General features: G+C 25.8%; 55 protein-coding genes. 24 read left to right on the top strand and 31 right to left on the bottom strand.

Annotation, left to right across the window (positions count from 1 at the left end; genetic code table 11):
• From dapE to CP960_RS03350, 9 genes are all read left to right on the top strand, one after another.
• A partial coding sequence (gene dapE, locus CP960_RS03390; protein ID WP_101183827.1) for a succinyl-diaminopimelate desuccinylase occupies positions 1-1085 on the top strand: 1085 nt, incomplete at its 5' end.
• 82 nt (positions 1086-1167) lie between these two features.
• Complete coding sequence (locus CP960_RS03385; RefSeq protein WP_101183824.1) at positions 1168-1716, top strand: ORF6N domain-containing protein; 549 nt, start codon at positions 1168-1170, stop codon at positions 1714-1716.
• Between the two features lie 33 nt (positions 1717-1749).
• Complete coding sequence (locus CP960_RS03380) at positions 1750-3567, top strand: P-loop NTPase fold protein (RefSeq protein ID WP_101183823.1); 1818 nt, start codon at positions 1750-1752, stop codon at positions 3565-3567.
• A 127-nt stretch (positions 3568-3694) separates the two neighbouring features.
• Positions 3695-3940 carry a helix-turn-helix domain-containing protein gene (locus tag CP960_RS03375; protein ID WP_228152000.1) on the top strand — a complete coding sequence of 82 codons (246 nt, stop codon included), beginning with the start codon at positions 3695-3697 and terminating at the stop codon, positions 3938-3940.
• Positions 3933-5072 carry a type II toxin-antitoxin system HipA family toxin gene (locus CP960_RS03370; RefSeq protein WP_101183821.1) on the top strand — a complete coding sequence of 380 codons (1140 nt, stop codon included), beginning with the start codon at positions 3933-3935 and terminating at the stop codon, positions 5070-5072. Before CP960_RS03375 ends, CP960_RS03370 begins: the two co-directional genes overlap by 8 nt.
• 10 nt (positions 5073-5082) lie before the next feature.
• A complete protein-coding gene (locus CP960_RS03365) occupies positions 5083-5538 on the top strand; it encodes a GNAT family N-acetyltransferase (RefSeq protein ID WP_133121129.1) in 456 nt (151 codons plus the stop codon).
• A gap of 63 nt (positions 5539-5601) precedes the next feature.
• On the top strand, positions 5602-6318 hold the full coding sequence (locus tag CP960_RS03360; protein WP_101183819.1) for an SIMPL domain-containing protein: 717 nt from the start codon (positions 5602-5604) through the stop codon (positions 6316-6318).
• A gap of 33 nt (positions 6319-6351) precedes the next feature.
• A complete protein-coding gene (locus CP960_RS03355; RefSeq protein WP_191282173.1) occupies positions 6352-6654 on the top strand; it encodes a putative quinol monooxygenase in 303 nt (100 codons plus the stop codon).
• 9 nt (positions 6655-6663) lie between these two features.
• Positions 6664-7356, top strand: a complete 693-nt coding sequence (locus CP960_RS03350) for an aspartate/glutamate racemase family protein (RefSeq protein WP_101183818.1) — start codon at positions 6664-6666, stop codon at positions 7354-7356.
• 2 nt (positions 7357-7358) lie between these two features.
• On the opposite strand, the gene CP960_RS03345 is transcribed toward CP960_RS03350, so the two are convergent.
• The 3 genes from CP960_RS03345 to CP960_RS03335 all read right to left on the bottom strand — a co-directional run bounded on the left by CP960_RS03345 (position 7359) and on the right by CP960_RS03335 (position 10014).
• A complete protein-coding gene (locus CP960_RS03345; protein WP_196778323.1) occupies positions 7359-7697 on the bottom strand; it encodes a YnfA family protein in 339 nt (112 codons plus the stop codon).
• 89 nt (positions 7698-7786) lie between these two features.
• Positions 7787-9133 (bottom strand): SLC13 family permease, encoded by a 1347-nt coding sequence (locus tag CP960_RS03340; RefSeq protein ID WP_101183817.1) that lies wholly within the window; start codon positions 9131-9133, stop codon positions 7787-7789.
• A 71-nt stretch (positions 9134-9204) separates the two neighbouring features.
• A complete protein-coding gene (locus tag CP960_RS03335; RefSeq protein WP_101183816.1) occupies positions 9205-10014 on the bottom strand; it encodes an AraC family transcriptional regulator in 810 nt (269 codons plus the stop codon).
• A gap of 210 nt (positions 10015-10224) precedes the next feature.
• On the opposite strand from CP960_RS03335, the gene CP960_RS03330 reads away from it, so the two are divergent.
• The 9 genes from CP960_RS03330 (at position 10225) to CP960_RS03290 (ending at position 15527) form a co-directional block, all read left to right on the top strand.
• Positions 10225-10518 (top strand): YciI family protein, encoded by a 294-nt coding sequence (locus CP960_RS03330; protein ID WP_101183815.1) that lies wholly within the window; start codon positions 10225-10227, stop codon positions 10516-10518.
• 140 nt (positions 10519-10658) lie between these two features.
• Positions 10659-12026 carry a sodium:proton antiporter NhaD gene (gene nhaD, locus CP960_RS03325; protein WP_101183814.1) on the top strand — a complete coding sequence of 456 codons (1368 nt, stop codon included), beginning with the start codon at positions 10659-10661 and terminating at the stop codon, positions 12024-12026.
• 92 nt (positions 12027-12118) lie between these two features.
• Positions 12119-12817 carry an MOSC domain-containing protein gene (locus CP960_RS03320; RefSeq protein ID WP_101183813.1) on the top strand — a complete coding sequence of 233 codons (699 nt, stop codon included), beginning with the start codon at positions 12119-12121 and terminating at the stop codon, positions 12815-12817.
• 79 nt (positions 12818-12896) lie between these two features.
• Positions 12897-13241 carry a zinc ribbon domain-containing protein YjdM gene (locus CP960_RS03315; protein ID WP_101183812.1) on the top strand — a complete coding sequence of 115 codons (345 nt, stop codon included), beginning with the start codon at positions 12897-12899 and terminating at the stop codon, positions 13239-13241.
• A 10-nt stretch (positions 13242-13251) separates the two neighbouring features.
• A complete protein-coding gene (locus CP960_RS03310; protein ID WP_099312646.1) occupies positions 13252-14106 on the top strand; it encodes a helix-turn-helix domain-containing protein in 855 nt (284 codons plus the stop codon).
• A gap of 71 nt (positions 14107-14177) precedes the next feature.
• Complete coding sequence (locus CP960_RS03305; protein ID WP_099344667.1) at positions 14178-14471, top strand: putative quinol monooxygenase; 294 nt, start codon at positions 14178-14180, stop codon at positions 14469-14471.
• A complete protein-coding gene (locus CP960_RS03300) occupies positions 14468-14842 on the top strand; it encodes a carboxymuconolactone decarboxylase family protein (protein WP_101183811.1) in 375 nt (124 codons plus the stop codon). The genes CP960_RS03305 and CP960_RS03300 overlap by 4 nt, the downstream gene beginning before the upstream one ends.
• Positions 14832-15056, top strand: coding sequence for a DUF2798 domain-containing protein (locus CP960_RS03295; protein WP_099312652.1), 225 nt, complete (start codon positions 14832-14834; stop codon positions 15054-15056). Before CP960_RS03300 ends, CP960_RS03295 begins: the two co-directional genes overlap by 11 nt.
• Positions 15057-15128: 72 nt before the next feature.
• Positions 15129-15527 carry a hypothetical protein gene (locus tag CP960_RS03290; protein ID WP_101183810.1) on the top strand — a complete coding sequence of 133 codons (399 nt, stop codon included), beginning with the start codon at positions 15129-15131 and terminating at the stop codon, positions 15525-15527.
• A gap of 26 nt (positions 15528-15553) precedes the next feature.
• Here CP960_RS03290 and CP960_RS03285 read toward each other — a convergent pair whose 3' ends face one another.
• Both CP960_RS03285 and CP960_RS03280 read right to left on the bottom strand, forming a co-directional pair.
• Positions 15554-16282 carry a thioredoxin fold domain-containing protein gene (locus CP960_RS03285; RefSeq protein WP_101183809.1) on the bottom strand — a complete coding sequence of 243 codons (729 nt, stop codon included), beginning with the start codon at positions 16280-16282 and terminating at the stop codon, positions 15554-15556.
• Between the two features lie 193 nt (positions 16283-16475).
• Positions 16476-16727 (bottom strand): DUF2116 family Zn-ribbon domain-containing protein, encoded by a 252-nt coding sequence (locus CP960_RS03280; RefSeq protein ID WP_099312658.1) that lies wholly within the window; start codon positions 16725-16727, stop codon positions 16476-16478.
• A gap of 138 nt (positions 16728-16865) precedes the next feature.
• Here CP960_RS03280 and CP960_RS03275 point away from each other — a divergent pair, with 138 nt between their 5' ends.
• The gene (locus tag CP960_RS03275; protein ID WP_101183808.1) at positions 16866-17324 is read left to right on the top strand and encodes a DMT family transporter; all 459 of its coding nucleotides are present in this window, start codon (positions 16866-16868) and stop codon (positions 17322-17324) included.
• A 6-nt stretch (positions 17325-17330) separates the two neighbouring features.
• A complete protein-coding gene (locus CP960_RS03270; protein WP_101183807.1) occupies positions 17331-17669 on the top strand; it encodes an HPP family protein in 339 nt (112 codons plus the stop codon).
• Here the strand turns inward: CP960_RS03270 and CP960_RS03265 are convergent.
• Both CP960_RS03265 and CP960_RS03260 read right to left on the bottom strand, forming a co-directional pair.
• Entirely contained in the window at positions 17666-18565 is a 900-nt protein-coding gene (locus CP960_RS03265) for an AEC family transporter (protein ID WP_101183806.1), read from the bottom strand. The genes CP960_RS03270 and CP960_RS03265 overlap by 4 nt on opposite strands.
• Positions 18566-18576: 11 nt before the next feature.
• Entirely contained in the window at positions 18577-18957 is a 381-nt protein-coding gene (locus CP960_RS03260; RefSeq protein ID WP_101183805.1) for a winged helix-turn-helix transcriptional regulator, read from the bottom strand.
• A gap of 129 nt (positions 18958-19086) precedes the next feature.
• On the opposite strand from CP960_RS03260, the gene CP960_RS03255 reads away from it, so the two are divergent.
• Genes CP960_RS03255 through CP960_RS03245 form a run of 3 tightly spaced genes read left to right on the top strand, consistent with a single transcriptional unit; the run spans position 19087 to position 20658 of the window.
• Positions 19087-19680, top strand: coding sequence for an NAD(P)H-dependent oxidoreductase (locus CP960_RS03255; RefSeq protein ID WP_101183804.1), 594 nt, complete (start codon positions 19087-19089; stop codon positions 19678-19680).
• A 39-nt stretch (positions 19681-19719) separates the two neighbouring features.
• Entirely contained in the window at positions 19720-20016 is a 297-nt protein-coding gene (locus CP960_RS03250; RefSeq protein ID WP_101183803.1) for a putative quinol monooxygenase, read from the top strand.
• Between the two features lie 9 nt (positions 20017-20025).
• The gene (locus tag CP960_RS03245) at positions 20026-20658 is read left to right on the top strand and encodes an NAD(P)H-dependent oxidoreductase (RefSeq protein WP_101183802.1); all 633 of its coding nucleotides are present in this window, start codon (positions 20026-20028) and stop codon (positions 20656-20658) included.
• A 19-nt stretch (positions 20659-20677) separates the two neighbouring features.
• Here the strand turns inward: CP960_RS03245 and CP960_RS03240 are convergent, their stop codons facing one another.
• From CP960_RS03240 to CP960_RS03125, 24 genes are all read right to left on the bottom strand, one after another.
• Positions 20678-21595: a 3',5'-cyclic-nucleotide phosphodiesterase gene (locus CP960_RS03240; protein ID WP_101183801.1), complete on the bottom strand. Its 918-nt coding sequence runs from the start codon at positions 21593-21595 to the stop codon at positions 20678-20680.
• 210 nt (positions 21596-21805) lie between these two features.
• A complete protein-coding gene (locus CP960_RS03235; RefSeq protein WP_101183800.1) occupies positions 21806-22723 on the bottom strand; it encodes an NAD(P)/FAD-dependent oxidoreductase in 918 nt (305 codons plus the stop codon).
• Positions 22724-22801: 78 nt separating this feature from the next.
• Entirely contained in the window at positions 22802-25381 is a 2580-nt protein-coding gene (locus tag CP960_RS03230) for a methyl-accepting chemotaxis protein (RefSeq protein ID WP_101183799.1), read from the bottom strand.
• Positions 25382-25393: 12 nt separating this feature from the next.
• On the bottom strand, positions 25394-25786 hold the full coding sequence (locus CP960_RS03225) for a PAS domain-containing protein (protein WP_101183798.1): 393 nt from the start codon (positions 25784-25786) through the stop codon (positions 25394-25396).
• Between the two features lie 123 nt (positions 25787-25909).
• Positions 25910-27466 carry an ABC1 kinase family protein gene (locus tag CP960_RS03220; protein ID WP_101183797.1) on the bottom strand — a complete coding sequence of 519 codons (1557 nt, stop codon included), beginning with the start codon at positions 27464-27466 and terminating at the stop codon, positions 25910-25912.
• On the bottom strand, positions 27463-27726 hold the full coding sequence (locus CP960_RS03215; RefSeq protein ID WP_101183796.1) for a phasin family protein: 264 nt from the start codon (positions 27724-27726) through the stop codon (positions 27463-27465). Before CP960_RS03215 ends, CP960_RS03220 begins: the two co-directional genes overlap by 4 nt.
• 68 nt (positions 27727-27794) lie before the next feature.
• Positions 27795-28082 (bottom strand): TIGR03643 family protein, encoded by a 288-nt coding sequence (locus CP960_RS03210; protein ID WP_196778322.1) that lies wholly within the window; start codon positions 28080-28082, stop codon positions 27795-27797.
• 1 nt (position 28083) lies between these two features.
• Positions 28084-28596, bottom strand: coding sequence for a lipocalin family protein (locus CP960_RS03205; protein WP_101183795.1), 513 nt, complete (start codon positions 28594-28596; stop codon positions 28084-28086).
• Between the two features lie 334 nt (positions 28597-28930).
• A complete protein-coding gene (locus tag CP960_RS03200; RefSeq protein ID WP_101183794.1) occupies positions 28931-29662 on the bottom strand; it encodes a TIGR03915 family putative DNA repair protein in 732 nt (243 codons plus the stop codon).
• A complete protein-coding gene (locus CP960_RS03195; RefSeq protein WP_101183793.1) occupies positions 29659-30900 on the bottom strand; it encodes a putative DNA modification/repair radical SAM protein in 1242 nt (413 codons plus the stop codon). Before CP960_RS03195 ends, CP960_RS03200 begins: the two co-directional genes overlap by 4 nt.
• A gap of 41 nt (positions 30901-30941) precedes the next feature.
• Positions 30942-32336, bottom strand: a complete 1395-nt coding sequence (locus CP960_RS03190; RefSeq protein ID WP_101183792.1) for a cryptochrome/photolyase family protein — start codon at positions 32334-32336, stop codon at positions 30942-30944.
• Positions 32333-33388, bottom strand: coding sequence for an EAL domain-containing protein (locus CP960_RS03185; RefSeq protein WP_101183791.1), 1056 nt, complete (start codon positions 33386-33388; stop codon positions 32333-32335). Before CP960_RS03185 ends, CP960_RS03190 begins: the two co-directional genes overlap by 4 nt.
• Complete coding sequence (thiE, locus tag CP960_RS03180) at positions 33385-34008, bottom strand: thiamine phosphate synthase (RefSeq protein ID WP_101183790.1); 624 nt, start codon at positions 34006-34008, stop codon at positions 33385-33387. Before thiE ends, CP960_RS03185 begins: the two co-directional genes overlap by 4 nt.
• A 57-nt stretch (positions 34009-34065) precedes the next feature.
• Positions 34066-34914, bottom strand: coding sequence for a ModD protein (gene modD / locus CP960_RS03175; RefSeq protein WP_101183789.1), 849 nt, complete (start codon positions 34912-34914; stop codon positions 34066-34068).
• Between the two features lie 10 nt (positions 34915-34924).
• On the bottom strand, positions 34925-35584 hold the full coding sequence (gene modB / locus CP960_RS03170) for a molybdate ABC transporter permease subunit (RefSeq protein WP_228151998.1): 660 nt from the start codon (positions 35582-35584) through the stop codon (positions 34925-34927).
• A 14-nt stretch (positions 35585-35598) separates the two neighbouring features.
• Positions 35599-36291, bottom strand: a complete 693-nt coding sequence (gene modA / locus CP960_RS03165; protein WP_101183787.1) for a molybdate ABC transporter substrate-binding protein — start codon at positions 36289-36291, stop codon at positions 35599-35601.
• An 8-nt stretch (positions 36292-36299) separates the two neighbouring features.
• Positions 36300-37151, bottom strand: a complete 852-nt coding sequence (locus tag CP960_RS03160) for an ABC transporter ATP-binding protein (protein WP_101183786.1) — start codon at positions 37149-37151, stop codon at positions 36300-36302.
• The gene (modB, locus tag CP960_RS03155) at positions 37148-37837 is read right to left on the bottom strand and encodes a molybdate ABC transporter permease subunit (RefSeq protein WP_101183785.1); all 690 of its coding nucleotides are present in this window, start codon (positions 37835-37837) and stop codon (positions 37148-37150) included. Before modB (CP960_RS03155) ends, CP960_RS03160 begins: the two co-directional genes overlap by 4 nt.
• Positions 37830-38228 carry a TOBE domain-containing protein gene (locus CP960_RS03150; RefSeq protein WP_101183784.1) on the bottom strand — a complete coding sequence of 133 codons (399 nt, stop codon included), beginning with the start codon at positions 38226-38228 and terminating at the stop codon, positions 37830-37832. Before CP960_RS03150 ends, modB (CP960_RS03155) begins: the two co-directional genes overlap by 8 nt.
• Positions 38225-38974, bottom strand: coding sequence for a molybdate ABC transporter substrate-binding protein (modA, locus tag CP960_RS03145; RefSeq protein ID WP_101183783.1), 750 nt, complete (start codon positions 38972-38974; stop codon positions 38225-38227). Before modA (CP960_RS03145) ends, CP960_RS03150 begins: the two co-directional genes overlap by 4 nt.
• A 9-nt stretch (positions 38975-38983) precedes the next feature.
• Positions 38984-39766, bottom strand: coding sequence for a TOBE domain-containing protein (locus CP960_RS03140; RefSeq protein WP_101183782.1), 783 nt, complete (start codon positions 39764-39766; stop codon positions 38984-38986).
• A gap of 96 nt (positions 39767-39862) precedes the next feature.
• Complete coding sequence (locus CP960_RS03135; RefSeq protein WP_101183781.1) at positions 39863-41059, bottom strand: hybrid sensor histidine kinase/response regulator; 1197 nt, start codon at positions 41057-41059, stop codon at positions 39863-39865.
• On the bottom strand, positions 41056-42711 hold the full coding sequence (locus CP960_RS03130; RefSeq protein ID WP_101183780.1) for a CheR family methyltransferase: 1656 nt from the start codon (positions 42709-42711) through the stop codon (positions 41056-41058). Before CP960_RS03130 ends, CP960_RS03135 begins: the two co-directional genes overlap by 4 nt.
• Positions 42708-46685, bottom strand: a complete 3978-nt coding sequence (locus tag CP960_RS03125) for a response regulator (RefSeq protein ID WP_101183779.1) — start codon at positions 46683-46685, stop codon at positions 42708-42710. The genes CP960_RS03130 and CP960_RS03125 overlap by 4 nt, the downstream gene beginning before the upstream one ends.
• A gap of 176 nt (positions 46686-46861) precedes the next feature.
• On the opposite strand from CP960_RS03125, the gene CP960_RS03120 reads away from it, so the two are divergent.
• On the top strand, positions 46862-48457 hold the full coding sequence (locus tag CP960_RS03120; protein WP_101183778.1) for an ABC-F family ATP-binding cassette domain-containing protein: 1596 nt from the start codon (positions 46862-46864) through the stop codon (positions 48455-48457).
• Positions 48458-48638: the final 181 nt, after the last annotated feature.

Here is a 48638-nt window from a genome sequence, read left to right as displayed (position 1 = left end):
TATTCCAAAAATTATTGAGATTTAAATCAATTACACCAGATGATGATGGGGCTTTTGATTTTATTGAAGAGTATTTAGGTGATACTTGGAATTGTATAAAAGTAGATATGGAAGGTGTAAAAAATAGATTTTTTTATAAAAAATTTAATGAAAAAAAACAGCATTTGTGTTTTGCTGGACATATTGATGTAGTTCCAGTAGGTGAGGGGTGGGAAGTTGAACCTTTTGCTGCAGATATTATTGATGGTGTTATAACTGCAAGGGGAACTCAAGATATGAAAAGTGGAGATGCAGCTTTTTTATATGCTTGTAAACATGCAGTTGATTTTGATGGAACATTAAGTATTTTGATGACAAGTGATGAAGAGGGCGAAGGAACTTATGGAACTATCAAAATGCTAGAGCACTTAAAAGAGATTGACTTTATTCCAAATTATGCAGTAGTTGCAGAGCCTACTTGTGAAGAGATTTTTGGAGATGCTATTAAAGTTGGAAGACGTGGAAGTATAAATGGATATATAACTATAAAAGGTAAACAAGGTCATGCAGCTTATCCTGAAAAATGTATAAATCCAGTACATAACTTTGCAGAGATTTTACCAAAATTAGCAGGACATAATCTTGATAATGGAGATGAATATTTTGCTCCTAGTAAAATGGTAATCACTGATATTAGAGGTGGAATGCAAGTAACAAATGTAACACCACCAGATTTAAAACTTATGTTCAATGTAAGAAACTCAACAAACACAAAAAGAGAAGACGTAGAAAAATTTATTCATAAAAACTTAGAGGGTTTAGACTATGAGTTTAAAACTACACAAGGCTCTTTTCCATTTGTAACAAACAAAGAATCAAAAGTAGTACGTGCTATGGAAAACTCTATAAAAGAGGTTTTAAAAGTAACAACAAAACACTCAACTGCTGGTGGAACTTCTGATGCTAGGTATTTTGGAGCCTTTGGAATAGAAGCTATTGAGTTTGGAGTTATAAATGATACTATCCATTCTGTAGGAGAGAGAACAACTGTTAAAGAAGTAGAGGGATTAACTGCTGTTTATGTGGATTTGATTAAAAACTTTTAGATTTGGTTACATTATGTAATATTTTTTATTATTTTTGTAAAAAACTGATAGAATTACTTTATATTGATTATGGAGTAGTTCTATGGAAAACTTACCAAAACAATTGATTGAAAATCAAATCTATGATATTCGTAACTTAAAAGTGATGTTAGATAGTGACTTGGCAACTCTTTATCAAGTAGAAACCAAAAGAATAAATGAAGCTGTTAAAAACAACCCTGAAAAATTTCCTGAAGATTTTTATTTTGAATTGACAAAAGAAGAAACAGAAATTTTGAGGTCGAAATTTTCGACCTTTAAAAATAGCTTAAATAATAGAAAATATAATCCAAAAGTATTTACTGAGCAAGGTGTATATATGCTTGCAACTGTTTTAAAAAGTAAAGTAGCAACCGAAGTTACTATAAATATTATGCGAACCTTTACAAAGCTTAGAGAGTTTGCACTTACATATAAAGATATAGTAATAGAACTAAAAAATCTAAAAGAAGATTTGAAACTAAATAAAAATCAAACAACACAAAATACTAAACATATCAAAACAGCCTTTGAGCTACTCACTCAAATCCTTGAAGATACAAAAAAGACAGATGATAAAGTGATGGGGTTTAGGGTTAAAAAAAATAATTAGATATAATAAAAAATTTGAATAAAGAGGTGAATTATGCCAAATAAACACATTGATGAATTTTTAGATTATTATACAAAACTTCCAAATCCCCAGTATGCAGTCCTTTTAAAAGGAAAATGGGGAAGTGGAAAAACACATTTTATAAATAAATATAAAAAGAACTTAGATAAAAATAAACAAAAATATATTTATGTAAGTTTGTATGGTGTGACTTCTTATGATGAAATTGAAACTAAGTTTTTACAAGCTACTAATCCAGAAATTTTTAATGAAAAAACCATCTATGTATCAAAACTTGCAAATGCTTTAATAAGTGAAAAAATAAGAGGTTCACTAAAAGAAATTAAAAAATCATTATCATCTTTAAATGCAAAAAAAAGAGTTTTAATATTTGACGATATAGAAAGATGTAGTTTAAAAATAGTTGATTTGTTAGGTTATATAAACAATTTTGTTGAGCATCAAAATTATAAAGTAATATTAATAGCAAATGAAGAAGAACTTAATAAAACTAAGAAATACAAAAAAATAAAAGAAAAACTTGTTGGAAAAACTTTTGAGTTTAAAACACGTCCAAATGAAGCATATGATAGTTTTTTAACTGAATTAGAAAATGATAAAAGTGTAAAAGAAAATATATTAGAAAAAGAGAAATCAAATATATTAGAACTTTTTGAAAAATCAGGCTCAAATAACCTTAGGTTTTTAAGACAAAATTTACTTGATTTTGAGAGGTTTCATGATGAAGTTTTAATAGAACATTATAAAAAAGAAGAGATAATTAAAGATATTTTATATTGGTTTTTTCTTTTTTCTTTTGAAATCAGACAAGGAAATAATGAAGTTTTAGATTTACTTAATGATGAACAAAACTCTAATTTTTTATCATTGTTTTCTTTTAAAAAGAAAGAAGAATTATCTTCTTTCTCTAAATATAGACTTGATGATAATTCAAATGTAATTATTCCTATTGGTCAATGGAAAGAAATATTAATTAATTCAAATATTCAAAAAGAAAGTATAAATGAAGCTTTAAAAAATAGTAAATATTATATTAATGATAATACTTCTTCATGGAAAAAATTAAGTTATTTTCATAATTTAACAGATGATGAATTTGAAGTATTACTAAAAGATGTATTTAAAAAGTTTAAATCTAATGAATATAAGGATTACAAATGTTTTAAATTAGTAGCTTCAATGTTATTGTATTTTCAAGAAAAAGAGTTATTAGTTATAGAATTTGAAAAACTCTTTGATTTAGCAAAAAAGAATTTTAAACTATTATTTGATGAAGGTATCATTTGTATAGAGGATATTTATATTATTGAAAATGTTGATTTTTCAGATTCTTATGAAAATATTGCATATTTTGAATGTGGAAATTTTGAAAAATTGAAAAATCATGTAAATGAAGTTTTGGAAGAAAAAAAGATATTAAAGCAAAAAGAAGATTCAAAAAAAATTATTTTAGCAATAAAAGAAAAAAATAGGCAATTAGTTCTTGATTTGTTAGATGGTATGAATAATAGAGGAAAAATTGATTATAGATATAAACCAATATTAAATAAGATAAATATAGATGAATTATTTAATGCACTCATAAAAGCAGATGGTTTAACTATGCATTATTTTGGAGGAATTTTAAAAGATAGGTATTATCAAGGAAAAGAAATATTATTTGAAGAGGATATATTCTTAAAAAAGTTATTAAAAAAATCTGAAAAATATATTAAGGAAAATAAAGGAAAATTAAGCACATACAATCTAAATGAACAGATAATTAAAAATCTAAAAATTGCATTGAGTAAAATAGAAGAAATAAAAAAGCTAAATAATAGACGATTATGAAAAAAGCTTCATTTATATTCTTCCTTTAACAACTAACAATTCAAAAGAATTAGTTGCATTATTTGTATAATATATTTGACAAAATATAAATAAAATTATAGAATGTCTAATATATTTTACAAAAGAGATGAAAGTGGATTTAAAAGAACTAGGATTAGAAATAAAAAAATATAGAAAAGAAAACTTTATATCTCAATCAAAGATTTGTGATGATTTAAAAATTTCGCGAGCGACACTTTCTTCATTAGAAAATGGAAGAGGTGTGGATGTGGGGATAAAAAAAGTTATGCAAATACTTGATTATTTGGGGTATGAATTTTATATCAAACAAAAAAGTCTATTTCCTACATTAGAGGATTTAAGAAATGAATGATTTTTTAACTGTAAAGGTTGACTCTAAAGTATCAGGTATTTTGTCTTTTGAAGAAAATGAGTATATTTTTTCTTATAAAACTGAAGATAAAAAAGAGTTTATCTCACTTACTATGCCAGTTCGTACTAAATCTTGGAATAGTAAAAATCTTCATCCATTATTTGAAATGCACTTACCTGAGGGGTATTTATTATCTATAATCAAAAAGCATTTTTCAAAGTTCACAAAGACTGATGATTTTGGTTTATTAAAACTTATGTCACCAAGTATAAAAGGAAGAGTTTCTTATGAGCAAGATTTAAAAGTAGAGTTAAAACCTCTTGTTTTAGATGATTTACTTCATTCTTCAAATGAAAAACTGTTTGATGAACTAGTATCTAGATTTGCTTTAAATTCACCAATTTCTGGAGTTCAACCAAAGGTTTTAGCTCAAATAGAAAACAAAGCTACATTAAAACTTGAAGATTATATTGTGAAGTCTTGGGGTGAAGAGTACCAAGAACTGGCACTTAATGAATACTTGTGTATGAGAGTTGTTCAAAAAGCAAATATTTGTGTACCTGAATTTTATTTATCCCAAGATAGAAAACTTTTTATCATGAAAAGATTTGATATAAAAGAGGACAATACTTATTTAGGTTTTGAAGATATGTGCGTACTTTTTGGGAAAAATCGTGATGACAAATATGAAGGGACTTATGAACAAATAGCAAAAACCATAAAGACTTTTGTATCACCCAAATATAAGAAAGAGTCTTTAGCAAACTTCTTTAAAATGATAGTTATAAATTTTTTATTAAAAAATGGAGATGCTCACCTTAAAAACTTTGGCTTGATTTATGAAGATATTTCAAATATAAAATTGGCTCCTGCTTATGATGTGGTAACTACAACAGTGTATATCAAAAATGATATACCAGCACTTCATCTTTTAGGAAGTAAAAAATGGTGGAAAGAAAAGCAACTTTTAAGGTTTGGTAGAGAGTTTTGTGATTTGACAGCAAAAGAGGTTAAAGAACTTTATGAACTATGTGTAAAAGCAAAAGATGAGATTATAGAAGAAGCAAAGAGTTATAAAAAAGATGAAAAACTATCAGAATTTATTGATAATTTGATTGAAAAATGGTCTTAGAAAGTATAAAATGCAGATAATAAATTACAATAAAAACTATTCAAAACAAATACCTGAACTATTTACAAACAGCATTCATAAAACATGCAATAAAGATTATACAAAAGAGCAGTTAAATGCTTGGGCAAAGTTAGATATTGATTATGAGGTTTGGGAAAAAAAATTAAATAAAACAAAACCATATTTAGCTATACATGATGAAAAGTTAGTTGGTTTTGCAGAGTTTTATGAAGATTATATTGATTGTTTTTATGTACATCATGAGTATCAAGGAAAAGGGCTTGGAAAAGCATTGCTACTTTATATTTTTAAAAAAGCAAGACAAAATGAGATTGAAAAATTAAGAGTTGATGCAAGTATTACTGCAAAACCTTTTTTTGAAAAGTATGGGTTTAAAGTAATAAAGAGAAATATTATAAAAAGAGATAATCAATTACTTATTAATTATTCAATGACTTTTAATTAGAAAAATATTATGTTAATGTATAATTGAATTTATTTATTTTTATAAGTAAAAAAAGGAAAACAAATGGAACAAAATAGTAAAACAAACTTTTTTATTTTGGGGGTATTTATATTTTTGGGTTTAAGTACTTTGGGATATTTTTTTAAAAATGCTGTTGTTGAGTATAAGCAGTATGATAGAACAGTAAAAGTAAAGGGCTTATCTCAAAAAGAGTATAAAGCAGATATTGTTATTTGGCCGATTTCTTATACACAAGTTAGTAACAACCTTGAAGAGTTGTATAAAACAGTAGAGCAAAACAATAAAAAAATAGATGATTTTTTGAGTTCAAATGGTATAAAAAGAAGTGAAATAAGTTTTTCTGCTCCTATAATTACAGATAAAGTTGCACAACAGTATGGAAGTGAAAAAATAAACTATAGATATAATGCAAAACAAACAATAACTGTATATTCAAAAAATATTGATAAAGTAAGAGATGTAAAAAAATCTTTATCAAAACTTGGAAAACAAGGTATTGTTTTTTCAGGAGAAAATTATAACAATAAAACAGAGTATATTTTTACAAGATTAAATGAAGTAAAACCTAAAATGATAGAAGAAGCTACAAAAAAAGCAAGAGAAGTTGCTCAAAAATTTGCAATAGACTCAAATAGCAAATTAGGTAAGATAAAAAAAGCTTCACAAGGTCAATTTTCAATCTCACAAAGAGATAAAAACAACCCTCAAATAAAAAAAATAAGAGTTGTTTCAACAGTTGAGTATTATTTAACTGATTGATAAAATAAAATTAATAATAAGGAATACTTTATAATGATTATTGCAATAGTAAAAGCAAAAATAAAAAAAGATAAACATGAAGAATTAAGAAAAATAGCTGATATTTTACAATATGAATATGCAGTAAATGAAAAAGGTTGTGAACAATATGAGTCATTTATTGATGGTGATGTATTTTTAACTATTGAAAGATGGAGTTCACAAGAGCTACTTGATTTACACCTTGAAGCAGAACATGTTAAAACATATGTTCCAAAATTAAGAGATTGTGTTGAAAATGAAACATTTGATGTTCAATTTATAAAAAGTGATGATGTGTCTTTTGTAAAGATTTAAAGGAATAAAATGAAAACTATAGGATTACTTGGTGGAATGAGTTGGGAAAGTACTGCTTTATACTACAAACAAATCAATGAAGAAGTTAAAAAACAACTTGGTGGATTGCATAGTGCAAAAGTAGTTCTTTATAGTGTAGATTTTGATGAGATAGAGAAACTTCAACATGAAAATAGATGGGAAGAAACAGCAAGTATCTTAAGTGAGGCAGCTAAAAATATTCAAAATGCAAATGCTGATTTTTTAGTTATATGTACAAATACTATGCATAAAGTAGCTCCTGTTATACAAGATAATATCAATATTCCTATTTTGCATATTGCATATGCAACAGGAAAAAAACTTCAAGATGAAGGTATTTCAAAAGTAGGACTCTTAGGTACTACTTTTACTATGAAAGAAGAGTTTTATAAAAATAGTATTCAAAAGAGTTTTGATATTGAAGTAATTGTTCCAAATGAAGAAGATATAAAAATAGTTCATGAAATCATATATGAAGAGTTATGTAAAGGTTCAATAAAAGAAACATCAAAAAAAGAGTATTTAAGAATAATAGATTCACTTAGCAATCGAGGTGCACAAGGTGTTATTTTAGGTTGTACAGAAATAGGTATGTTGGTATCTCAAATGGATACTAAAACAAAACTATTTGATACGACATATATACATGCAAGTGAGGCTGTAAAAAAGGCTTTAAAATAGTATTAACTATTTAAAAGCTTTTGGTTTCCAAGTAAAATTATACTAATTCCTACAAAGATAATAAGTGAACCTATAATATCATATTTTGAAAAGCTTTGTTTCTCTACAAAAAAAAGCCAAGCCAAAGAAGATATGATATAAATCCCACCATATACAGCATAAGCTCGTCCAGCAAACTCTAAATCTACTTTTGTAAGTAAAAATGCAAACAATATAAGTGAAATAGTTCCAACAAAAAGCCAAAAAGATGATTTTTGAAGTTTAAAAACCATCCAAAAACTATAACAACCAAGTATTTCAAAAAATGCTGCTAAAAAATATAAACTAAACTCTTTTATCAAAAAAACTCCAAATATTAATTTTAGTATTGAATATCATTACTAAATTGAACTTTATTTAAACTATGTTTAAAAACTTCTAAATCTAAAGACTATTTTATAAAGTTCATCCAATAAAACTCTAAAGGATACAAAAATATAATAGTAACAATTGCTAATATAAGTACTACTTTTAACATGTGCTTTTGTTTCATACCAGATAAAGCAAGTCCAACTGCTAAAGGTGGAGCTTGAAAAGGAAAATAAACATTAGAAAAAGCAGCAACTTGCATCATAAAGATTTCATTTAATGAAAAGCTACTTATACTACTTAGGTGTTCTGCCATTGGAGTAAAGATAGCTGGAATAGTTGGTTGAGTGATAATAACCCCACTTAAAGACATCAAGGTAGTGATTTTTATATAGTCAAGTAATTCATACTCTGATGGTGTGTATAGATTTATGATACTAAGTAAACTTTGTTTTATAAACTCATTATTTGCAACAATGCTTCCAAGACTAATAATAGCAGCTACAAAAATTAGTGAAGAGAAGTTGATACTATTTATATCTTTGCTTTTTATGATATTTATACTTGGATATGCTAAAAACAAAACTCCAATCATAGCTATTACACTAGGTGAGATTTTATGAATAAAGTCAGTCAACCAAAATAGAAGCATGATAGACAAAGTTATCATAACTATTTTTTCGTTTTTACTATAAGAGCTATTTTGTTTTTCTAGTTTATTGTTTTTTACTTCATCTTTGAAAAATAGGTATATTAAAGCAACGATTATAATGTTTTTTAAAAAACCTAAAACAAAAAAGTTTGATAATAAATAGTGAGAAAATAAAAGCTCAAAATCATAAATCTCTTTTGTAAGTCCACCTAATATCATATTTGGAACATTTGCAGGTAAAATAGTAAATGCTGGAATAGAAGTACAAAGTATAAAAGTAAGCAGTATTCCAATATATCCTTTGTCATTTTCTTCAAAGCCTAAAGCTTTTGCTATTGTTATAGCTAAAGGTACTAGTAAAACAACTCTAACTACACTAGAAGGCATTAAAAAGCTAAAAATTAGACAAAAAATAGAGATAAAAATTAGAAGTTTTAAATAGCTAATATTCTTGATTATAGAAAAGAAATTAAAGAATCTATTGTTTAAATTTACATTTTTTATAGCAGTTGCTATTAGCATACCAGAAAAAACTAACCAAAAAGCAGAAGAAGAGAAACCAGAAAAGATTATCTCTTTAGGACTTAGTGCAAATACTAAACAAGTAAATAAAAATATAAGTGATGAGAAATATAAAGGTATTATGTTTGTTGCCCAATAAGCAATAGTAGAAAGAATCAAAGTAATTAGTATCAAATCTTTTGTTTGTCCAATAAAACTATTTAGAATAAAATATAAAAATAAGGGAATACAAATAAAAGTAATATTTTTTATCATAAGAGTTTATCCTTTTGTTTTATAGGATTTTATCAAGTATAAAAAATTTTGTATTGTAATATTTTGAACAATTAAGAGATATTTTTAAAATTTGTTGGTGTGATTCCATGATACTTTTTAAACTCTTTTGTAAAATGTGCTTGGTCATAAAATCCACACTCTTGTGCAATAGAAGCTAAAGACTCATACTCTTTTAAAAGTTTTGTTGCTTTTGAAACTCTTAAAAAGTTTATAAAACTTTGTGGTGTAAGTCCTATTGTTTTAGAAAAAATTCTATGAAAATAGTAAGGGTTCATTTTCATAACCTCAGCCATTTTGTAAAAGTTTAACTCTTTTAGTTCATAGCTCTCTTCTTTTAGATATTTAAATAGTAGTTCAAACTTTTCATTTTCTATTGTTTTGATTTTCTCTTTATATGTCATATATTTTTCACAAAATAAAGATATAAAGTTTATTATCTCTTCTGAAACTAGCTTCTCAGAGTGTAAAGTTGTTTTTATAATCTCTTCAAGGTAGTTAAATAACATCTCATCTTTTATGAAATACTCTTTAAAAGTATAGTTACTTTTAGAGCAAATACTACTAGCAATACTTTCAAAAAACTTTTTTGGAATAAAACAAGTTAAAAAGCTGTATTTCCCATCAATATTATAAGAAGTACAAGAATGAACAGTATTAGGTGGTATAATAAAAAGCATTTTTTCTTTTACTTCATTTTCTTTATTGTCCATTGAAAAAACTCCTTTACCTTCTATACAAAGTCCAATCATATAGTTATCTTCATGTATATGTTTAGCAAAGGAGTGTTTTTTATTTATATGTTTAAAGATAAGTTTGTGTTCATTGAAAGCTATCTCTTTCATAATAGAGTGTTTTGTCATTTTTCAACTTATAATTTTTTTTGTTAGCATATAGAATTTTTTGTAAAAAAGCAAGTTGTTTTTTATAGCTTTTTTATGTAACTTATAAAAAAAGTTTGGATAAACTAAAAAAGTAACACAAAAGTCCTTTATAAAAGATAACATTTGTTACCGCTTTTTTACGGTTGGGGATTGAGATATGTATTACACAATAAACGAGGAGAGAATAGAATGTTTATAATAAATCTAAATTATGTAAAACCATTGGAAGAGGTTGATAAATACTTATCAGAACATCTTAAATATTTGGAAAAACAGTACAGTTTAGGTAATTTTGTAGCTTCAGGTAAAAAAATACCAAGAACAGGTGGAGTTATCCTTTCAAAAATGAATTTTTTAACAGATTTAAAAAAGGTGTTAAGAGAAGACCCTTTTCATAAAGCAAATTTAGCAACTTATGAAATTACTGAATTTGTACCTTCGATGACTTCAAAAGAGTTTGAAGGTTTAAAAGAGCTTGCATAAACTACATTTTTTATTAACTTAGAAGTTTAAACTTCTAAGTTAATTTCTTTTAAATACAAAAAATTTACAAAACTTATGCTATTATTTTTTTGTTATTTACTTTTAAATAATACTTTTTATAAAACATATCAAGGAGAATTATGTTTAAAATTTTTACTGTTTTGGTATTATTTCTAACAAATGTTGCATATGCAACTAGTTCAGAACTACCAAATTTAGTAGATACTTGGGTTGGTATAGCAACTTTAGGTATTTTTATCGTTGGATATTATGTAATTGCAAATGAAGAAAAATACAATGTTGATAAATCTCTTCCAGCACTTTTTGTAGGTATTTTTACTTTTTTATTAATAGCCTTTTATTTTATTATAAATGGTTTAGATATAAAACTCGTACATGAAGAAGCTGAAAGTGTAATTCTTGAAATTGCAGAAATATTTTTCTTTTTATTTGTTGCAATGACATATATAGAGTCATTAATTCATATGGGGGTTTTTGATAGGTTAAAATACAGTCTAGTTTCTAAAGGGTACTCTTATAGAAAATTATTTTGGGCAACTGGATTTATTGCATTTTTCTTATCTCCAATAGCAGACAATCTTACAACAGCACTTATATTATCTACTGTTTTAATTACAATTGAAAAACAAAAAAAAGAGTTTTTAGTACCAGGGGCTATAAATATTGTTGTTGCTGCAAATGCAGGTGGAGCATGGTCTCCTTTTGGAGATATTACTACACTTATGGTTTGGACTTCAGGGAAAGGTGATTTTGCAGACTTTTTATATCTTTTTCCAGCATCGGTTATTGGATATTTAGTTACAGCATTTTTATTATCATTAGTAGTACCACACTCTAAACCAGAGTTTGATGCAAATATTGATGCTCCAAAGATGAAAGAAGGTGCAAAAACAATAATTGTACTTGGTGTATTTACTATTGTCATGGCAGTTATCTCTCATCAAATATTAGATTTTCCTGCAATGTGGGGAATGATGTTTGGACTTGTATTATTAAAACTTTATTCATATAAACTTAAAAAAGATTATGGTGAAGAGCATTTTGATATTTTTGAATCTATGTCAAAAATTGAAAACAATACACTTATGTTTTTCTTTGGTATTTTAGCAGCTGTTGGAGCATTGTATTTTGTTGGTTGGTTAACTCTTGCTTCAATTGTATATGAACCAAATTATTTAGGCGCAACTTATTCTAATATTGCAGTTGGATTTTTATCAGCAATAGTAGATAATGTTCCTGTAATGTCCGCAATACTAAAAGCAAATCCAAATATGGACCATGCAAACTGGTTATTAGTTACATTAACAGCTGGAATTGGAGGTTCTTTAATCTCATTTGGTAGTGCTGCTGGAGTAGGAGTAATGGGTAAACTAAAAGGTGTTTATACATTTAATAGTCATATGAAATATGCATGGATGATATTGATTGGTTACTTTGTATCTATTGCTATTTGGTATGTACAATTTGATATTTTAAACTTTTATTAATCAAATTAAAATAAGAGGACTAATTTAGTCCTCTTTCTTTTTTTTAATTACTATGTTATTATAATCTTTCAATTTAAATCTAAGGACTTAAAATGCAAAAAATTGCAGAAGTTTTATACGTAAAAGTAGGTAAGATTCAAACAACTATTCTAAAAAATAGCAAAAGAAAAGAGTTAGTAACTGCTATGAAAAAACATCCTGTAAAACAAGCTTTTCTAACTAAAACAGGATTTAAACAAGATGAACAAGCTGATTTAAAACATCATGGTGGAGAAAATAAAGCACTATTTATGTTTTCAAAAAGAAGTTATGAAACAATAAATCAAAACTGCAATACAAATTTTAAAGTTGATGAAGTAGCAAACTTGGGAGAAAATCTAATATTATCTAATATTTGCGAAGATGATATATGTGTAGGAGATATTTTTAATATAGGTGAAGCACAAGTACAAATAACTCAACCAAGACAACCTTGTTGGAAATTAAGTGCAAGTACAAAAATAAAACAGATGACAAAATTTATTTTTAATAGTGGTCTTACAGGTTGGTATGCAAAGGTTTTAAAAGAGGGAACTATAAAACAAAATGACTCTTTGATTTTAATAAAAAGAGAAGAACCTTTGCTTACAATATCTAAATTAAATAGTCTAATCTTAGATGTAAATAGTGATAAAGAAGCAACATTAAAAGCTTTAGATAGTAAATATTTAGGAAAACCTTTTAAAGTTTCACTTGAAAAAAGATATAACTTAGGAAAAGATGATAAACAGTTTGATATTTATCATACTTAATAACAATAAAATTTTCGAATTAATCACAAAAGGCGTTTTATTGTATAATACACTTTCAAATAAAAGTTAAAGGAAATAAATGGAGCAATTACCAAACTGTCCAAAATGTAATAGCGAATATACTTATGAAGATGGAAGCTTACTTGTATGTCCAGAGTGTGCACATGAGTGGTCTTTAAATGATACACAAGAAGATGAAGATATTTTAGTTGTAAAAGATGCAAATGGTACACTTTTAAATGATGGAGATGATGTAACAGTTATAAAAGATTTAAAAGTAAAAGGAAGCTCTTCTGGTATAAAAGTTGGAACAAAAATCAAAGGTATTAGACTTGTTGAAGGAAATGATGGTCATAATATTGATTGTAAAGTGCCAGGTGTTGGTGCAATAAAATTAAAACAAGAGTTTGTTAAAAAACAATAATTTAATATAGATGATTATTACCTTACCTAATTATATATTTGAAAATAAGCACTTATACCAAATAATAAATGACGACTCTGTTATTGCCTCAAAATCATCTATTTACAAAAAAGATATGATGTCTTTGAGAAATAGTATGCATTTGGTTATTTTGCTAGTAAATGGTAGTAAAATTTTACATCTTAAAAATAGTGATATTACAATTAATAGTACAGATATACTCTATTTATCACAATCTAGTTATTTCATGAGTGAAATAACTGGAGATAAAAATAATTTTGAATCTATATTGATATTTTTTGATGATGAATATGTATTTAATTTTATTAAAAAATATAATATTATCTTAGATACAATTGAAAAAAAAGATGTTTTAGTATTAAATAGAGATCATTTCATAAATAATTGTGTGAATATTGTAAATCAATTTTTCCAAACTAGTATAAATAATAGCCTTGATTTAGTAAAACTAAAACTAGATGAATTGTTTTTATATTCTCTTTCGAAAGATAAAGAAAGATTTAGTGCTTTTTTAAATAAAATTATACAAACAAAATCTTCAAGAACAAAATATATTTTAGAAGAAAACCTTGATATTATAAATAGTGTTGATGATATGTGCAAACTTACTAGGCTTAATTCAAAAGCCTTAAGAAAAGAGATGATTAGGTTATATAATCAAAATCCAAAAGAGTGGCTAGATGAAAAAAGACTTTCTCTTGCTAAAGCACTTCTTAAAAATACTCAAAAAAGTGTATCTCAAATAGCAACTTCATGTGGATATTCAAGTGTTTCATGGTTTATCATACAATTTAAAAAATATTATAAAACTACCCCTTTACTTTATAGGGAACAAAACTTATAAAAAAAGAAACTTTTCTTATACCTTATTTTTCTAAATTCTTTTATAATCTTCTAAATCTAAAAGGAGATTATATGAAAACTACAGTATTTATTTTCGCTACATTACATCCTAAAAAGGATAGTTTTGAAAAAGTAAGTGAGATAATAAAATCAATTATTGATAATACAAGAAAAGAAGTGGGGTGTATAGAATTTAATTTATATGAAGATTTTGAAAAGAAAAAATTATATCTATATGAGCAATGGAGAGATGAGTTATCTATAACAAAGCACTTTACCTATGATTATACTTTAAAAGCAATTGCAAATTTAAAAGATTATCAGGAAAAAGAGACTGATGTAATAAAAATGAAGAAGATAAAATGAAATCAGAAAGATATAACAAAGGTTGGGAAAAGTTAAAAGAAGTAGATGGTAGTGCAGGGGAAAAAGTAATTGAGTCATTAAAGGATATTGCTCCAGAGTTTGCAGATTTACTTATTGAGTTTCCTTTTGGAGATATTTATTCAAGAGAGAAGTTAGATTTAAAATCAAGAGAAATTGCAACTATTGCTACACTTACTGTGATGGGTAACGTTACAGAACAATTAAAAGTACATATTCATGCAGGATTAAATGTGGGGTGTACAAAAGAAGAAATTGTTGAGATTATAATACAAATGTCAGTTTATGGTGGCTTTCCTTGTGCTCTAAATGGTTTATTTGCAATGAAGGAAATATTTAATAATGATAGATAAAAGATATGAATTTTATATTTTTAGTTTTCTAGTAACTATGTTTATGTCATTTATTATTTCTGCTATTTTAATAATTATAAACTTAGGATTTACAAATGAGTTTTTATTACTTTTGTTAAATGCTTGGTGGAAAGCATGGATAGTAGCTTTTTTTTCTGTTATTTTTATAATTCCTTTCGTTAGAAAGATAATGAAAAAAATTATAAAATATTAAAGTAGTAATTTTATGTTTCAAGTTTATTTAGATTATTATTACATGGTATAATAATCTAATAAAAGGAGTTTTATGGAAAAAAATGAAAAAAAAGAGCTTATAAAAAAAATATTTTCAGAAGTATTAGGTGCTTCTAGTGTAGATACTAAAATTATAGAAAAATATATCTCTTCTGATTATATACAAAATGTAGATGGTAATACTTTAGATTATGATGGCTTCATAAGTCATATGAAAAAGCAAAAAGAGGTTATAGACTCTTTAGATGTTGATTTTTTGGCTATTGCACAAGATGGTGAAAATGTTTTTACAAATCACATAGTAACAGCTGTTAAAAAAGACAAAAGTATAGTAAAAGTAAAAGTTATAGCACAATTTGTAATTAAAAATAATTTATTAGTAAAGTGTGATGAACTAACACAAATGTTATCAGGTAAAGAAGAGGATAAAGATATAGGTTCAAGGCATTAAAAAATAAACCACTTTTGTGGTTTATTTTATTGAATATTATACTTTCTTAAAAGTTCAATCCAAATAATTTTTTTACCATTTGAATCAAAAAGTGTTGGTGTTCCTCTTACATTTAAATTTCTTGCTATTATCATTTGTTCTTCTAAACTTTTTTCTAGTTTTGCTAATTTTTCTTTTGAGATTTCTCTATTTTTAAACTCTTTTGAATCAGCATTTGTATTTAACATAGCTTTGATTTTTTCTTTATTTGTTTTTTTGCTCATAAAATATATAGATAAATCTCTTGCATTATTATGAAAACTTAAAGGAAAGAAAAATACTCTAATTTTTACATGCTTTTCAAGTTTAGGAAAAAATGCTTCAAATTTTTTACAATATTGACACTCAGGGTCAGTGAATAAAATATATTCATCTTTGCCATTTCCATAAGTTAAAGCTTCTTTTCCAAGAGTATGAGATAAATCAACAGGCAAAGTTATAGGCTCACCACTATTTACATTCATAACATTTCCAGCTATTAGTAACTTTTTATCTTTTGTCAAAAATAGTTCTTGAGGTTTTCCTTGAATTATTGAGTCAAGTACAAAGATATTTCCCATATCAAAAGCTTTTGTTACTTTAATCTCTGCTTTTTTGATAAGATTTAGTTTATTGATTTGTTCAATTTCACTTTTAGAAATCTCTTTTATTTCTTGAGCATTTAATACAGTAAGAAAAAGTAGTACTGTAAAACTCTTTTTAATTATGTTTAACATATAAGTTCCTATTATATAAATTTATCAGCAATCTTACTCAAAGTTTGTTTAGAGAGTGTAAAAAAAATATCTAAAATAAAACAAATATTCAATTTTTTAGGCATCAAGTAAGTATTTATAGTCGTAAAGGTTACAAAATAGTATAATATTAGATTATTTTATTAAAAAAAGAGTTATTGTATATAATATGAAGTTAGTATCCGTACTCTTCTTTAAGTTTTTCAATTTTGTTTCTTATTAAACTCTCTTTCCAACCATGTCTTCTAGCAAAGTTAGATATCTCTTTTTCTCTTTGTTCTTTATCACAAAATACAAAGATTCTTTTAATAAAAGGTTTTGGTATTTGAATAGCTACCATTTGAAAATAATTGTCTTTACAATCTCTTGAACAAAAGACTTTACTTATTGAAATTTTCTTTTGACAATAGGGACAATGATTAGACATAAATATCCTTTTTAATATTTTAAAATTTGGAGTATAACAAATAAACTTTAAATGCAACTAAGTCGCCACCAAAATATAAGAATAATTAGTAATTTAAGCCATTAAAAGTTATAGTTTTTAACAAAATAAGGATAAATTATGATTGATACTAAAGTTTTTTATGTTTTATTGATGATTGTAGCAGGTGCTGGTATGCCAGTTCAAGCAGCATTGAATTTATATGTTGCAAAATGGAGTGGTTCTTTTGAGTTTGCTTCAATGGTATCTTTTTTTGTTGGGACACTTTGTTTGATTTTTGTAGTTTTATTATTTACAAAAGTAAGTCTTGCAAATTTAGATTTTAACTCTACACCTCCAACTTACTCTTGGTTTGCAGGTATAATAGGTGCTTTTGTTGTAACTATTGGGATTATTATTGCTCCAAAAATTGGAATGGCATCAATGATTCTTTCTATGATTAGTGGACAAATAATTATGTCTTTACTTATTGATAAGTTTGGACTTTTTAGTTTTGAAGTTAAAGATATATCATTAACAAAGATTATTGCTGTTTTATTAGTAATTTTAGGAGTTTGGCTTTTTAATTTTGAGAAGTGATTTGATATAAATCATTTTAAAACCTTTTTTATTTTTATAAAATTTAAAAAATTAGTTTCAGTTTTTGTAGTAAAGTTTTTTAAAGTATATCTTTCTGTGGAATTACTTTGTGCATTAAGTATTTCATTAGCTATTGTTATTATGCATTATAGTTGTACCTTACATCCTCCAGGAGGCGCAACAGCATTAATTTATGTTATTGGTAGTGAAAAAATACAAGCTTTAGGGTGGTTATATCCTTTTACTCCAATTGCAATAGGGGCTTTACTAATGCTTTTAGTAGCACTATTTATAAATAACCTATCGCAAAATGAGAAAAGATACTATCCAACTTATTGGATTTAAAGCATCCTTGAAATTACATATGTTGTTAAAAAAGAAACAACTATTCCATATCCAACTATTGCTGTACTAAGTCTTGGTGCAAGACCAACCATTGCTGCTATTGCTCCTGCTGTTATCATAGGAGACATACCAGCTTCTAAGATTGATACATCACTTGCTAAAGTATGTTGCCAACCAAACATTACAGCAGCAAAATATGCAATAATTGGGCCAATTATAAGTTTTACTAAAAGAGCAATACTTAAAGGTTTCAAATCTGATTTTGGCATTTTTAACTTTAGTTGTAAACCAACTGCTACTAAAGCAACAGGAATAAGTGTATATGAAAAATCTGTTAATATACTTGTAAGTAAAGGTGGAAATTCCACACCTAAGAAACAAAATGCAACAATAAGCGACATAAAAGGTGGAAATGTAATTACCTTTTGAACAATAATTCTAGGAGTTGTTCCTTTATTATTTGAATATAAAGCAGTAATTAGTGTTCCATATGTTGCAAGCGCTATAAATGTTCCTAATTGGTCATAAATAATAACATAAGGGATTGCTTTTTCACCTATGTAAGTATTTAGTAAAGGAATACCAGCAATAGAGCTGTTTGATAAAACTGCAACAAGCAATAAAGCACCTGTTACTTCTTTAGACCATTTGTAGTATTTAGAAAATAGTAATACTACACCAGCACTTAAAATCATAACAATCCATGCAATAATTGCAGGGATAATAATATCAATAGAGATGTTTAGTTTTGGTACTTGCAATAAAATAATTGCAGGTAATGAGATATATATAATATATTGGTTTAATATTATTGGAGTCTCTTGAGAAAAAATCTTAAATTTTTGAAGAGCATATCCAATAAGAATGGCAACAATAATTAAAACAAAATTTTCCATGTTTTAATTAGTTATTGTTTTGCAATTTTGAACTCTGCATCACACAGATTATCTTTTATAAGTTCGCCATGCTCTTCAACATATTTTATACCCCATTTATACATCTCTGTTAATACTGGTTTAAGTTGTTCTCCCATTGGAGTTAAAGAGTAAACAACTTTAGGAGGAACTTCAGGGAATACCTCTCTATTTATGATATTTTTTTCTTCTAATTCTTTTAACTTTACAGTTAATGTTTTTTGTGTTATCTCTGCAATATCTTCATGTAAATCTTTAAATCTTTTATCATCTTCTAATAAATGCCAGATAATAGCTAATTTCCATCTATCATTAAAAATATCAAGAGTAACAGCAACTGAGCACTTATACTCTTTTTCATTTATATAATACATTATAAAATCCTTTTTATAAAAAAGAATTATACCATAAACTATATTAAATCACATTACTTACCTAAAGTAAAGTAAGAGAAATTTAAGTTTATAATGTATATAATTTCCTAAATTAATACAGGAGTAGTTATGAAAAATGTTCTTATAATTAATGGACATCAAAAATATGAAGAGATAGCAGAAGGCAAACTTACTCAAACTTTTATTGATACAGCAGAAGAGTTTTTTTTAAAAAACAATTTTGAAGTAAAACATAGTACAGTAGAAAGTGATTATGACATAAAAGAAGAGTTAGATAAATTTTCTTGGGCAGATTATATACTATTTCAATATCCTATTTATTGGATGGGAGTTCCTTGGATAACAAAAAAGTATATGGATGAAATTTTTTCAGGAGGAAATGGTACAGTTACTTTTGTAAATGATGGAAGAAGTAGAAGTGATAGTAGTAAGAAATATGGTAGTGGTGGACTAATGAATGATAAAAAGTATATGCTTTCATTAACATATAATTGTCCTAGTAATGAATTTGATAATAAAGATGGTTTTTTTGATGGATTATCTCTTGATGAAGCAAATATAGCAACACATAAAACATTTCAATTTTGTGGAGCAAAACCTTTAGAAACTTATGCTATTCATGATATATTCAAATCAGATTTAGATATGAAAAGTGAGTTAGAAAGATTTACTAATACATTAAAAAGAAATTTTGTAAAATAGGATACTAAAGTTATTTTATTAAAAAATCAAAGGTATAAAATGAAAAATATAATTGTTGTAGCAAAAATTAAAATAAAACCAGAGTTTGAAGAAGTTGTATTTAATGAGCTTGTTAAACTATATAAAAAGACGCATGAAAATGATAAGGGTTGTATTCAATATGATTTACATAAATGTTTAGAAGAGAGTAACTCTTATACTTTTGTTGAAACTTGGGAAACAAAAGAGTATTTAACAGAACATGAAAATAAATCACATTTTCAAGAGTTTTTAGCAAATATAGAAAACAAGTTAGAGAGTGTTCAAATAAATAAATTAGAAAAATTATCAATATAAGGATATAAAATGAAAAAAGAAGAGTTTTTAAAAGCGATGAATTTTAGACATGCTTGTAAAGTATTTGATGATACAAAAAAAATACCAGCAGAAGATTTAGAGTTTATTTTAGAAGTAGCTAGAAAATCACCTTCATCATTTGGTATGGAGCCATGGAAATTTTTAGTAATACAAAACCAAGAAATAAAAGAAAAAATTAAACCAGTTTGTTGGAATCAAGCTCAAATTACAACTTGTAGTGATTTAGTAATTATTTTAGCAAAAATAGAAGATGTAAAAGTTCAAAGTGGGGTACCTGAAAAAAGATTTGGAAGAAGACCAATGCCTCAAGACAAAAAAGAGTTTTATATAAATCTTTATGCAAATCATTTAAAAGATACGCTAAGTAGTGATAAAAATATTTATGAATGGACTGCAAGACAGACATATATTGCAGCAGGAAATATGATGACAGCTGCAGCTGGAATTGGGATTGATTCTTGTCCTATTGAAGGATTTGAAAAAGATAAATTAGAAAAAATATTAGAGCTAGATACTTCTAAATATCAAGTAGCTATGGTATTACCTTTTGGATATAGAATAAATGAACAATCAGAACAGTTAAGATTAAGTCTTGATGAGATAACAGAATTTATAAAATAGAAGAGTATTTTCTTCTATTTTATAGTCTATTTTTTTCTTTTTCTAGTATTGCAATAAGTTTATCAAATTGCCGTTTAGTATTTGTATTTTCTAATATTTTTTTTAAATGATATTTTGTACTATTTTCATAGATTAAGCTACTATCTTTTTTTGATGTTTGCAAGTCAATAATATCTCCATCATTTAGTATTTGTATTTGATACTTACTACTTAACTTTGCTACTTCATCTTTTATCTCTTGTATATATGAAGGCTTAAGGTGATTAATATATATACAAACATCATCTCTTTTTAATTTTTCTAACTCTTCTATTAAATCTTTAAGAGATAGATGATTGCTACTTTTAGCTATATTTGAAAGTCGTGAAGGAAAAGATACATCAATAATAAGTGTCTTAATATTTTTGTTATGGTTTAATTCCTCCCATATTGTATTACACTTATATGTATCAGCTGTAAAAAGTAGGGCTTTATCTTGTTTTTGAATTACATAGCCACAACTAGAGACTGTATGTTCTGTTTTAATAGGTTTAATAGTAAAGTTATCAAAAACTATAGTTTTATTTAATTCAATCTCTACAAATTTAATTGAACCATTCTTTTTATTTATTAAATCAATCTCTAAAAAATTTGGCCAAATATCCCAATTGAATATATGTTTTTTCAAATCTTCAAGAGTCTGTTTTAATCCATAAATTGTTATAGGATAATCTCTAAGTTCAAAAAAAGCATCTGCTAAAAAAGGTATATCTACAATATGGTCAAGATGAGAGTGTGTTAAAAATATTTTATCTATATATTTAGACTCTTCTCCTATTCCTTTTAATATATTTCCAGCATCAATTGTAGTGTATTTATCTAGTTGAATACTTGTATTATTTATATCAACAGCTTTTCCCCCATATGCACCAAGTACCTTAATACTTCTATCTAACATTTAAACCCTTTTTTAAAAGTAAATAAGTATATCTAATTTTCTATGATAGAAAGGTTTACTATTTTTGTATATATTAAAACATATATAAAGAGTTTACAAAGATTAAAATTAGATTAAATTATTTTTTGTAAAAAAAGTTATTGTAATTTATAAATAGTATTAAAACTAATACAAACTGTATTAAAAATAGATTTTTTATACAATCTGTATTTAAGAAATGGAAATCTTTATATATTCACTAAGTTTTGATGAACTTAAAAAAGCACCTTCTATATTATTAATTAAAAAGTAGTCTCCACATACTCCTAATGATTGTTTTTCATCATATAAAAACTCTTTTTCAAGTACATTTTTTGCAAATGCATATTTCCAAAGATGTGGAATTATTTTGAAATTTTTATCAAAAGTTATATTTAGTTTTTCAAGTTTATTAAGTAATTTTTTTTCTATTTCCTCTTTTGTTTTTGTATTGTTTTTATTGGAAAATTTTTCATTTGAATGTAGTACAAAACTACTAAAATCTGTATAATTATATTTATTTGAGTTGTTAATAATCTTTTTAAAAATATTAGTATTTTTCAATGCTTTATGTAAAGAGATATTTTTATTTGAGTGTAAAATCATAGTAAATATACTATCATAATTTACTTTTTTTAACTCTCTTTTTATTTGAGGATTCAAGTCTATTTTAAGTTCTAAAATTTGATAAGAAGGTATAGTTAAAAGTAAAATATCAAAGTTATCATAAGTTTTATTATTACTATCTTTTAAACACCACTTACTATTTTTATACTCACAAGCTACAATTTTAGTTTCAGTTTTTAAGTCTTTTTTATTGATTAGACTAGAACAGATTTTATTTATTCCATTTGTAGGTATGTATCTATTTTTCTCTTTTCGTAATATCTCTTTTTTTATTAAGTTATCACAAAACTTAATAAAATTTTCGTTATTTGTTTCAAAATAAGGTGTACCATGGTCACAAAATCTATTATGTATATATTTTGTACTTAATCTTCCACCAGTACCTCTTGATTTTTCAAAAATTGTTATTTTGTGATTTTTTTTTATAAGATTATTGTATAGTACACATCCACTAAGACCTGCACCTATTATGGCAATATTCATAAAAAAACCTTTTTTAGTTTCAATTTTATCACTAAAATAAGGTTTTTTGTATGTCTATTTTGCTCTTTTAACTATAGTTTATAAATCTTCAAGTTTGCCTTTAAAATTGTTTTTCTTTACATTTTTTACTACGGATTTTGCAATATTTGAAGCTTCATGTGCAATATCGTTTGTTTGAGTTGCAACATTTGCATTTTGTTGTGTTTGTTTATCTAAACTATTTAAAGCATCATTTATTTGGTTTATTCCCTCTGTTTGTTCTGCTGATGCACTTTGAATATTCTCTATTAAAGATACGGTTTTTTGTACATTTTCATTTAGTCTATTGTATCCTTCAATCATAGAAGAAGCAATAGTTTTACCTTTTGCTGATTTTTCTGTAGCGTTCTCTACAATCTGTTTTATTTTGTTTGCAGCTTCAGCACTTCTACTAGCTAAGTTTCTAACTTCTTGTGCAACAACTGCAAAACCTTTTCCAGCTTCTCCAGCAGTTGCTGCTTCTACTGCTGCATTTAATGAAAGAATATTTGTTTGAAATGCTATTTGGTCTATTAATGTAATAGCTTCATTTATTGCTTCAACTTGTCTATTTATCTCTTCCATAGACTCTGTTGTTTGATTTGCTAGATTTTTTCCTTCTGTTGAAGAGTTAGTTAATATTTTTGCATTTTGTGACATTTGCTTAACATTTGTATTTGTAGATGTTATATTTCCACTTATTTCATCTAAAGCAGCTACTGTTTCTTCAAGCTTAACTGCTGCATCATTTGAGGATTTATTTAAAATATCTACATTTTTAAGTAATACTCCTGAACTACTTTTCAATGTAAGTCCAACATCTTGATTTTTAAGAAGCATTTGAGTTATTGACTCTTTTAAGCTATTTATTCCTTCTAATAGTTTAGCCATGTCCCCTTTTATTTCTTGATTTATGATACTTTTAGTATAGTCATAATTTGTATAACTATTTAAAGTTTGTAAGATTTCATCAAAAAGAGTTTTTTGTATATCTAAGGTTTTATTTACAGAATAAACAAAAGTTTGAATTTGAGGATTAGCTGCAGTTGATTTTATCCTACAATTAAAATATCCTTCTCTCATCCTATTTAAAACTAAGATTGCTTCTCCTACGCAAAGCATATCCTCTTCTAAATCATCATTTATTCTTTTCATATTTTTATTTGCCATTTCAGCAATTTTACCAAACTCATCATTACCATGTATTTCAATATCTTTAATCTCATTTATTTCTCTATTTATGTATCTCATAAATCTTTCAATACCTGTATAAATACTTTTAGCAGATTTTGAAATATTTGTATAAATTAAAGCAGTTAAAAGAAAAATAACTATTAATGCAATTATTAAAACAATAACATTTATATAAAAATATGTAGATACACTATCATATTTATTTGCTACTTTTGTTGATAACTCTTTAGAAAGATAATCATCTATTTGTTTTAATATCTCTATTTTTTTACTTATTGTATCAAACCAAACAGTAGATTTTATATCAAATTGTTTGTTTTTAAGTTCGTGAATGGCTTCAATTGCAGGAGTATCATCTACTTTTACCAATTTATCTATTTGTGTGGTATTTACATTTTTAAATATAGAGTTTTCAATAACATTTAAACCAGTATAATACTCTTTAAAAACAGCTTCAATACGATTTAAAAGTTTAAGCTCTCTATTTGATATAAAAAAATCATTTTTATACTTTTTAATTAACTCTTTTAAAGTCTTATATTTGTTTTCTACTCTATTTTTATATTTAAAATCTTTTCTTAAAACAAAGTTTTTAAAATCATGTATTATACCTCCATAACCTATATTTTCTTGCATTAAGATTATTAGTTTTAGCTTCTTTTGTGAATTGGTTAATATATCTCTAATTTTTTGTACTTCATTTATTGAGTTATCTTTGAGTTTATTATCAACATAATTTAAATGTTCATCAATTGCATATGTTCTAAATTGTTTTAGATACTGATTTTGAGTAGAGATTAAACTAGTAAATTTACTAAACATATCATCTTGAAAACTACCTTTTGCAAGGGTACTTGCACCAATAGCGCGTTCTATACCAGCTTTTTCTTTTGTCATTAGAAAATTATAAAAAGATAATATCTCTTTTGTTGTACTTGTATCATGTGAGAGTGAAGATGTTCTTGCAATAAAATCTAATAATAAAGAGTTTATTAAAGTATAATAATTTAAAGCTTTTTTTGTTGATAATTCTAAATTATCAATTCTATTTCTTATATTTTGTAAACTTCTAAACTCATCAAAAACATTATTTACAATTTCTAAACTATGAGTTGATAAATCATCTTTATTCAAATTTTTAAAACTATTTTCAAAATTTTTAATTTGATTATTAGTTTTTTCTCTTTGTCTTATAAGTTTATTTTTAAACTCTTTAGCATTACTTCCTATATATCCTACACTCATACCTCTTTCTTTTTGTATTTCATGTAAAAGAAGTGATATATTAGAATCAACTTTTATTAGCTGTTTTAAAGTAGAATATTCATTTTTATTTTTATACTCTTTATATATAAAAAGTGAAGATAAAATAATAATAAATATTAAAGGAATAATAGTTAAAGTAAATAGTTTAGTTTTTATTGAAAAGTCTTTGTATTTAATCATAGTAAACTCCTTTTATTTCATCTGTTTATATATGTTAGAATATTTTTCTATCTCATCTCTTGAAGCTTTTCTTCTACAAGAGATATACCCTTTACTTCCATCACATGAAGTATAAGGATAAACAGTTGCATAAACCCAATAGAATTTACCAGTTTTAGATTTGTTTTTTACAAAGCCTTTCCATCTTTTCCCTGATTTTATTGTGTCCCATAAATCTTGAAAAGTTTTTGCAGGCATATCAGGATGTCTTACAATATTATGATTTTGTCCTATTAACTCTTCCAAGGAGTATTCTGAAAATTCACAAAACTCATCATTTGCAAATTTTATCATTCCTTCTTCATCTGTTTCAGAAACTAAAAAAGATTTTATTTCTAACTCTATTTCATTATTAATAGAATTCATAAGAACTCCTATATAGTTTTAATTATATTTTATTAGCTTAATTGAATTAGTTTTCTTAATTAAAAAGTTAGTAAAATAATTTAAAATTTTATTTATAATTAAATCATAAAAAAGTCATAAATTTTATTTGAATAGTAATCTAGCAATAGAAAGTGTAAATAAAACAATAGCAATCTCTTTAAAATCTTTGTTAACTAGAATTAAAAAAATTGAACTTATCATAAGTGTAGTTGCAAAAATGTATGGTTTTATATAAGATTTTAGCTCTTTTTTCAAAAAGTCTAATTGATTTTTTGATAATTCAACTTTTAATTCACCTTCACTTGCTTGTTTAAGTGTTGATTTAAAATCTTTTATAGTAAAAGGAATATCTTTTATTTCATCAATTAATGTTTCAACAATTGAATCTTTTGCTCCTAAAGCCTTTGGAAGGTTATTTTGTAATATAGGCAAAATATCTTTTATTCCATTGAAGTTTTCAATATAAGTAGTACCTAAGCCTTCAATAATAGCACTTACTCTTAAAATATAAATAGCATCACTTGGTAGTTTAAAAGGTAAATCTCTAGTACTTTCTAATACCTCAAAAGCAAGTTTTTGCATAGATTCACTATCTAAATTATTGTTTGAAAAAATCTCAAACATTTTACTTGTAAAAACTGCAAGCTCTGAAGTAGGGGCTTCATATGCAATTGTTCCTAGTCTTTTACTAGCACTTATATATAACTCATAATCTTGTTCATTTGCTGCTTTGATTAATTCTATAATTGCAACTCTTGAGTCATTTGGTACAGTTTTAACCATTCCAAAATCTAAAAGAATTATTTCACTATTTTTTGTTACTAAAAGATTTCCTGGATGTGGGTCTGCATGAAAATAACCTTTAATAAGCATTTGTTCTGTATAGAAATCTACAAGGTTTGAGATTATCTCATTGAAATCTATGTTATTTTTAAAAATAGCCTCTTTATCATCAAACCTAAAACCTTCTTCAAAACTCATCACTAAAGCATCATCACTTGAATACTCTTCATAAGGTTTTGGAAAATATATTTTACTTTGTTTGTAAGTAAGAGAAAATTTTTTCAAATTTTGAAGCTCATTATTTAAACTAACTTCTTGAACAATCATTGAAGAAAACTCTTTAATTACCGATTCAATAGAGTTTTTTGTATAGTGAGAAAATAGTGGCTTAAATATAAAATTGAAAAAATTAATTATCTTTATATCCGCAAGAACCCTTTGTTTTATTCCTTCTCTTCTTAATTTAACTGCAATTTTTTCACCTGAATGTAAGTATGCTTCGTGAACTTGACCAATTGATGCTGAAGCAATTGCTTTTTTATTAAAACTTTTAAAAATATTTGTTTTAAAAGCTCTTGAAAATACCGCTTCAAACTCTTCTTTAGGCATTGAAGGAAGTTTATCATGAAGTTGTTTTAATTCTAAAAGATACTCTTCATTAAAAAAATCAGCTCTTGTTGCTAGAACTTGTGCAAGCTTTATAAAACTTGCACCTAAACTAATAATAGTAGTTTTAAACTCTTTGGGCTTTAAAGGTTTTAAACCTAAAAAACTATGTTTCTTTTTTATAACAAGATAAGTAGTAAGTAAGAATTTAAAGACTTTATAAACTCTTTTTAATGAATAAAGATTAAGATTTTTAAAAAAAGTTTTTATTTTAATTCCTTTTTTAACTCTTCTAAATCATCTTTAGTAACAAGTCCAAGTTCACTTATTGCTTCTTTTATACTTTTTTTGATTTGTTCTTTAAACTCTTCATCTTGCTCTTTTCCTTTTTTTTCTAAAGATTCAATAAAACCTTTTATATCACCTTTATCAATTTTACCTTTCTCTTCCAATTTTTTTAGTTCATCTTCAACTCTATCTTTGATTAAAGAAGTAGCTCCAATTCCTGTGTAAATTAACTCTTTTAACATAATAACTTCCTTTTTATTTAATTATATCACTTTTATAAACTATTTAGTATTGTTTTTTTGTTAAGTAATTACCAAGGACCTTGAAATCTATTAGGTTTATGATATAGCTTCTTTTTATGTTTAGTAGCTCTTTTTTGAACTCTTTTTCTCCATCTATTATAAGCTTTTTTACTAATTAATTTTCTCATTCTATTTTTTACTTGATTTTCAGTTAATCCATATTGTAAGTAAATTGCATCAAAAGTAGTTCTATCTTGCCATGCCATTTCAATTAGTCTATTTAAGTCATGCTCTTGCATACTCTCATCTAAAGATTTTTTTCTTAAAAGTATTTTATCAATTTTTCTTTTTATCATATTATTCTTGTATTGTCCAAATGAGTTTTTCTGTAGGAAAACCTAGTTTAGGTAGTTTTTCTAAAATCTTATTTAAACTTTTTTTATTTAGTTTTGAAGTTCTTGATAGTATCCATAAATACTCTCGTGAAGGACTTCCTACAACTGCATATTTATAATTTTTATCAAGCATTAAAATCCAATAATCCCCATAAAAGGGTCTAAAGAAGCTAACTTTTAGCTTACTATTAGACTTGCTTGTAGCATATGCTACACCAGTTGCGCTACTTTTTTTATTTGTATCTATTTTTGTACATTTGTTTACTACTTTTAAGGTATTATCTTTATTTAATGTATAAGTTGCAGTTACATTTTTACATCCTTTTTCAAAAAAATGTTCATATCTTGCAATCTCATACCAAGTACCTAAATATTTGTTTATATTTACACTATTTACAGTTGTTAGTGGTGGATGTTTAGTTGAACATCCTGATATAAATAGTAATAATATAATTAGTAAACTTTTTTTTAACATACCTTTTCCTTATGGTAAAATAAGTAAGGCATTAAAGTGTGCAACAAACCATGCTGTAGATAAAACTAAAAGTTGAACTATACTTTCCATTTTAGACCCTTTAATCTATTTATTATATGTTTTTGCTTTTACAAAAACTACTGATGAAATTAAACTAATTACTGCTAATGAAGTAACAATCATAGAAACCTGTACTAAACTTTCCATTTTTTATCCTTTCATCTAATATTTTAATTATTTTAATAAAACATTTAAAGTATTAATATACTTTTTTTGTTATTTCATCACTATTTTATAAAATTATAAGTAAACAATACAAATAATAAAGTATAAATTAATTTTGAAACTCTGTCATATAAGTTCTATAAAGTAAAGGAACTAAACTCTTTTGCAATTTCTCATTTTTTCTTGATTCTATACTAACAGCTTTAAAGAAGCTATTCCATAGTTTTTTAAACTTTTGTTCATCTTTTGATAAGCTTGGTTCTTCGAATGAAGCAATATTTTGTACTTTAATAGAGTTCTCATCTTTTATAAATGCAAGTTTTCTGTTTATATCATGGATTATATAGTTTTGATTATTTAATCTTTTATAAAAATGTTTACCTAAAAAATAGCAAAGATTAAATCTACTTTCAAGCTTTGCATATAAAGTTTTATCTTCAAGTTCTTCAAATCTTAAAAAACCACTCATTTTGTGATTTGCTCTAAATAGTTGTTTTTCAAGGTTTTGTATAAAAAAGATTGAATGGTTGTTTATATTAAAAAGTTCATGTCTATTTTTAAAGCCAATTATTATATAGTTTAATAGGTGTAATTCAAACTCCTCTTTATCACACATGAAAATATTTAATACTGTTTGAAAAGCTTTTTTTGGAAAATGTTTTTTTATAGCTTCAAGCACTTTTTTAGCTTTTATTTCATCTGTTTGAATCTGTTTTAAATCTTCAAGTATTAAACTATTTGGGCTATCTTTTAATATTGAGCTTGGTTTTAATTTATCATAATAGACATCATAAACTAAAGTTAAAAACCCTTCAAAACTCTTATCATAAACAATAATCATAACTCTCCTGTAATAGCACTATATTCTATATCAAATAGTGATGGTTGTATTATTCTTTTTTTAGGTGGTGCAATAATTGCTTGTTTTATTGTCTCTTTACTAAAAGAGACTTTTGAGTGATATTTCCCTTTGCAAGTTATGAAATATTGTGCTCTTTTAATTGATATTTTTAGTTTTTTTAAATCTTCAAAATCTAAACTTTTAAATTTTCTAGCTTTTAATATTTTAAATACTCCTCTTACTCCAATTCCTGGGATTCTAAGAAGTTCATCTTTACTTGCTTTATTTATCTCCATTGGAAAATAGCTTAAATTATGTAATGCCCAAGAAGTTTTAGGGTCAACATCTTCGTCAAGATTAGGATACTCTTCATTTACTATTTCATCATAAGAAAAATCATAAAATCTTAATAGCCAATCAGCTTGATAAAGTCTATGTTCTCTAAGTAAAGGAGGTTTATTTATAAGTGAAGGAAGATTTTTTTCATCATTTACTGGTATATATGCACTATAATATACTCTTTTTAGTAATGCTTTATCGTATAAAACAGAACTAAGTTTTAAAATATCTTTATCTGTTTCAGGAGTTGCACCAACTATTAATTGTGTACTCATACCAATAGGCTTTGTATCATTTTGTAAACTTCTATCTCTTGCATGTTTAAGAGGTTGTAATATTTTTTCTTTAGTTTTATTTGGTGCAAGAAGTTTTAGTGATTTATCACTTGGAAGCTCAATATTTGAACTTACTCTATTTGCTAAAGATACAACTTCATCAATAAGTCTATTATCAGCTCCTGGTATTAGTTTCACATGGATATAACCATTAAAGTGATACTTAAATCTTAAGATTTTTAAAGTTCTTAAAATTAAAACCATAGTATGGTCTTCATTATCAATTATTCCTGAACTTAAAAAAAGACCTTCAATATAGTTTCTTTTATAAAAATTAATAGTAATATCAGCAAGTTCTCTAGGAGAAAAAGCAGCTCTTTTAATATCATTACTTTTTCTATTTATACAATAAGCACAATCATATATACAATAATTAGTAAGTAGTACTTTTAATAAAGAAACACATCTTCCATCTGCTGTAAAGGTATGACAAATTCCACTATTATGAGTTGCTCCTAATTCTCCTGTTTTATGATTATTATCACTTCCACTAGAACTACAACTAACATCATATTTAGCACTATTTGCTAAGACTTGCATCTTTTCATATATATCTTTTTTCATGATTTTATTTTATAAAAATTTAGAATTAAAACTAAAAAATATTACAATTTGTAATCTATTTTTTGAAGATAGTCTTCTGCAATTTTAATATGATTTTGAAGCTTTTGTACAGACATCTTTTCAAGAAGTGAAAGTTGCATTTTCATTCTTGGATTTTTTTTGAATAGATGTCCATATTTATGTAAAAATCTCCAATAAAGAGCATCTAATATAATGCACCAACTATCTTTTTTGCTATAATCGCTCATTTTTATTAGATAATTTGAACTACAAATATAAGGTTTTGTAGTAATACTTCCTCCATCACTATATCCACTCATAGCATAAACATTGCCAACCATTACCCAATCATAAGCATCAATAAAGTTTTTCATAAAATATTTATGTATTTCATTGGGATGTATCTCTAATAATACAAATATATTACCTAAAATCATTAATCTTTCAATATGATGTGCATATGATGTTTTATTTATTTTTTTTATTACATCATCAAGAATTGTAATACCACTATTTGCATTAATTATAGAGTTTGGGATAGTTTTTTTGAAATTAAAAAAATTTGAGTTTCTAAGTTTTGTACCTTCATCTTGATAAATTCTTAGCATAAACTCTCTCCAGCCAATTATTTGTCTTATAAAACCCTCTTTTGCATTATATGGAGCTTTTGCTTTTATGGCTGCATCTATTACTTCATGTAAATTCAATAATCCAATATTTAAACTACTTGATAAGTTTGAATGAAAAAGATACTCTAATCCTTCTTTTTTTGTTATTGCATCTTGATAGTTCCCAAAATTATCAAATTTTTCTTTCAAAAAATAATCAAATTGTAGTCTTGCTTCTTGAAAAGTTACAGGATAATTAAAACTCTCAATTTCTCCTATGTAATTAAATTTTTTGCAATACTGTTTTGCTTCTTTTATATATCTATTTTCATAAGATAAAGTTACAGGAATAAATATATCTTTTGGAAGTTTTTTTCTATTTTCACTATCAAAACTATATTTTCCATACAAAGGTTTTCCTTCGCTCATAAATATATTTAACTCTTTTCTTCTATTTGCATAAAAGTTATGTAGAAATTTACTTTTATCCTCAACATTTAAGAAATTTGGATTTTTTAAAGTATAAATATTTTTAAAGTTTTTATATATCTTTTTTTCTAAGTAGTTATCAAAAACTTCATAAATATAAATCTCTTCATTTTTATATTTTTCTAAATAACTTTCATCTTCAAAGTATTCAACTTCTATATTATGTGTTTTTAAAAAATCTTCATAAAATTTCATACTAGCTCTATGTAGAACTAGTTTTTGAATATGAAAATTATATTGTGTAAAAAATAGAGGCTCTTCTATTAAAATTACTTTTTTATCTTTAAGGTTCTTTATATTTTCAAATAGTTGATGAGGATACACTAAAAAAAGTTTCATATTTGTCTGACAATCTCCGCTGTTGGTTTTGCAAAATAGTAACCTTGGGCATAATCAAGTCCAATATTTTTTAATGTAGCTAATTCATAAGGCGTTTCAACCCCTTCAGCTAAGATTTTAATATCATTTTCCATAGCAAGATTTCTCAATGCTTTATATACTGAACGCTTCATCTCATCTTTGTCAATATTGTTTATTATGTTTCTATCTACTTTTATAATATCAGGTTTTAAATCAATTATCATATTTAAAGAAGAGTATCCTTCTCCCACATCATCAAGGGCAATTAAAAAACCTTGCTCTCTATAATAGTTTAAAATTGTTTTTAAATGTTCTTTATCTTGAACTTTTTGTGTCTCAACAACTTCAAAAACAATATTTTTAGGGTCAAACTCTAACTGTCTTGCCCATTTTACAGTAGAAGCAAGGCAAAATTTTGGGTCATAAATAGTTGTTGGAATAAAGTTGATAAATACTTTTGCATCAACTTTTTTTACAGCTGTTGTTTTTAACGCATTTTCTCTACATAATCTATCAAAGTTAAAATCCATATCATTTCTAGCAGATTTTTCAAATAAAACATCAGGATATACCAAATCTCCATTTGGCATAACACCTCTTACGAGTGCTTCATAACCAAATATAGATTCACTATTCATATCTATTATTGGTTGGAAGTGTGAAGTTATACTTCTATTTTCTAAAATATCAAAAAAAGTTCTATCTTCAATAAAATTTAAAAATTTTTCTAAAGGTTTTGCACTTAAAATAGTAGCAAAAGAGAGTTTATGTCTTTCATTTTCTATATATACTTTTATTTCTTTTAATTCTAAAGAGTTAAAGTATGTTTTTAAAGCATCAAAATTCTCTTCAAAGAAGATTTTTGGATTATCTTGTTTTAAAGTAAGAATACCATCTAAACTACTATACTTTAATGATAATTTATCAAAAAGTAAAGCAAGCTTTTTTGTTAGTTCTGGAACTAGTGAAATGAAGTGTATCTTACTTTCTTGTTCACATATTTTAAATGTTTGTTTACATTTGCATTTCATTTATAATCCTTTTTAAAATAGTTTTCATAAAAAGTTGCTCTATTTTTTATATTATCGCTTTTCCATATATCACTAATAATTGCTATCATATCAGGATTATGTAACATAACAGTGTCAATGTTTTTATTATTTATTCCACCTATTGCACATATAGGAATACTTAACTCTTCTTTAGCTTGTGTTAATATTTTTAAGGGAATAGTTTTAGAGTTTGGTTTAGTAGGTGAGTTAAACATAGAACCAAAAGCTACATAATCAACTTTCATATTTTGCATTTTTTTTGCTTGAGCTATACTATCATAACAAGATACTCCAAGAATGCCTTTAAAGTTTTTTCTTATAAACTCTATATTGTCATAATCACTTTTACCCACATGTAATCCATCACATTGAAGTTTTATAGCAAGTTTTACTCTATCATTTAGTATAAAATCTGCTTTATAACTTCTACATATGTTTTGTATATCAAGTACTAGTGATTCAATTTGTTCATCAGTACTTATTTTATCTCTTAGTTGAACGATTCTTGCTCCACCATCAAGTGCATTTTTTATACTTGCTAATATACTATCTTTGGGTGTTAATATATCATCTGTAATTACATATAAACCTTCTAACATATTAAATCCTTTATATTGAAAGTTTATAGTAATTATTAATTAGTTTGTAGGTTATTTTTAGTGTTTAATTTTTAACTCACATCCAATATTTGCCATTCCACAAGAGTAAATACTACTTGTAACTACTCCATCAATTTGAAGTTTTGCATATTTCTCTACATTTGATAGATTTACTCCTCCTGCAACAAGTAATTTAATATGGGGATAATTACTATTTTTATAATCTACAAGTTCTTTTATTTCATCTAAAGGCATTTTATCAAGTTGAATAACATCAACATTATATTTCATAAGATTTTTTGCATCTTTTAATGTTTCTGATTCTATGATTACTTTTTTTTCTGGAAGCTGTTTTTTAAAATTAGTTATTTGATTATAAAACTCTTCATTTGTACTATATATTTTTCTATGATAATCAAAAAAAAGTATTGATTCACTAAGACCTAGTCTATGAGGCAATGCACCTCCACAAAGGATAGCTTTTATACACATTTTTTTACTAAAAGGAATAGTTTTTCTTGTAGTTAATAGTTCACAAATACTATTATGTTGTTTGATGATTTTTAGCATATTATTTGTTTGTGTAGCAATTTTACAACTATATTCTAAAAGTACTTGAGATAGTTTTAGTGTTTGTTGAATTTGTTCGTAAGTTCCTTTTATTTTTAGAATTACTTCGCCTTTTTTAAGCTTTGTTTTAGAAGGTTTAAACATCTTTACTTTACAACCTAAAAGTTTTGCAATACTTGCTGCTTCTTCACTACAAGCAACTATAATATTTTCTCTTGTATATATCTCTAATGTGGCTTTCTTTTGCTTCTCTTTTTGTATATGTGTAGTTAAATCTAAATAAGGTAAATCTTCATTGATATATCTATATAACTCTTCTTTTGTTAAATTAAACATCTTTTTCCTTTTAAATGTGGTTTTGTTTTGTTTGTAAAAAATTTAGGATTATAAAAAATATTAGTGATATAACTATTAATATACCACTTAAAATAAGTGCTAAATTATAATCCCCATCAAATACTGCATTATATATAGCAAGTGAAATAGTATCTGTTTTACCTATAATATTTCCTCCTAACATAAGAGTAATTCCTACTTCTCCTAGCGCCCTTGCACAAGCTATTAGCAAACAAGCTAAAAGAGTTTTTTTTATGCAAGGTAGTATAATAAATAAAAGAGTATTTATTTTACTTTTTCCACTTAAATATGAAGCTTCTACCATATTTTTGGGAAATTGCTCAATTGCAGATTGTAAAGGTTTTACCATAAGAGGAAGACCTGCAATAAATCCAGCTAGAACTAAACTAGGAAATGAAAAAATGAAAGATATATCAAACTTATAAAAGATACTACCAATTATTCCATCTCTACCTAATAACAATAGAAGAAAAAATCCTATTGCTATTGGAGGAAAAATTAAAGGTAAAGTTACTATTGTATTTACTAACCATTTAAATTTAAACCCTTGTTTTGAAAGTAAAAAAGCTAAAAATACTCCTATTGTAAGAAATAATATTAAATTAACACCCACTGTTTTAGCACTTAAAATTAAAGGGTTTAAAATCATAGAATAATCCATTTTTAAAGACCAAATTGTGTAAAAATATCTTTTGCTTTCTTAGATTGTAAAAAGTTTAAAAACTCTTTACACTCATCTTTACAGTTTTTTGTAGAAGCAGCAACTATATCAATTTTTGAATAAAGAGTTTTATCTATTTCAATATATCCCCCAAGTTTTGATTTATTTGCTAGTGCAGAAGTTAAATTTATAAAACCTGCATCAATCTCATTTGTTATTAAGTATGTTGTAACTTGTGGAACAGTAGCCGTTATAAAAAGCTTTTCATCTATATTAGAAGATAATTTAGAGTTATGAAGTATTTGCATAGCAGCAATTCCATAAATAGCCTTTTTAGGATGTGGCATTGATACTCTTTTTATTTTATCTGATAATATTTCATTAAGAGTGTTTATTTTTGTTTTTTTAGAGTAGGCAAGTACAGCTTTACCTTCTCCTATTGAAGTATATTTTATAAAATCAATATTACTTTTATTTTGTAAAAAGTTTTTATCTCCTATAACTAAAGCTAAATCAGTATGTTTTGCTTGAGTACTTACTTGTCTCATATTTCCATAGAAAGCGTCAATTTTTTTATTATATAGTTTCAAGATTTTTTGTACAGGTTTTTTATATCCTGCTCCTGCTGCAATTTTAAAATCACTTGCATTAACTATTGTAATAGTTAAAATTGATATAAATAACAGTTTTTTCATAAGAGTCCTTAATTTGATATATTTGGAGAGAAGGCTTTTGTACTTACCCTTACTTTTGAACCAATTTGAAGATTTATAGTTTCTTCTTCACTTAAAACAACTTCTACAAGTTGTTGACCAATAGATATAATAGCTATATAAATAACATCAACTTTTACAATATCTAAAAGCTCTCCTTCAAAAGAAAACTTTGCACTACCACTTGTTTTTAATAAGACATCTTTTGCATTACCATCTTTTATGATTTTTGCATCTTGTAAAACTATTACTCTATTACTTAATCTATAAATCTCACTTGGGTCATGACTTACCATGATAGTTGTAGTTTTAAATTCACGATGAAGTGTGAGTATCTCATCTTGAAGTTTCGTTCTCATAGATGGATCAAGTGCTGATAAAGGCTCATCCATTAATAGAAGTTTAGGACGGTTCATCAAGGCTCTACATAAACTAACTCTTTGTTTTTGTCCTCCACTTAAAGATGTAACATTTCTATTTTCAAGTTGTGATAGCTCTGTTAATTCTAAAAGATGATTTGCAAGTTTTTCATCTTTATTTACATATAAAAGATTCTGTTTTACACTCATATTTGTAAAAAGTGCGTAATCTTGAAAAACAAAACCAATCTCTCTTTGTTGAGGTGGCAAAAACTTTTTATTATCTTGCCAAATTTTATTATCAACTTTAATTTTACTTTTTGATTGTTCTAATCCTGCAAGTATTCGAAGTAGGGTAGTTTTACCACTTCCACTAAGTCCTGTAAGAGCAATAAAATCACCTTCATTTATATTTAGTTTAATATCTAAATTCATTTTTCCATTTGAACCAATTAACTCTTTATTTACTTCAATATCTATCATAAAAAACTCTTTTTTTGTTTTTGATTAAAAATATAAACACTTAAAAGCACTAAAAAACTAATTACTAGCATAATAGCACTATAAATATGTGCACTTTTATAATCCATAATTTCAACAAACTCATATATAGCAACAGAGGCTACTTTTGTTTCATCTGGAATACTTCCACCAACCATTAATACAACTCCAAACTCACCAACTGTATGAGCAAAAGTAACAATAAGAGCAGTTAATAGTGAGGGTTTTATATTTGGAAGGGCTACTTTAAATATAGTATAAAATTTACTTTTACCACTAATATAACTAGCTTCAAGCATATTTTTATTTATACTTTCAAAACCACTTTGTAAAGGTTGAACCATAAAAGGTAGAGAGTAAAAACAACTAGCAATAACTAATCCTGTAAAATTAAATACAAGTTGTACTCCTAAATACTCATCAAAAAAACTTCCTAAACTAGAGTTATATGAAAGTGTATAAAGTAAATAAAAACCTAAAACCGATGGTGGAAGAACTAAAGGTAGAGCTGTTATTGCTTCTAAAACTGGTTTTATTTTTGATTTTGTTTGAGAAAGGTACCAACTAAGAGGCATTGCTAAAATAAATAAAATAAGTGTTGTTATAAAAGCTAATTTAAAAGATAAAATAAAAGGACCATACTCAATGCTTGATAATAACTCAATCATTTATCACCTTTTTTATAGATAAGTCACTTGATTTAAATATAGCACTTACACAATCATTTTGTTTAAGATTTAGTCTTTTTGCTGATTTTGTAGTAATAATACTTGTGATACTAGTATCATTATGTTGTAGTTTTATACTTGTTAATAGTTTTCCCATGTCAAGTTTGATAATCTGTGATTTAATAGAGTTTGCAAGGCTTATTTGACCTTGCAACTCTTTTGCAATAGCTACATTTGAAGCTTTAACTGTAAGTAAAACTTTTGTTCCAACTTCAATATTATGTAAATCTAAACTCATCATAGATAAGGTTATATCAAAAAAACTAAACTCAACAATATTTAAATTATCAAGATTATCAATTTTAGAAACTACTGCTTTAAACTCATTCATGGTACTAAATATCCAAACTCTTCAAATATTTTTTTTGCTTTTTTACTTAAAATAAAACTATAAAATGCACTTGCTTCACTATTACTTTGTGCTTTTTTAAGAAGTACAATACCTTGATTAATAGGTGTATAAAGTTTTGTATCAACGCTATACCAATTAACTCCTTGTTTGTATTTACTCATCTTATCTGAAAATAAAGATGATTTAGCGATAAAACCAACATCAGCAGCAGTTAATGCATATGTAACTGTTTGAGAAATTGATTCTGCATAAATTAATTTATTTTTTATCTTTTCATAAACTTTTGCATTTTTCATAGCCTCAACACTTGCAGTTCCATAAGGTGCAGTTTTTGGATTTGCAATTGCAATTTTTCTAAAACTTTTATCTTTTACTAACGCTATACCTTTTGAAAAATCAAGAGCTTTTTTGCTTAAGTAAGCTAGCGAACCTTGTGCATAAACTAAAGGTCTTGTCACTGCTAAATCCTCTTTGTATAAGGCTTGTGGATATTTCATATTTGCAGCCATAAACAAATCATATGGAGCGCCATTTTTTATTTGTGCAGTTAACTTTCCACTACTTCCTAAAGTAACTTTTACATTTGTATTTGGATAAAGCTTATTAAACTCTTTTTTCAAGTCATCAATTGCATATGATACATTTGCAGCAACTGCTATATTTATATCCCCTGAAAATAGGCTACTTACTAAAAGTGCACTACTTAAAACTATCTTTTTTAACATCTGTTCTCCTTAATTTCCTAACATAATATCTGATGATTTTATCACGGCAAATACTTTTTGCCCAACTTTTAATTCAAGTTGTAAGGCTGCTTCTTTAGTTATTACAGAAGTGATTGTTTCATGAGTTGAGATTTCAAGTACTACTTCACAACTTACTTCACTAAAGTTTAAAGTCTTTATTACTCCTTCAAGTTTATTTCTGGCACTAAATCCTAGAAGTTGACTTGTTGCAATCATTACATTGTTTGATTTAAAAATAGCGATAATCTCATCTTCTACTTTTAAACCAAGTGCTGTTACACTATTTGTTGAAATATTAGAAACCATTTTTTGTGAACTTTTAGTTTTTAAAGTAATACTTGCATTAACATTATCTTCAACAATTTTTTCTATTTTAACAGCTAATTGATTTCTTGCACTAATTTGCATAGAGACCCTTTTAAGTGATTTTAAACTTCCCGTGTTAAAGTCAGTAAGACTAGTAAGTTTTTTTAAAAATTTTTCATGTTCTTTTTGTAAAATTGTATAAGTTTCAATAAGATTTTTTCCATATGAGGTTAGTTTTGCTCCACCGCCACCTTTCCCACCAGTCTCTTTTTCAACTACAATACTAGGACAAAGGTTATTTATACTATCAATTGCTTCCCATGCAGTTTTATAACTCATAGGTACAGTTTTTGCAGCTTTACTAATAGAGCCTTCTTTTTCAATAGCTTGTAAAAGTTTTATTCTTTTTTCTAATAAAAAAGGAGTATCTAGGTTTAAAAGTGTAAGTGATGAATCAAACTGCATCTATTTCCTTATGTATTTAAATATATAACGATAAAATATTAACGTTATATACCTTAATATATAATGAAAATAAAAAATATTTTAATGTAAGAAATTTTAGATTTTAAAAGGTAGAGTTATAGTCACACAAGCACCTTCATACTCTGTTTCTTGATAAGTAAATTTACTATTTTTGATTTTTATTTTTCCAGACATTGAGTCATTTATAACTTTATAAGTGATATTTAATCCAAGTCCAATTCCATGTGCTTGGTGCTTTGTAGTAAAGTAAGGCTCAAAAACTTTATTTAAATAATTAGTTTTAATTCCTCCTGCATTATCTGTAATAGTAATTTCAATAAGGTTCTCTTTATTTATATATGAGTCAATAAAAATATATCGTTTTGAATCAATTTTTTCTAAGGCATCTTTTGAGTTATGAATTAGATTAATTAAAGCTTGAACTAAGCTATTAGGTAAGTTTGTAAGTTCAATTGAATTGTCCAAGTTTGTAATAATTTCAATGTTATTGTCTTTTATTAAATGTTCTCTTGCTTTAATAGCTTTATTTATAATTTTAGATAAGTTGAATTTTGCAAGTTTTTCTTTATATGAAAGGTCTCTAAAATTATCAATTGTTTCTGATAACTCTTTTGTTGTATTCATAATATTTTCCATAGAGGCTTTTACTTCTTTATCTTTTGCAATTCCTAGTTCAAAGTTAAGTTTGATTCCTGAAGCACAAGTAGAAATAAGAGATAAAGGTTGTCTCCATTGATGAGCAATATTTCCTATCATTTCTCCAAGTGCAGCCATTTTACTTTGTTCTATTAACTCAAGTTGTTGTTTTTGAATTTGCTCTTTTAGTTCAATCTCTTTTTGTAAAGCTTTATATAAATTATCATTAACTGCTTGCAATTGTTTATTTTTTATAATAACTTCAATATAAAGATTTAGTTTATTGATTAATTGGTGGTCTTCAATAGGTTTAGTAAGATAATCAATAGCACCAATTTGAAACCCTTTTTGCTGAAACTCTTCTCTTTTAAAAGCAGCAGTCAAAAATATAATAGGAATATTTTGTGTTCTTGGATTACTTTTTAGATATTTTGCTGTATCAAAACCATCAAGTCCTGGCATTTGAACATCTAAAATTATAATATCAATTTTCTCTTTATATGTTATTTTAAGTGCTTCTTCGCCACTTGATGCTAATATTAATTCTACATTATCTAAATATTCTTGAATTAGATATTGTAGTGAAACTCTATTTGCTTCAATATCATCAACTGCTAAAATTTTTATCTCTTTCATGTTTTCCTCTTGTATATTCTGTTGCTTTTATCAATTGTAATAAATTTTTCATGATTATCTAATGATTCACTCTCTCCTAAAACTAAAAAGCCATAAGAGTCTAAAGATTGGTTAAAAAGTTCAAAAATATCTGTTTTTAACTCTTTATCAAAATAGATAATTACATTTCTACAAAAAATAAGTTGAAAATCATTTATTTTTTTATCTTCAACTAGATTATGTCTAAAAAATAGTATTCTTTGTTTTATCTCATCTTTTACTTGAACAAAGTTTTCAAAATGATTGAAATATTTACTAAAACTTTCACTTCCTCCAGCTTGGTAGTAGTGCTTTAAAAACTGTTTATAATTTTGCATTGAATATAAACCATTTTTTGCATTTTTTAAAACAATATCATTTAAATCAGTTGCATAAATTAAACTTTTATGTAATAATCCAAGCTCTTTTAAAAATATAGCTATAGAATAGGGTTCTTCTCCGCTACTACAACCTGCACACCAAATCTTAATATCTAAAAAGCTATCAAGTTTAAGAAGTAAGTTCTCTTTTAAAATCTTAAATACTTCAGGGTTTCTATAAAAAGTAGTGACATTAACTGAAATATTTAAAAATAAATCTTTAAAAATATTTTTATTATCTAATACTTTTTTTTCAAACTCATAAAAGTTTTTTGGTTTTAAAGTACTATAAAAAAGTTTGATTCTTCTTTTTATATGTTCTAAATTATAACCTCTATAATCATAACCATAAACTTCATATATTTTATCTAAAAAGTTTTCTAATTCTTCTTTATTAAAAGGTTCGCTATTTAAAAAGTAGTTTATATACTCTTTGATTTCATTTAAGTATAAAATCTTATCATATTGCTTAGTTTTTATAGCATTTTCAAGCATTGGTTTTGCTTCGCATTCCTCTGGATTCTCAATTATCACAGTTGTGCCATTATTTTTAAGAAGTTTTAAACAATCACTACCATCAGAGCCATAACCACAAACTAAAATAGCAAGTAGATTATTTTTATACTCATTAGAAAGTGATTCAAAACTTGTGCTAATTGAAGGCTTAGAAAAATTTCTTTTAGCTTCATCTGTTAAAAATATAAAACCACCAATAACAATCATATGTTTTCCAGGAGGAGCAGTATATATTGTAGAAGGTTCAACTCTCATATCAGATTTAGCTTCAATAACTTTATAGTATTTGGTTTTTGTTTGAAGAATTTGACTTAAAGAGCTTTTCTCATCTGGTCTGTGGTGCATTATAACAAAAACTGAAATTTCAGATGCAGGTAGATTTTCAATTATATTTATAAATTTTTTCAAACTTCCAGCACTTCCTGCTAATGCTAAATAATCTAAATTTAAAATATTTTTATTATTATTTTGCTCTTTTAGAAGTTTGATATTAAACCCTAAATTAGATAAATATGTTTTTAAAGTATTTTCATTTGTATATATTGATAAATTACTTTTTATCTTAAATAAAGCAATAATTATCTGTTCACAAATAACTTGTATATTTAAAAAGTTTATTTCAACTTTATTTGTAGTATTTAAAAGCTCTTGAAGTTTTTTTATATCCTCTTTTTTTTCAAGCTCTTGAACCACAATCTTTAAATTTTCATCTACTTTTTGTGAAACTATATTTATCATTTGTGCTTTTTATTACTCCAAAACTCAATTAAGTTAGTCAATACTTTAATATCAATAGGTTTAGCAAGATAATCATCTGCCCCAAGACTGATACACTTTTCTCTATCGTCTTTCATAGCTTTTGCAGTAACTGCAATAATTGGAATATCTTTGAGTTTTTTGTTTTCTCTGATTTTTTCCATTGCTTCATAACCATTCATTACAGGCATCATAATATCCATAAGAATTAAATCTATATCAATACTATTTTTATCTTCTAAAAAATCTAAAGCTTCTTGTCCATTAAAAGCTGTAAAAGTTGTAGCATTAAACTCTTTTAATGCAGCATCTAATACAAAAATATTTTTAATATCATCATCAACAATCAAAATTTTCTTTTCACTTAAATCTACATCTTTAAATATCTCTTTTTTCTCTTCTTTCTCTTCTTTATGTAAAAAAAGATTTATTTCATTTAATATTCTTTCATTTGAATTTGCTGTTTTTATAATAATACTATTACTATATTCTTGAAGTTTAATTTTCTCTTCTTTACTTATCTCTTTTCCTGTATATATAATAATAGGAAGTTTTGGATGTCTATTTTTTATATATTCGCAAACTTCATAACCACTTCCATCCATAAGAGCTAAATCAACTACAACTGTATCATATTGCTCTTTTTTAACTTCATCAATTGCTTCTTGAGCAGTCTTAACTCCTTTTATATTTATGTCATCTGTACCAATTAACTCAATTAAAGCATCTTTATGAATGTCATCATCTTCAACTATTAATAAATCTTTAATATCTTTTCTATTGATTTTTTCTATTGAATCAATTACTCCGTTAATATCTCCATCAAGAACTGGTTTTTGTAAGTATCCAATAGCTCCAAGTTTTAAAGTTTCACTATTTTTATCCTTTGAAGAGATAATATGAACAGGAATATTTTTTGTTTCATTTTTTGCTTTTAATTTTTTTAATACATCAACTCCGTCCATATCAGGAAGTGTTAAATCTAATAAAACACCTTTTATATTGTATTTTTTTATTAAGTTTAACCCACTAGATGCATCTAACGCTACAAGTCCAAAATTCCCACTTTTTTTAATCTCTTCATATACAATTTGAGCAAAAATTTCATCATCATCTATTATTAAAAAAGCCTCTTTACTTGAGTCTAATATTTCTCTATCGTCTTCAACATAACTTGTAACTTTTGGTTTTATTAGCTCTTTATATGTAGGTTTTGATTCCTCTTTTTTTATCTTTTCTTCTACTTGATTTTTTTCTTTATGAAGATTTGGTAAATCAACACTAAAAGTACTGCCTTTATTCTCTTGTGAACTAAGAGAGATATATCCACCAAGAAGCCTACTAAGTTCTTTTGATATTGATAAACCTAATCCTGTTCCTCCATATTGTCTACTTGTACCACCATCTGCTTGAGTAAAGGCTTTGAAAATTAAATCTTGTTTTTCTTTAGCAATACCAATTCCTGTATCTGTTACACTTATACAAAAATCTTTAGTTAAATCTTTTGAAGCTTTAATACTTAAAGTAATTGAGCCTTGTTTTGTGAATTTTAAAGCATTTGAAACTAAATTTCTAATAATTTGTGAAATTCTATCTTTATCATTAAATATTGTTTTGTTGTATTCATCTACAATATTAAACTCAAGACCTTTTTCTATTGCTGTATAGTTAAAAGTCTCTTTCATTTGCTCTAATAAATCAATACTATTAAACTCATCTACAATAACTTCCATTTTTCCTGATTCTACTTTTGAAAGGTCTAAAATATCATTGATTAATCTTAATAGTTCATTTCCTGATTCAAAAATTGTATTTGCTTTTTTTATATCATCATTTGATAAAGTATGTTTACTATTTTTTTGCAACAATGATGATAAAAGAATAATAGAATTAAGTGGAGTTCTAAGTTCATGGGACATATTTGCTAAGAACTCTGATTTATATTTCCCTGATTGTTCTAACTCTTGAGCTTTTTTTTCTATATCTTTTTTTGTCTCTTCTAAAAGTCTATTTTGTTGTTTTAAGTTTTGTTCAGAGATTTTTAATTGTTGCTGTTGCTCTTCCATATTTGCGTTTGCTTCTTCTAGTTGTTGCTGTTGTTCTTCCATGTTTGCATTTGCTTCTTCTAGTTGTTGCTGTTGCTCTTCCATGTTTGCATTTGCTTCTTCTAGTTTTTGTTGGTTTATCTCTAACTCTTTATTTGCCAATTTTGTTTGTTCTAAAAGCTCTTTTACTTTTTTATTTTTTATTGCACTTGAAATTGCAATACATATTGCTCTATTTACATTTTCAAAAAAGCTTAATGTTTTTTGCTCAAACTCATCAAACGAACCAATCTCTATTACTCCAAAAATCTCATTATTGTATATTAAAGGAAAAGTGTATGTATTGTATGCATTTTGTGTAACTGTACCTGTTGTAATTAATGCTTCATTTTTCTTAATATTTTTTAAAAGTATTGGTTTTTTTTGGAAAGCAACTTGCCCAACTACTCCTTCACCCAATGAAAACTCATTTGATAATTCATCTCTTGAAACATGGGCAAAACTAGAGTATTGCTTTAGCTTTTTATTATCTTCTTCATAGATATAAAGAACAGCAACGCCTGCGTTTACATAATTGCTAATAAAATTTATAGATTCATCTGTAACATCTTTTAAATCTTTTAGATTAATTAAAATTTGATTTAATTGATTAACACCATCTTTTATCCAGTTTTCAATATCTGCTTTTGTTATGCTTTGTTTTGTTCTTTTTATACCTGCATTTACAACTTTACTCATTTGTCCTATTTCATCTTTTGAACTATCTTCAAGTAATTGAATATCATTTGTTTCTCTATTTAAATACATAAAAAAATTCAATAACCCATCTTGAAAATTATTTAATGAGTTTATAATATATTTTTGAATTACAAAGTATAAAATTGAAAAAACAATAATAAAGGCTACTAAACTAATAATAATCAATGTATTTGTTAATTCATTGGGAACTTTTAAAACTTCATCTAATTCAACTTCTGATACAACTGCCCAAGAGAGATTATCATCTATTTTAAATAGAGTATAAGAAGATAAAACTTCTTTATTTCGATAATCTTTTATAATTTTTGTATCTGTAAAACCTTTAAACGCTTCTTTTACTGCAACTGTATTATTTAAGCCAACTTTTGGATTTTTAAAAGATGCTAGAACAGAGTGGGTAGTAGGAACAATATGACTATCACTTCTCATAAGATAATCTTCTCCTACTAAATAATCTTCATGTGTTTTTGAATATCCACTTCTAAAAGCCATAATATTTTGAATACTGTTTGTATCAAGTTTTAGAACTAAAACAGATTTAAAATCACCATTTACATAAACTGGACTAGCTAAAAACATAGCTGGTTTATAGCTATCAGGAGCATATGCTTGCATATCAATATATGAAACTTTTCTTGTTCTTTTTACTTTTTGCCAAATTTTTGCTAAATTAGATTTATTTAGACTTCCTGTTCTTAAGTTTTGACCCAAATCAGCTTTTTTCTTAAAAGTATAAAAGATATGTCCATTATCTTTTGAAATTAATAAAATATCTGTAAAAGGGTAAGTATTTGTATATGTTTTATAAAAAGTATCCCATTTTTCATTTGCTTTTTTTACTATTTTATTATCTGTTGGAAATTCAGCATATGCATCAACTTTTAACTCTTTTCCAATTTTTTCAAACTGTGTTGTTAAATCTTTTGCATAAGAAGTATCAGCTAAAAGATGCGCTTGTTTTGTGTAAAGTTTAAATAATTCATCTAACTGTTTTACTTTTGAATCTCTAGTAGAAGTTAAAGCTTCATATTTTTGCTCAATTAGTGTTTTCTTTGTCTGTTTTATAGAAATAAATCCTAAAATAGAAGAAAGAAATATTAGCGATAAAATAGAGATTATTATTAGCTTTAATTTAATAGATAGATTTTTCATTATGCCTCTTTTGTAAAATAGTACAACATTTTAGCACATATAACATTATTATTGTAAAAAAGTGGCTAAAGAAAAACTGCTTTTGTAAAAACTATTTTTCTTTTGCTTTTCTAACTTTCAAATTAGAAACATTTCGTTATAATCGCGACAGATTATAATATTGGAGTTAATTTTATATGGTACAAGTAGTTAATTTGAAGAAAGCTTTTGGTCCAAGAGTTTTATTTCAAGATATAAATTTAAAATTGGATACAGGGAAAAGATATGGTCTTATTGGTGCAAATGGTGCGGGTAAGACAACTTTTTTAAAAATACTTTCAGGAGAAGAAGACGCAACTGAAGGTGAAGTTCAAATTCAAAGTGGAAAAAAAGTAGGTGTTTTAAGTCAAAACCAGTTTGCTTTTGAAGAGTACACACTATTTGATACGGTTTTATTAGGAAATAAAAGATTATATAACGCTATTAAAGAGAAAGAAGAGTTATATATGAGTACAGAGTTTACTGATGAAGTAAATAATAGATTAGGTGAATTAGAAATTATAAGTGTTGAAGAAGACCCAACATATGAATATGATATAAAAATTACAAAGATTTTAGAAGATTTAGGATTTCCTGCTTCTCAACACAATGAATTAATGAGTACATTAACAGGTGGAGATAAATTTAAAGTTTTACTTGCACAAGTTTTATATCCAAAGCCAGATGTATTATTTTTAGATGAGCCTACAAATAACCTTGATATTGAAACAATTGGTTGGTTAGAAAATCAACTTCAACATCATGAAGGTACAATGGTTGTAATCTCTCACGATAGACACTTCTTAAATGCAGTATGTACACATATCTTAGATGTTGATTATAAACAAATTAGAGAGTTTACAGGTAATTATGATGATTGGTATATAGCATCAACAGTTTTAGCAAAACAACATGCAGCAGATAGAGATAAAAAGTTAAAAGAAAAAGAAGAACTTGAAAAATTTATTGCAAGATTTAGTGCAAATGCTTCAAAAGCAAAACAAGCAACTTCTAGACAAAAACAACTTGAAAAACTTGATGTTGGCTCAATCCAGCTTTCAAGCAGAAGAGATCCATCTATTGTATTTAAGCAAAAAAGAGAAGTAGGAAAAGAGCTTCTTATGGTAAAAGATATTAATAAATCATATGATGATAAAGTTGTATTAAATAATATCTCATTTACAGTAGAAAAAGATGATAAAATTGCTCTTATTGGACCAAATGGTATTGGTAAAACAACTTTATGTGAAATACTAATGGGAAATGTAAAAGCTGATAGTGGAGAAGTTCATTGGGGAGCAACAATTCAAAATGGATACTTTCCTCAAAATGCAACAGATATTATAAAAGGTGATATGACACTTTATGATTGGTTAAGAGGTTTTGATAGAGAAGCTGATATTAATGAAATTAGAAACTGTTTAGGAAGAATGCTTTTTAATGGACAAGAGCAAGAGAAAAAAGTTGAAGCTTGTTCAGGGGGAGAAAAACATAGAATGTGGCTTTCTAAAATCATGCTTGAACAACCAAATTTCATGATTTTAGATGAACCTACAAACCACTTAGACTTAGAAGCAATTATTGCACTAGGAGAAGCATTACATTCATATGATGGTTCAGTAATTTGTGTATCTCATGATAGAGAGTTATTAGATGCTTATGCAAATAGAATTATTGCAATTCAAAATGATGGTTCAATTTTAGATTTTAAAGGTACTTACGAAGAGTATATTGAAACAAGAGAGAAAAATTAAGATTAAAACCCCAAACGAAAAAGATATTTCGTTTTAGGGGGAATAAAGATACTAAAATTTCCAAGAGATTTTAGCAGATAAAGTTTGATTAGAGAAAGATGAATCTCTACCTTCATAATTATATTCAAATCTAAAATCAACATCCTCAGAGAAATTAGTTTTAAAACCAATACCAGCTTCA

Source organism: Malaciobacter halophilus (assembly GCF_002837275.1).
Lineage (GTDB): Bacteria > Campylobacterota > Campylobacteria > Campylobacterales > Arcobacteraceae > Malaciobacter > Malaciobacter halophilus.
Note: the sequence above shows the minus strand (reverse complement) of the source record. Positions and strands in the feature narration are given on the sequence as shown.

Coding starts and splice junctions, on each gene's coding strand:
- CP960_RS03130 (WP_101183780.1), bottom strand. CDS start 42,711: ATGATAAATATAGTTTCACAAAAAGTAGATGAAAATTTAAAGATTGTG.
- CP960_RS03240 (WP_101183801.1), bottom strand. CDS start 21,595: ATGTTAGATAGAAGTATTAAGGTACTTGGTGCATATGGGGGAAAAGCT.
- CP960_RS03235 (WP_101183800.1), bottom strand. CDS start 22,723: ATGAATATTGCCATAATAGGTGCAGGTCTTAGTGGATGTGTACTATAC.
- modA (WP_101183783.1), bottom strand. CDS start 38,974: ATGTTAAAAAAGATAGTTTTAAGTAGTGCACTTTTAGTAAGTAGCCTA.
- CP960_RS03330 (WP_101183815.1), top strand. CDS start 10,225: ATGTTTATAATAAATCTAAATTATGTAAAACCATTGGAAGAGGTTGAT.
- CP960_RS03140 (WP_101183782.1), bottom strand. CDS start 39,766: ATGCAGTTTGATTCATCACTTACACTTTTAAACCTAGATACTCCTTTT.
- CP960_RS03195 (WP_101183793.1), bottom strand. CDS start 30,900: ATGAAAAAAGATATATATGAAAAGATGCAAGTCTTAGCAAATAGTGCT.
- CP960_RS03205 (WP_101183795.1), bottom strand. CDS start 28,596: ATGTTAAAAAAAAGTTTACTAATTATATTATTACTATTTATATCAGGA.
- CP960_RS03360 (WP_101183819.1), top strand. CDS start 5,602: ATGGAACAAAATAGTAAAACAAACTTTTTTATTTTGGGGGTATTTATA.
- thiE (WP_101183790.1), bottom strand. CDS start 34,008: ATGTTAGAAGGTTTATATGTAATTACAGATGATATATTAACACCCAAA.
- CP960_RS03370 (WP_101183821.1), top strand. CDS start 3,933: ATGAATGATTTTTTAACTGTAAAGGTTGACTCTAAAGTATCAGGTATT.
- modD (WP_101183789.1), bottom strand. CDS start 34,914: ATGTTTAATTTAACAAAAGAAGAGTTATATAGATATATCAATGAAGAT.
- CP960_RS03230 (WP_101183799.1), bottom strand. CDS start 25,381: ATGATTAAATACAAAGACTTTTCAATAAAAACTAAACTATTTACTTTA.
- CP960_RS03315 (WP_101183812.1), top strand. CDS start 12,897: ATGGAGCAATTACCAAACTGTCCAAAATGTAATAGCGAATATACTTAT.
- CP960_RS03160 (WP_101183786.1), bottom strand. CDS start 37,151: ATGATAGATATTGAAGTAAATAAAGAGTTAATTGGTTCAAATGGAAAA.
- CP960_RS03380 (WP_101183823.1), top strand. CDS start 1,750: ATGCCAAATAAACACATTGATGAATTTTTAGATTATTATACAAAACTT.
- CP960_RS03215 (WP_101183796.1), bottom strand. CDS start 27,726: ATGTTAAAAGAGTTAATTTACACAGGAATTGGAGCTACTTCTTTAATC.
- CP960_RS03305 (WP_099344667.1), top strand. CDS start 14,178: ATGAAAACTACAGTATTTATTTTCGCTACATTACATCCTAAAAAGGAT.
- modB (WP_228151998.1), bottom strand. CDS start 35,584: ATGATTTTAAACCCTTTAATTTTAAGTGCTAAAACAGTGGGTGTTAAT.
- CP960_RS03245 (WP_101183802.1), top strand. CDS start 20,026: ATGAAAAAAGAAGAGTTTTTAAAAGCGATGAATTTTAGACATGCTTGT.
- CP960_RS03275 (WP_101183808.1), top strand. CDS start 16,866: ATGATTGATACTAAAGTTTTTTATGTTTTATTGATGATTGTAGCAGGT.
- nhaD (WP_101183814.1), top strand. CDS start 10,659: ATGTTTAAAATTTTTACTGTTTTGGTATTATTTCTAACAAATGTTGCA.
- CP960_RS03190 (WP_101183792.1), bottom strand. CDS start 32,336: ATGAAACTTTTTTTAGTGTATCCTCATCAACTATTTGAAAATATAAAG.
- CP960_RS03335 (WP_101183816.1), bottom strand. CDS start 10,014: ATGACAAAACACTCTATTATGAAAGAGATAGCTTTCAATGAACACAAA.
- CP960_RS03295 (WP_099312652.1), top strand. CDS start 14,832: ATGATAGATAAAAGATATGAATTTTATATTTTTAGTTTTCTAGTAACT.
- CP960_RS03250 (WP_101183803.1), top strand. CDS start 19,720: ATGAAAAATATAATTGTTGTAGCAAAAATTAAAATAAAACCAGAGTTT.
- CP960_RS03255 (WP_101183804.1), top strand. CDS start 19,087: ATGAAAAATGTTCTTATAATTAATGGACATCAAAAATATGAAGAGATA.
- CP960_RS03385 (WP_101183824.1), top strand. CDS start 1,168: ATGGAAAACTTACCAAAACAATTGATTGAAAATCAAATCTATGATATT.
- modA (WP_101183787.1), bottom strand. CDS start 36,291: ATGAAAAAACTGTTATTTATATCAATTTTAACTATTACAATAGTTAAT.
- CP960_RS03350 (WP_101183818.1), top strand. CDS start 6,664: ATGAAAACTATAGGATTACTTGGTGGAATGAGTTGGGAAAGTACTGCT.
- CP960_RS03135 (WP_101183781.1), bottom strand. CDS start 41,059: ATGAAAGAGATAAAAATTTTAGCAGTTGATGATATTGAAGCAAATAGA.
- CP960_RS03365 (WP_133121129.1), top strand. CDS start 5,083: ATGCAGATAATAAATTACAATAAAAACTATTCAAAACAAATACCTGAA.
- CP960_RS03310 (WP_099312646.1), top strand. CDS start 13,252: ATGATTATTACCTTACCTAATTATATATTTGAAAATAAGCACTTATAC.
- CP960_RS03320 (WP_101183813.1), top strand. CDS start 12,119: ATGCAAAAAATTGCAGAAGTTTTATACGTAAAAGTAGGTAAGATTCAA.
- CP960_RS03150 (WP_101183784.1), bottom strand. CDS start 38,228: ATGAATGAGTTTAAAGCAGTAGTTTCTAAAATTGATAATCTTGATAAT.
- CP960_RS03125 (WP_101183779.1), bottom strand. CDS start 46,685: ATGAAAAATCTATCTATTAAATTAAAGCTAATAATAATCTCTATTTTA.
- CP960_RS03285 (WP_101183809.1), bottom strand. CDS start 16,282: ATGTTAAACATAATTAAAAAGAGTTTTACAGTACTACTTTTTCTTACT.
- CP960_RS03265 (WP_101183806.1), bottom strand. CDS start 18,565: ATGGAAAATTTTGTTTTAATTATTGTTGCCATTCTTATTGGATATGCT.
- CP960_RS03210 (WP_196778322.1), bottom strand. CDS start 28,082: ATGATAAAAAGAAAAATTGATAAAATACTTTTAAGAAAAAAATCTTTA.
- CP960_RS03355 (WP_191282173.1), top strand. CDS start 6,352: ATGATTATTGCAATAGTAAAAGCAAAAATAAAAAAAGATAAACATGAA.
- CP960_RS03290 (WP_101183810.1), top strand. CDS start 15,129: ATGGAAAAAAATGAAAAAAAAGAGCTTATAAAAAAAATATTTTCAGAA.
- CP960_RS03375 (WP_228152000.1), top strand. CDS start 3,695: ATGAAAGTGGATTTAAAAGAACTAGGATTAGAAATAAAAAAATATAGA.
- modB (WP_101183785.1), bottom strand. CDS start 37,837: ATGATTGAGTTATTATCAAGCATTGAGTATGGTCCTTTTATTTTATCT.
- CP960_RS03225 (WP_101183798.1), bottom strand. CDS start 25,786: ATGAATTCTATTAATAATGAAATAGAGTTAGAAATAAAATCTTTTTTA.
- CP960_RS03200 (WP_101183794.1), bottom strand. CDS start 29,662: ATGATTATTGTTTATGATAAGAGTTTTGAAGGGTTTTTAACTTTAGTT.
- CP960_RS03280 (WP_099312658.1), bottom strand. CDS start 16,727: ATGTCTAATCATTGTCCCTATTGTCAAAAGAAAATTTCAATAAGTAAA.
- CP960_RS03260 (WP_101183805.1), bottom strand. CDS start 18,957: ATGTATTATATAAATGAAAAAGAGTATAAGTGCTCAGTTGCTGTTACT.
- CP960_RS03185 (WP_101183791.1), bottom strand. CDS start 33,388: ATGAAATGCAAATGTAAACAAACATTTAAAATATGTGAACAAGAAAGT.
- CP960_RS03340 (WP_101183817.1), bottom strand. CDS start 9,133: ATGATAAAAAATATTACTTTTATTTGTATTCCCTTATTTTTATATTTT.
- CP960_RS03300 (WP_101183811.1), top strand. CDS start 14,468: ATGAAATCAGAAAGATATAACAAAGGTTGGGAAAAGTTAAAAGAAGTA.
- CP960_RS03120 (WP_101183778.1), top strand. CDS start 46,862: ATGGTACAAGTAGTTAATTTGAAGAAAGCTTTTGGTCCAAGAGTTTTA.